Source organism: Paenibacillus sp. J31R34 (genome assembly GCF_059383715.1).
The window spans coordinates 173,014-230,684 of the sequence record NZ_JBXENU010000005.1; the positions used below are offsets into that span (position 1 = coordinate 173,014).

Annotated in this window: 48 protein-coding genes (2 of these 48 only partly in view); 36 read left to right on the top strand and 12 right to left on the bottom strand. The window is 48.7% G+C overall.

Annotated elements, in window-relative coordinates; all coding sequences use genetic code 11:
* The 3 genes from AC50YG_RS15810 to AC50YG_RS15820 form a co-directional block, all read left to right on the top strand.
* Positions 1-554 carry the 3' portion of a S41 family peptidase gene (locus tag AC50YG_RS15810; protein ID WP_494827982.1) on the top strand. 862 nt of this gene lie to the left of the window's left edge, so 554 of the gene's 1,416 nt are visible here — the last part of the coding sequence; its start codon lies beyond the left edge, outside the window; its stop codon occupies positions 552-554.
* A 138-nt stretch (positions 555-692) separates the two neighbouring features.
* On the top strand, positions 693-923 hold the full coding sequence (locus AC50YG_RS15815) for a DUF1450 domain-containing protein (protein ID WP_056041378.1): 231 nt from the start codon (positions 693-695) through the stop codon (positions 921-923).
* Between the two features lie 81 nt (positions 924-1,004).
* Complete coding sequence (locus AC50YG_RS15820) at positions 1,005-1,508, top strand: ferritin (RefSeq protein WP_056041379.1); 504 nt, start codon at positions 1,005-1,007, stop codon at positions 1,506-1,508.
* 70 nt (positions 1,509-1,578) lie between these two features.
* On the opposite strand, the gene AC50YG_RS15825 is transcribed toward AC50YG_RS15820, so the two are convergent.
* Positions 1,579-2,625, bottom strand: a complete 1,047-nt coding sequence (locus AC50YG_RS15825) for an HD-GYP domain-containing protein (RefSeq protein WP_494827983.1) — start codon at positions 2,623-2,625, stop codon at positions 1,579-1,581.
* 50 nt (positions 2,626-2,675) lie between these two features.
* Positions 2,676-4,739: an ATP-dependent helicase gene (locus AC50YG_RS15830; RefSeq protein ID WP_494827984.1), complete on the bottom strand. Its 2,064-nt coding sequence runs from the start codon at positions 4,737-4,739 to the stop codon at positions 2,676-2,678.
* An 85-nt stretch (positions 4,740-4,824) separates the two neighbouring features.
* On the opposite strand from AC50YG_RS15830, the gene AC50YG_RS15835 reads away from it, so the two are divergent.
* The 3 genes from AC50YG_RS15835 (at position 4,825) to AC50YG_RS15845 (ending at position 6,575) form a co-directional block, all read left to right on the top strand.
* Positions 4,825-5,388 (top strand): GNAT family N-acetyltransferase, encoded by a 564-nt coding sequence (locus AC50YG_RS15835; RefSeq protein ID WP_494827985.1) that lies wholly within the window; start codon positions 4,825-4,827, stop codon positions 5,386-5,388.
* Positions 5,389-5,485: 97 nt separating this feature from the next.
* On the top strand, positions 5,486-5,950 hold the full coding sequence (locus AC50YG_RS15840) for a GNAT family N-acetyltransferase (RefSeq protein ID WP_494827986.1): 465 nt from the start codon (positions 5,486-5,488) through the stop codon (positions 5,948-5,950).
* 16 nt (positions 5,951-5,966) lie between these two features.
* On the top strand, positions 5,967-6,575 hold the full coding sequence (locus AC50YG_RS15845) for a DUF1349 domain-containing protein (protein WP_494827987.1): 609 nt from the start codon (positions 5,967-5,969) through the stop codon (positions 6,573-6,575).
* Positions 6,576-6,613: 38 nt separating this feature from the next.
* On the opposite strand, the gene AC50YG_RS15850 is transcribed toward AC50YG_RS15845, so the two are convergent.
* Genes AC50YG_RS15850 through AC50YG_RS15865 form a run of 4 tightly spaced genes read right to left on the bottom strand, consistent with a single transcriptional unit; the run spans position 6,614 to position 10,778 of the window.
* Positions 6,614-6,829 (bottom strand): hypothetical protein, encoded by a 216-nt coding sequence (locus AC50YG_RS15850; RefSeq protein WP_341279040.1) that lies wholly within the window; start codon positions 6,827-6,829, stop codon positions 6,614-6,616.
* 30 nt (positions 6,830-6,859) lie between these two features.
* On the bottom strand, positions 6,860-8,080 hold the full coding sequence (locus AC50YG_RS15855; RefSeq protein ID WP_494827988.1) for a Ger(x)C family spore germination protein: 1,221 nt from the start codon (positions 8,078-8,080) through the stop codon (positions 6,860-6,862).
* Positions 8,077-9,183 carry a GerAB/ArcD/ProY family transporter gene (locus tag AC50YG_RS15860; protein ID WP_494827989.1) on the bottom strand — a complete coding sequence of 369 codons (1,107 nt, stop codon included), beginning with the start codon at positions 9,181-9,183 and terminating at the stop codon, positions 8,077-8,079. The genes AC50YG_RS15855 and AC50YG_RS15860 overlap by 4 nt, the downstream gene beginning before the upstream one ends.
* A 53-nt stretch (positions 9,184-9,236) precedes the next feature.
* On the bottom strand, positions 9,237-10,778 hold the full coding sequence (locus AC50YG_RS15865; protein ID WP_494827990.1) for a spore germination protein: 1,542 nt from the start codon (positions 10,776-10,778) through the stop codon (positions 9,237-9,239).
* A gap of 216 nt (positions 10,779-10,994) precedes the next feature.
* Here AC50YG_RS15865 and AC50YG_RS15870 point away from each other — a divergent pair, with 216 nt between their 5' ends.
* The gene (locus AC50YG_RS15870; protein ID WP_473760782.1) at positions 10,995-11,414 is read left to right on the top strand and encodes a helix-turn-helix domain-containing protein; all 420 of its coding nucleotides are present in this window, start codon (positions 10,995-10,997) and stop codon (positions 11,412-11,414) included.
* 140 nt (positions 11,415-11,554) lie between these two features.
* Positions 11,555-12,337, top strand: a complete 783-nt coding sequence (locus tag AC50YG_RS15875) for an SDR family NAD(P)-dependent oxidoreductase (protein ID WP_473760780.1) — start codon at positions 11,555-11,557, stop codon at positions 12,335-12,337.
* Between the two features lie 97 nt (positions 12,338-12,434).
* Here AC50YG_RS15875 and AC50YG_RS15880 read toward each other — a convergent pair whose 3' ends face one another.
* Positions 12,435-14,036 (bottom strand): sensor domain-containing diguanylate cyclase, encoded by a 1,602-nt coding sequence (locus AC50YG_RS15880; RefSeq protein WP_494827991.1) that lies wholly within the window; start codon positions 14,034-14,036, stop codon positions 12,435-12,437.
* 434 nt (positions 14,037-14,470) lie between these two features.
* On the opposite strand from AC50YG_RS15880, the gene fur reads away from it, so the two are divergent.
* From fur to AC50YG_RS15900, 4 genes are all read left to right on the top strand, one after another.
* The gene (fur, locus tag AC50YG_RS15885) at positions 14,471-14,953 is read left to right on the top strand and encodes a ferric iron uptake transcriptional regulator (protein WP_494827992.1); all 483 of its coding nucleotides are present in this window, start codon (positions 14,471-14,473) and stop codon (positions 14,951-14,953) included.
* 193 nt (positions 14,954-15,146) lie between these two features.
* Positions 15,147-16,298: a response regulator gene (locus AC50YG_RS15890; RefSeq protein WP_494827993.1), complete on the top strand. Its 1,152-nt coding sequence runs from the start codon at positions 15,147-15,149 to the stop codon at positions 16,296-16,298.
* Between the two features lie 115 nt (positions 16,299-16,413).
* Positions 16,414-18,882, top strand: coding sequence for a putative bifunctional diguanylate cyclase/phosphodiesterase (locus tag AC50YG_RS15895; protein ID WP_494827994.1), 2,469 nt, complete (start codon positions 16,414-16,416; stop codon positions 18,880-18,882).
* 25 nt (positions 18,883-18,907) lie between these two features.
* Positions 18,908-21,013 carry a putative bifunctional diguanylate cyclase/phosphodiesterase gene (locus AC50YG_RS15900; RefSeq protein WP_494827995.1) on the top strand — a complete coding sequence of 702 codons (2,106 nt, stop codon included), beginning with the start codon at positions 18,908-18,910 and terminating at the stop codon, positions 21,011-21,013.
* An 81-nt stretch (positions 21,014-21,094) separates the two neighbouring features.
* On the opposite strand, the gene AC50YG_RS15905 is transcribed toward AC50YG_RS15900, so the two are convergent.
* From AC50YG_RS15905 to AC50YG_RS15915, 3 genes are all read right to left on the bottom strand, one after another.
* Positions 21,095-21,298, bottom strand: a complete 204-nt coding sequence (locus tag AC50YG_RS15905) for a cysteine-rich CWC family protein (RefSeq protein ID WP_473760769.1) — start codon at positions 21,296-21,298, stop codon at positions 21,095-21,097.
* Between the two features lie 121 nt (positions 21,299-21,419).
* Entirely contained in the window at positions 21,420-21,572 is a 153-nt protein-coding gene (locus AC50YG_RS15910; RefSeq protein ID WP_341279028.1) for a DUF1540 domain-containing protein, read from the bottom strand.
* A gap of 162 nt (positions 21,573-21,734) precedes the next feature.
* Positions 21,735-22,070, bottom strand: a complete 336-nt coding sequence (locus tag AC50YG_RS15915; RefSeq protein WP_494827996.1) for a DUF1904 family protein — start codon at positions 22,068-22,070, stop codon at positions 21,735-21,737.
* Positions 22,071-22,252: 182 nt separating this feature from the next.
* Here AC50YG_RS15915 and AC50YG_RS15920 point away from each other — a divergent pair, with 182 nt between their 5' ends.
* From AC50YG_RS15920 to AC50YG_RS15995, 16 genes are all read left to right on the top strand, one after another.
* Positions 22,253-23,629 (top strand): aldehyde dehydrogenase, encoded by a 1,377-nt coding sequence (locus tag AC50YG_RS15920; RefSeq protein WP_494827997.1) that lies wholly within the window; start codon positions 22,253-22,255, stop codon positions 23,627-23,629.
* A 155-nt stretch (positions 23,630-23,784) separates the two neighbouring features.
* The gene (locus AC50YG_RS15925; RefSeq protein WP_494827998.1) at positions 23,785-25,545 is read left to right on the top strand and encodes a cache domain-containing sensor histidine kinase; all 1,761 of its coding nucleotides are present in this window, start codon (positions 23,785-23,787) and stop codon (positions 25,543-25,545) included.
* A complete protein-coding gene (locus tag AC50YG_RS15930; RefSeq protein ID WP_473760763.1) occupies positions 25,542-26,330 on the top strand; it encodes a response regulator transcription factor in 789 nt (262 codons plus the stop codon). The genes AC50YG_RS15925 and AC50YG_RS15930 overlap by 4 nt, the downstream gene beginning before the upstream one ends.
* Before the next feature lie 110 nt (positions 26,331-26,440).
* Entirely contained in the window at positions 26,441-27,766 is a 1,326-nt protein-coding gene (locus tag AC50YG_RS15935) for an ABC transporter substrate-binding protein (RefSeq protein WP_494827999.1), read from the top strand.
* 94 nt (positions 27,767-27,860) lie between these two features.
* On the top strand, positions 27,861-28,742 hold the full coding sequence (locus tag AC50YG_RS15940; RefSeq protein ID WP_494828000.1) for a carbohydrate ABC transporter permease: 882 nt from the start codon (positions 27,861-27,863) through the stop codon (positions 28,740-28,742).
* 13 nt (positions 28,743-28,755) lie between these two features.
* Positions 28,756-29,637, top strand: a complete 882-nt coding sequence (locus AC50YG_RS15945; protein WP_494828001.1) for a carbohydrate ABC transporter permease — start codon at positions 28,756-28,758, stop codon at positions 29,635-29,637.
* Positions 29,638-29,856: 219 nt separating this feature from the next.
* Entirely contained in the window at positions 29,857-31,572 is a 1,716-nt protein-coding gene (locus tag AC50YG_RS15950; protein WP_494828002.1) for an ABC transporter ATP-binding protein, read from the top strand.
* A 528-nt stretch (positions 31,573-32,100) separates the two neighbouring features.
* The gene (locus AC50YG_RS15955) at positions 32,101-33,438 is read left to right on the top strand and encodes an LLM class flavin-dependent oxidoreductase (RefSeq protein WP_494828003.1); all 1,338 of its coding nucleotides are present in this window, start codon (positions 32,101-32,103) and stop codon (positions 33,436-33,438) included.
* Between the two features lie 14 nt (positions 33,439-33,452).
* Positions 33,453-35,135, top strand: a complete 1,683-nt coding sequence (locus tag AC50YG_RS15960; protein ID WP_494828004.1) for an ABC transporter substrate-binding protein — start codon at positions 33,453-33,455, stop codon at positions 35,133-35,135.
* A 48-nt stretch (positions 35,136-35,183) separates the two neighbouring features.
* A complete protein-coding gene (locus tag AC50YG_RS15965) occupies positions 35,184-36,110 on the top strand; it encodes an ABC transporter permease (RefSeq protein WP_494828005.1) in 927 nt (308 codons plus the stop codon).
* 28 nt (positions 36,111-36,138) lie between these two features.
* Positions 36,139-37,035: an ABC transporter permease gene (locus AC50YG_RS15970; protein ID WP_494828006.1), complete on the top strand. Its 897-nt coding sequence runs from the start codon at positions 36,139-36,141 to the stop codon at positions 37,033-37,035.
* A gap of 45 nt (positions 37,036-37,080) precedes the next feature.
* Positions 37,081-39,150, top strand: coding sequence for an ABC transporter ATP-binding protein (locus AC50YG_RS15975; protein ID WP_494828007.1), 2,070 nt, complete (start codon positions 37,081-37,083; stop codon positions 39,148-39,150).
* A gap of 23 nt (positions 39,151-39,173) precedes the next feature.
* Positions 39,174-39,443, top strand: a complete 270-nt coding sequence (locus AC50YG_RS15980; protein WP_056041432.1) for a glutaredoxin family protein — start codon at positions 39,174-39,176, stop codon at positions 39,441-39,443.
* Positions 39,444-40,622: 1,179 nt separating this feature from the next.
* Entirely contained in the window at positions 40,623-41,024 is a 402-nt protein-coding gene (gene tnpA, locus AC50YG_RS15985) for an IS200/IS605 family transposase (RefSeq protein WP_494828008.1), read from the top strand.
* Between the two features lie 6 nt (positions 41,025-41,030).
* Positions 41,031-42,104: an IS200/IS605 family element RNA-guided endonuclease TnpB gene (tnpB, locus tag AC50YG_RS15990; RefSeq protein ID WP_494828009.1), complete on the top strand. Its 1,074-nt coding sequence runs from the start codon at positions 41,031-41,033 to the stop codon at positions 42,102-42,104.
* A 236-nt stretch (positions 42,105-42,340) separates the two neighbouring features.
* Positions 42,341-45,265, top strand: coding sequence for an S-layer homology domain-containing protein (locus AC50YG_RS15995; RefSeq protein ID WP_494828010.1), 2,925 nt, complete (start codon positions 42,341-42,343; stop codon positions 45,263-45,265).
* 67 nt (positions 45,266-45,332) lie between these two features.
* Here AC50YG_RS15995 and AC50YG_RS16000 read toward each other — a convergent pair whose 3' ends face one another.
* Positions 45,333-45,683 carry a DUF6509 family protein gene (locus tag AC50YG_RS16000; protein ID WP_494828011.1) on the bottom strand — a complete coding sequence of 117 codons (351 nt, stop codon included), beginning with the start codon at positions 45,681-45,683 and terminating at the stop codon, positions 45,333-45,335.
* Between the two features lie 360 nt (positions 45,684-46,043).
* Here AC50YG_RS16000 and AC50YG_RS16005 point away from each other — a divergent pair, with 360 nt between their 5' ends.
* The 6 genes from AC50YG_RS16005 (at position 46,044) to AC50YG_RS16030 (ending at position 52,402) form a co-directional block, all read left to right on the top strand.
* On the top strand, positions 46,044-46,751 hold the full coding sequence (locus AC50YG_RS16005) for a response regulator transcription factor (RefSeq protein ID WP_494828012.1): 708 nt from the start codon (positions 46,044-46,046) through the stop codon (positions 46,749-46,751).
* Positions 46,748-48,193 carry a sensor histidine kinase gene (locus AC50YG_RS16010; protein ID WP_494828013.1) on the top strand — a complete coding sequence of 482 codons (1,446 nt, stop codon included), beginning with the start codon at positions 46,748-46,750 and terminating at the stop codon, positions 48,191-48,193. The genes AC50YG_RS16005 and AC50YG_RS16010 overlap by 4 nt, the downstream gene beginning before the upstream one ends.
* A gap of 133 nt (positions 48,194-48,326) precedes the next feature.
* Entirely contained in the window at positions 48,327-48,992 is a 666-nt protein-coding gene (locus AC50YG_RS16015) for a GntR family transcriptional regulator (protein ID WP_494828014.1), read from the top strand.
* Between the two features lie 24 nt (positions 48,993-49,016).
* Positions 49,017-50,708: a dihydroxy-acid dehydratase gene (gene ilvD, locus AC50YG_RS16020; protein WP_494828015.1), complete on the top strand. Its 1,692-nt coding sequence runs from the start codon at positions 49,017-49,019 to the stop codon at positions 50,706-50,708.
* Positions 50,709-50,881: 173 nt separating this feature from the next.
* Complete coding sequence (locus tag AC50YG_RS16025) at positions 50,882-51,628, top strand: PepSY domain-containing protein (RefSeq protein WP_494828016.1); 747 nt, start codon at positions 50,882-50,884, stop codon at positions 51,626-51,628.
* Between the two features lie 129 nt (positions 51,629-51,757).
* Positions 51,758-52,402, top strand: coding sequence for a PepSY domain-containing protein (locus AC50YG_RS16030; RefSeq protein WP_494828017.1), 645 nt, complete (start codon positions 51,758-51,760; stop codon positions 52,400-52,402).
* Positions 52,403-52,516: 114 nt separating this feature from the next.
* Here the strand turns inward: AC50YG_RS16030 and AC50YG_RS16035 are convergent, their stop codons facing one another.
* On the bottom strand, positions 52,517-53,479 hold the full coding sequence (locus tag AC50YG_RS16035; protein ID WP_494828018.1) for an RluA family pseudouridine synthase: 963 nt from the start codon (positions 53,477-53,479) through the stop codon (positions 52,517-52,519).
* A gap of 387 nt (positions 53,480-53,866) precedes the next feature.
* On the opposite strand from AC50YG_RS16035, the gene AC50YG_RS16040 reads away from it, so the two are divergent.
* Positions 53,867-55,507: a carbohydrate binding domain-containing protein gene (locus AC50YG_RS16040; protein WP_494828019.1), complete on the top strand. Its 1,641-nt coding sequence runs from the start codon at positions 53,867-53,869 to the stop codon at positions 55,505-55,507.
* Positions 55,508-55,586: 79 nt separating this feature from the next.
* A protein-coding gene (locus AC50YG_RS16045; protein ID WP_494828020.1) for an RHS repeat domain-containing protein crosses the window boundary here: on the top strand, positions 55,587-57,671 show its 5' end (the start). It continues 3,852 nt past the right edge of the window; only the first 2,085 of its 5,937 coding nucleotides appear in the window; it begins with the start codon at positions 55,587-55,589; its stop codon lies beyond the right edge, outside the window.

Below are 57,671 nucleotides of genomic sequence, written 5' to 3' on the forward strand. Positions count from 1 at the left end.
AGTGGACGATTCCAATCGTTGTGCTTGTGAACGGCCAGTCGGCAAGTGCAAGCGAGGTGTTGACAGCCGCGCTCAAGGAGTCGGCGGGAGCAACCGTCGTTGGCGAGAAAACGTATGGCAAAGGCGTCGTTCAAGCGTTTGAGCAATTTAAGGATGGCTCGGTGCTCAGCTTGACCGAGGCACAGTGGAAAACACCTGCTGGCACGTGGATACACAAGGTTGGCGTCTTGCCTAATGAGGTTGTCAGCCTGCCTGCTTTTGCAAGCTTACGTCCGCTTCCGGTCGGCAGCGAGCTGAAAAACGGCAGCTACGGCGAAGACGTCAAGACGCTGCAATCCATGCTGAAGGAGCTCGGTTATGCGTCCGTGGGCAAAGACGGCTTGTTCGATGATGCGACGGAGGCGGCGATGCGCGCTTTTCAGAAGGCAGAGAAGCTGGACGTTACCGGATCGCTTAATGACAAGACGGCGTACAAAATTGTCGAGCTGCTCAAGGAAAAGCTGGATAAGGAGGATACTCAGCTGCAGCGAGGCATAGAACTATTGAAAAAATAAGGTGGCTGCCGCCCCGTGGCTATTGACAACGGTAATGATTATTACTATCATTTGATAGGGAGCCTTTTGGATCGAGCAGACGATTGCCTGATCATACAAAAGCGCCAACCATAATCAGACAGCCGTTGCGGCAGCGGGGTGACACACCTATTGAAGATCAAATATTGCACCAAAAATTTCAAAAACGGGACGAAGCCGGTCTATAAGGCGATGAAGGATAAGTTTCCCGACATCAAGATGAAGAAGTCCGATTGTCTCGGAAATTGCAAAACATGCAGGCATGAATGTTTTGCCGTGGTGAAGTCCAAGGTGGTCAGCGCTCCGTCAGCCGAGAAGCTTTATAAGGAATTAAAAAAATTAATTGGATAAATATAGGGTGGGCGGCTTTTGCCGTCCTCCTTTTTTGTGTTAAGATAGAGGCAACTCCGAAAAAGAAGAGGTGCATAAGTAATGAATGATCAATTAGCTGAAGCTTTAAACGAACAAATGAACTTTGAATTTTATTCGGCGCATGTGTATCTTGCAATGGCAGCCTATTGTTCTGGTGAAAGTCTGGACGGGTTTGCGAATTTCTTTATTATCCAGGCTGAGGAAGAGCGTTTCCATGGCATGAAAATATATAAATTCCTAAACGACCGCAACCGTCGTGCTACCTTGTCTGCTCTGCACGAGCCTAAGAACGAATATGCATCGATGCTGGATGCGTTCGAGCGTGCTTACGCGCATGAACAGCAAAACACTCGCAAGTTCTACAACCTTGCTGACCTTGCGCTCAGCGAGCGCGAGCACGCGACGATCTACTTCCTGAAATGGTTCATCGATGAGCAGGTAGAAGAGGAGTCCTTGTTCGACGGTATCATTTCGAAGCTGAAACGCATTGATAAAGACAGCAACGCGTTTTATATGCTGGATGCTGAATTTGCACAGCGCACGTTCACGCCTCCTGCGGAATAAATGAGAAAGAGGGATTGGCACTTACGCCAATCCCTCTTTTTGTCCAAATATAGGGAAGGATATCATTTCGCTATCCATTCTCTATATTTCTCGGAATGAAACGCGCAGCGCCGTTAAGGACGGCGACAGCCGTTTCACCTTGCCCATACAGTTGAATAAATGAATCGACTAAGTCCGGGTCAAACTGGGTGCCGCGCATCTCTTTAATGTAAGCGAGCGCCTGCTCCTCCGACCATTTTTCCTTGTAGGGGCGTTTGCTGGTAAGGGCGTCGAAAACATCAACGATGCTTACGATGCGCGCTTCAATGGGGATTGCTTCTCCAGCAAGCTTATGCGGATAGCCCTTGCCATCCCACCGTTCATGATGGTGCAAAATAATATGCCTGCTCGCCGTCAGCTCGCTAGTAAACAGCTCGTCATTAAACTCGTTGAAAATCTTCTCAATAATGTCGACGCCAATAAACGTGTGCATTTCAATAATGGTGCGTTCATAGTCAGCAAGCGGACCTGGCTTATACAAAATTCCCTCGGGAATGCCTGATTTTCCGATATCATGCAAAATGCTCGCTGAGGCGATGCGGCTAAGCCGTTCTTCTTTCCATCCCAGCTGCATGCGCTCATTATGATAACGCACAAGCTCCTCCGTAAGATCCCTCACCCGCACAAGATGCGACTCAATGCCAGGATCGCGAATTTCACAGGAAATGGCGAGCACCTTGAGCAGCGAGCCTTGAATATGCCCAATCCGTTCCTGAGGCATATAGAAGCCGCTAGGGAGCTGCTCCAATTCACGGAAAATACCGATATAATACCAGCTCTCATCCACACATAAAGGTGTGATCGTAATGGAGGAATGCCACAGCTGTCCATCCTTGCGGCGGTTAATGAATACGCCAGACCATGGCCGCTTTGCCTTTAACGCTTCCTTCATGCTCTCATGAATATGTCCAGGAGTAAGGCTGGTGCGAACAATACCGGCCGTTTTACCTAAAATTTCTCTGCGGCTGTAGCCGGTTATCACTTCATAGCTCGAATTGATTTCTAATATTTGATGCTGATCATCCGTAATAATAACGGCATCACCTAATTGTAAAAAGGTTCTAAGCTGATCGTTCATCCAGTAGCCACCCCACTTATAGGCATTTATTTATTTATTTATTTATTTATTTATTTAAAAGCGTTGAGTAAAAAAGAAGAAACGGCCGCCGGTTTGCCGCGATAATAACCAGGCGAGCTGATGTACAGCTCTTCCTTGGCACGCGTAACGGCGACGTAAGCGAGCCGGCGTTCTTCCTCCAGTGCAGCCTCGGCAACGTCATCCCCCGTCTGAATAGCGCTGCGGTCACTATTTTTGCTCGCGGACAGCGCGGAGCTGTGCGGCAAAATGCCATCGGATGCCCCGCTGACGAACACAACGGGAAACTCCAGACCCTTTGATTTGTGGATCGTCATAAAATGGACGGCGTCAGCGCCCCGGCTCGCCAGCTTGAGCTGCCTCATCTCCTGCAGCTTCACTGCAATTTCGTCCACGAATGCCAAAAACTCGGCAATCGTGGCAAAACGTTTGGAAGCGGTTTCCAGCTCGTCCAGCGTTTCCTTCAAGGCGTCCTTGTGCTCGGTAAGCGTCTGGCTTTTATCGGCTTGGATGTAATTGTCATAAAAGCCATCGCGCAGCAGGCGAATAGCCTGCTCAGGCTTAAGCTTAGGCAAGGAGCGAATGAGCCGCAGCCGCTCTTTGATTTTTTCCTGATGAAATTCCTTAATGCCGGGGAAGCGGACGAGGTGGATCAGCGGCCATTTCTTGGCTTGCTGCTTCTCTTCGTTCCAAATGAAAGCCATCGCCTGCTCCGGCTTGACATAAAGCGTCGCCAGTATATTTTGCATCGCATCAAAATGACGCCGATCGATCGCCAGCCGCAAATGGGCAATGATTGGCTTTACGACCCATTGCTCATAAAAGGACTCGCCTCCGCCGTAATCAATAAACGGAATTTGCCGTATGACCAGCTGGTCGAAGATGGCGCGGCTGCTGCTTGCCGTACGAAACAAAATGGCGAAATCCTGATAGCTGCGCTTCCCCTGGCTCTGCGTCTCCGTGATTTTATTGACAATCAGCTGGGCCTCATCGTCGGTATTGCCGGGCCTTGCAAATGTTGGGGAGTGACTTTGCGTCTTCGCCACTTTGAGCGACTTGGGACGGCGCTGCTTGTTGCTGCTAATAATCACATTGCCCAGCCCGACAATGGCAGCCCCGGAGCGATAGTTAATGTCGAGCACAACATTTTTGCTGGTCGGATATTGCTGTTCAAAATTCAAAATATAATCGTTGCGCGCCCCGTTAAACGAATAAATCGTCTGATCATCATCGCCAACGACCATCAAATTGCCATGCTGCTTAACAAGCAGCTTAATTAGCTCATACTGCACCTTATTCGTATCCTGAAACTCATCGATCATCACGTAGCGGAAGCGGCGCTGGAGCATCTCGAGCAAGTTCTGATCGGTCGTCAGCAGCCGATAAGCGGCCAGCAGCATATCATCATAGTCGATCAGCTGCTGCTCCGACTTCCACTGCTCATAGCATTCAAACAGAATTTTCAGCTGCTTGTCCTCTTCTGTTTTGGCGGGAAGCTCATGGAGCTCCAGCATTTCCAGCTTGTAGGCTGAAAATAACGTAATGAGCGTCTCCGGCTGATACGTCTCATGCAAATTGCGTTCGCGCAGCAGTCGCTTGAAAAAAATCTGCTTCCGGCCGCTGTCGCCTAGAATCGCCTGTCTCATGCCACGCCTGCGCAGCAGCTGCAAGCAGAAAGAATGGAAGGTCCTTGCTTCCACCGCAGCGGCAGCACTTTCAGAAATGCCGGGCAGCGTGGCGATGCGCGACTTCATTTCCTCCGCTGCTTTTTTGGAAAACGTCATGAGCAGCAGCTGGGAAGCCATTACGCTGCGGACAGACAGCAAATAAGCCGTTCGGCAGACGAGAACGGAGGTTTTGCCTGAGCCAGCTCCAGCAAGCGTGAGCAGCGGCCCCTCGGTATGGCGAACAGCAGCAATTTGCGCTTCATTCAGCTGGATGCCGTGCTGCTCCAGCGAGCGGAAAAAAGCGGCATCGGCTTCCCCGCTTCTGACAAGCTGTTTGCTCGTATCAGCTGTCGCCTGATTTGCCCGTGGCATTATGTTTGTTGTTACACCGTAAGGTCTGGGATAATATTTTGTACGTGTTTGTTCCATATGTATAATCACCTGTGCTTGATTATAGCATGGCTTAATGGATTAGGATAAACTAATTGAAGAATAACAATAGGAGATGAGCGAAATGATTGTTCCAGCGAAAAAAGAGGATGTGCAGCAAATTATGCCGCTTCTGCATGCTGCCATTGGCGATATCGCCTGTACGCTAACGGGCGCTCAAGACGAGCAGGAGGCTATGAATATACTGGCAGATTTTTATGTGGAAAAAGGAAATAGGCTCAGCTACGAGCATGTGCTTGTCGCCTGGGAGGGGGATGCCATCGCTGGCATGGCGCTCGGTTACGGCGGTGACGCTGCTGAGAAGCTGGACGCTCCGCTGCTGTCGCGAATCCGCCAGAAGCCAGCCCATGCTGGCTATCAGATTATGACGGAGGCAAGACCCGGGGAATATTATTTGGATTCCGTGGCGGTAAATCCCGCCTATCAAGGAAAGGGGATAGCGCGGGCTTTGATCGGCGCGCTGGAGAAGAAGGCCAAGGATGCGGGCTGGCCCCGCCTATCGCTCATTGCGCTGGATGATAACGAGAAGGCGACGGCGCTCTATATTCGGATGGGCTATGCCGAGGATGGGGAGCTTGAGCTGGCAGGACACCGCTACATTCGTATGGTAAAGCAGCTGATGCAATAATGGATTGCGAAGTGGAGAGCAAACAGGTACGATAGCCATATGGCAAATATTCCATTCATTTACTAACTTGCTAGAAGCAGCTTTGGAGGCATAACAGATGAAAGACATAAGCATTCGTATCGTAGAGCCACTAAATGAAACGTTGCACCAACTCATTCAATTACTAGATGAGGAACTGCTGGAGCGCTATCCGGCGGAAGAGGTGCATGGGCTTGATTTTACCGATCCGGGCATCAAAGACACTACATTTATTGTCGCTTTTTCCGGGGACGAGCCTGTGGGCTGCGGTGCCATTCGGCCGCTCGATGCCCAATATACGGAGCTGAAACGCTTTTTCGTGCGCAAAGAAAGCCGGAAGCTCGGCATCGCGGCTGCTATGCTTACTTTTTTGGAGGATCAGGCGCAGCTGCTCGGCTTTGCGGGCATTCGTCTGGAGACGGGGCCCGAGCAGCCTGAGTCGTTGAAGTTTTATGAAAAGCAAGGCTATGTATTTATCGGGAAATTTGGCGAATATGTCGACTATGAGCTGAGCATGTGTTATGAGAAGCGTTTTGGCGCATAAAGAAGGGGAGAACACGATGAATGTATTTGAAGGATGCAGCAAGCAAAGCCTAGGCAAGGAACTGTTATGGATTAATGAGCCGAAGAGCTGGGAAGTGAATGAGCACAAACAGCTGGTTGTGCAAGCACCGCCGATGGGCGATTTTTTTATCGATCCGGCAGGAGGAAATACGAAAAATTCTGCTCCTTTCCTATATACATTAGTTGAAGGCGATTTCTATGCCTTCACTCGCGTTGCGGTTGATATGAAGCAGACGTACGATTCCGGCTGCCTGATGATCATGGCGGATGAAGACCACTGGGCAAAGCTTTGCTCGGAGTTTTTTGACGATATGCCGTCCATTCTCAGCGTTGTAACGCGTGGAGCCTCCGATGATTGTGTTTCCAGCGATGCCCAGATCGTTCGTCCTTTTTTGCGTATTGCTCGGGCAGGCAATTGCTTTGCATTCCATTATTCGCATGATGGCGTCAAATGGAAAATGGTTCGTTATTTTGGGATGGATGTTCCCGCTACGATTAAAGTGGGCGTCGTAGCCCAATCACCGATTGGCGAAGGCAGCGTCGCAACGTTTGATTATTTAAAAATCAGCACAAACGTAATTGGCGATATCCGCAGCGTTAATTAAGAACGTGTTGCAGCTGCAATAGGAGCAGCGGAGAGCAGCTACTTCATGCCAATGGTGCTGAACAGGAAGGCAATGAGCTCGGTTGGGCCAGGCATGTCGGGGAAAAAAACGAGCAAAATCGCCAAAGCTGCCGTTATGGCGGTTATGGTGACGGCCGTATTGATTTCCCGGCGGCTGCTCCGCCCCCCGTGAGCTTCTCCATATACAATAATAACGGAGACGAGCACAATACCTGTAATAAATAGTGCCTTCATCGCGAGCCCTCCTGCATGTTTATGCTGCATTTATTCATTGGATTGGCCCGGTATCCCTTGCGGATCACCGGATTTTCCTGTGCGCAAAATGCGAGCCTCTACTTGGATTTTCGTTTTTATTTTTGGAAAATCGCTTTCCCACTGGGCCTTTTTTGCCTTCCATTTATGTGGGAAATGATTGCGGTACGCATTCGCATAGCCGAAAAAATCCGTTTTCAGCTTATGCTGGGTTAATTGCAGTGCGGCTTCCGCTCGCTGTTTAAACTGTTCTTGAAACAAAGCCTGAATTTTTTCCACATTCGGCGGTGGCAGGAGCGACAGATCGGTTGTATTCAAGATGACATCGCCCTTTGTTTTAATGTTGACCTCCATCGTCCAGTTTCCGTCAGCAAAGCCGGGAATAAACTCGGTGCGAATGAATTGCGGTTTTATGGTGACAGCCGCTTGTTTGTTCGCTTCGTCTGGATTAACCGTTAAAACGATATTGTCCAGCTGATTAAGCAGCATAAGCACGCCAAGGCTCATCGGCTCAGTCACGACGTGAATTTCCCGGTCATTGCGAATCATGGCCAGCCCGAATATAAACGGCATCGTAGCTTTCTTGTTTTGTCCAGACTCGGGCCGAGGAATTTTCAGTCTGGAAAGAACAGCTGATTTGCCTAGACCCTCCAGCGCTTGGGCCAAATCAAGCACCGTCATTTTGGTGCCCAGCTTCATGTTGCCCATTTCACGCAAAGCTTCCGCCGAGCTTCGCTCAAGAGGAGGCAGCAGGGAGAGGATATCCTGTGCTTTAGGCTCACTAATATAAACATAGGCATGCTCGCGAAATTGGGAGAAGCGCAGCAGAAAGTCCATATACTCGCGAATGCCGAGCTTTGCTGTCTTTTCTCCTATGACAATGGCCTCGCAATGTCCCCAGAAAACATGGCGGGATATTTTGCGCTGCAGCCGCGCCATTGCATCCGCAATATTGCTCCCTTCAGCGGTTTGCACCATCGTAACGCCGCTCGGAGAGCCTTCACTGCCACCGGTCCCACCAGTTGCGCTGCTGCCGCTTTGACGCGGAATGAAAATTTGAATCGATAGATGGACTTTGCCGTTTTTGGTTCGATCAATGCCTGTTGCCAACACCATTGCCAAATCATTAATTTCCACGCGATCCCAGCAGCCCTGCAAGAGCATCGCGCTGCATGCCGCCAGAAGCAGGAGCGCGATTTTGCGTCGCAGATTGTGCAGCTTGCTGCTCATCATGGGGAAGCCTTCTTTTTGCGGGTCAGCTTATTTTTAAGGAGCATGAGCAGCAGAAGCAGCATAGGCAGCACGAACAGGCTTATGATTGTATACGTGTTTCCGGATATGCTGATCAAATTGGCGATATCGCCCTGGCTTCTGGCTGACCAGTAGGCAAAAACCGTACATTGAAGGGCAAGTGGCATAACGATAGAACGGTAATGCTTCAATTTAAGCCAATCCGCCACAGTAATCGAATAGACATATAGAAATACCGATATTTTCACAAAAATGCCTGAAATCCATATGGCAATAACGAGCGCTTCCAAATGCTGCATAAAGTCGGCAATTGTAATATAACGGGCAGCAATCATGACGGGATAAATAAAGCTGGTAGTCAAATCCCCCATGAGAAACAAGCATACGAGATTGGTGACAATCATTGTAATGGTGACAAACAGCACCGATAGCATGCTTTTGCGCATCGCTTTCTCACGGTCGTTAACAAAGGGAAGCAGAAAAGCGATCAAAATATATTCACTGAACCAGGCGGCTGGCGCCAGCGCACCTTTAATCGATGGAGCTATGCCATTTTCGGCAATCGGCAGCAGCTCGGAAGGATGAAGCTCGCCGATTAGCAAAATAAATAGAAAGGCCGAAAGAAATATAAATACCGCTGTAAAAATTTGAGAAGTTCTGCCAATAACCTCGATGCCGAGCCGGGCATTAATGGCACATACGAGCACCATTGATCCGGTTACCACGAACTGCGGCGTCATCGGCAATGCATTGCTAATAATAAACTCGCCATATTGGCGAATAATGATGCCTGTTAGATGGGGCAAATAAAAAATATAAAACAAGCCTACCAGAAAGCCCGGAACAGCTCCAAGCAGGCTGAAGCTCGTTCGTATCAGGGTGCTGTCCGGCTTCAGCCGATTGAGCTTGATGGCCACCCATACGGTCAGCATGCCAAACAAGCCTGCCCAAATCGGAGAGAGCCACATATCTTGATGGGCATGGGTCATCGTAATGCTGGGCACAGACAAAAACGACGTAGCGAGAATCGAAGGATAAAGCAAAATAGCCATTTGAGACGATGATATTTTTCCAGTTTCAAGCATTGGAGCTTTAGCCCCCTCCGTTATCATTTTTGGCAGGTTTTGGATGACGCGGGTTATTTTTTGTTCCCGCTTGGACTGCTGCGCATAGGATGCCGTTCTTTTCGGGCTTTGTTCATCCATGCGGGAGCACGCCAGATGACATCGCGAAGGGTCCCCATCGATGCTGGCGTAACGGGTGACAAATAGGGAACGCCGAAGGAACGCAGACTCGACAAATGGATGACGATTAAAATCAGCCCCAGCATCATGCCGATCAGTCCGAGCGTGCCCGCCATCAGCATAATGGGAAACCGCAGCAGACGTGAGGCAATGCCTGCTGCATACCGCGGAATCATAAACGAGGCGATGCCCGTTGTGGCTACAACAATGACCATAGGCGCGGAGACGATGCCTGCCGAAGTAGCGGCTTGTCCGATGATCAGTGCTCCCACGATGCTGACGGCAGCACCGACCTGCCTCGGCAGCCGCACCCCGGCTTCACGCAGCGCTTCAAAGGCAATTTCCATAATCAGGGCTTCGACGAGTGCTGGAAAAGGAATTTCCTCCCGCGCCTTGGCGATGCTGAGCAGCAGCACTGTTGGAATCATTTCCTGATGAAAGGTCGTAATCGCGACATAGGCTGATGGAAGAAGCAGTGACAGCAGGAAAAAAACATAGCGCAGCCAGCGTACAAAGGTACTCATAATAAAGTGCTGATAGTAGTCCTCGACAGACTGCAGCATGGAAAACAAGGTCACGGGTGCGACGAGGGCAAAGGGTGTCCCATCCATTAATATGGCGAATCGCCCTTCAAGCAAATTTGCGCATACAACGTCTGGCCTCTCGGTTGCGATCATTTGTGGAAATGGCGAATAAGGTGAATCGGCAATCCACTCCTCGATATATTCGCTTTCCAAAATACCATCGGTGTCAATAGCGGCAAGCCGCTTCAGCGCCTCATCGACGGTAGCAGGATTTGCCGCTCCCTCCAAGTAGAGAATACCGATATCGGTACGCGTATATTCGCCAATGGTCATCGTGAGCAGCTTCATCTTCGGGCTTTTCATTTTGCGGCGCAGCAGCGACAGATTAATGGACAGTACTTCATTAAACGATTCGCGAGGGCCACGAACGGTAGATTCCGCCGAAGGCTCCTCAATGCTGCGATGCTCGATTTTCTGCAGGCCAAACGATAGCGCCTCCTCGCTCCCGTCGATGAAAAGCAGCGGCATGCCGCTGCTGATGGCATCGATAGCGTCCTCCAGCGTGCGCACTGTATTGGCAGCGGCGATGGGCAGCAAGCCCAGCAGCTGTGCGGGAGTAGCAGCAGTCAAGCTGCCGGCATTGCTCGCAAGCGGACGCAAAACGAAGAGATTCAGCTGCTCGTCATCGCACATGCTAATATGAAACACGAGCATGGCGTCCGCGAGCTCGCCGATTCGCAAGGAATGGAAGGAGAGGTCATCGCAGTCCGCATACACACGCCGCAGCTCTGCCATATTTTCATCTAATCGCTGGGAAAGAGGCCTCTGCTCTTCAGACGAATGATCGTCTGGCTGCTGCCAATCTGCCTTTGCTGTTTTGTGCTTCCAATTGCTGCGTTTGAATCCGAGCATGGCAGTCCCTCGCTTCCAGTTGATTAGACAACTCCGTGCCCTTAGCGTTTCCAGTGTGTTCCTTTCCTATGTAAGGAAGTAGATATTTTCAGAAGTGGTGAATTATTGTGACAGGGTGTTGAAAAAAAAGCACGCTTGAATTATAATTGATAATGATAATCATTATATATGGATGAGCGATCATTCAGCTGTGCCAATAGGCCGGGAAGGTGGGAAATGATAAAGCATATGAGAAACTCGATACGGATGGGCTTTCAAGAAGAGGATACACACTTTAGGCATAACACCGAATCTGTTGCAGGAGGAAGAAGCAAGCTTGGACAGACGGTTGAATATATGAAACGCCATTATCAAAAACCTATTACAAGGGATATGCTTGCCAGCATGGTTGGCATTACGCCGGAGCATTATTCCCGCGCCTTCAAGAAACATATGGGCATCAGCCCAATTGATTATTTGATTGCCATTCGCATTGACCGGGCTAAGGGACTATTGAAGGAGACGAATGCGACGGTGCGCAGCATCGCTCGTCAGGTTGGCTACGAAGACCCGTATTATTTCAGCCGCCGCTTCAAGCAGGAGGTCGGTGTAGCACCTTCCGCTTATGCGGTGCCTGGGTATAGTGCTGGATTATAAATAAAGGATGAAGCATGTCGGAGCTCAATAGACCCGGCATGTTTTTTTTATACTGGATATTAAGACACAGCAGGTTTAGACTGAATGGGTAGCGATAATGAGAGCCTTGATTGATTACATAGTAGACAGGAGGAATTAGAATGGATTTGGGTATGCAAGGGAAACGTGCCATTGTGACGGGAGGAAGCAAGGGAATTGGACTTGCCACCGCGCTGCGGCTGGCGGCTGAGGGAGCGGAAGTGGCGATCGTTGCCAGACAGGAGGGGCCGCTGCAAGAGGCAGCAGAACGAATTGAGCAGGCGACAGGCAAAAGGCCGCTTATCATCTCCGCCGATGTATCGGTCGAGGCCGAGGTACAGCGTGCTGTTGCCGAGGTGGTCCAGCAGCTTGGCGGTGTCGACATTCTCGTAAACAATGCCGGAACGTCAGCAGCGCTGCCATTCGATAAGGTAGAGCCTGATGCGTGGGCAGCCGATCTTGACCTCAAGCTGTATGCGGCCATTCATTTCACGCGTGCGGCGCTTCCCTATCTCCGTAAGGCGGGGGGCGGCGCCATCGTAAATGTAACGGCTATCGGCGGCAAGACGCCGGCAGGCTCCTCGCTGCCCACTTCGGTAAGCCGTGCAGCTGGTCTTGCGTTGACGAAAGCAATGAGCAAGGATTTGGCTGGCGATGGCATTCGTGTGAATGCTGTCTGCATCGGCCTTATTCGCAGCGATCAAATAGAGCGCATGTGGAAACAGAGCGCTTCCGATCTATCGTGGGAGGAGTTTGCGGCAAGCCCGAGGCATGATATACCGCTTGGACGCATCGGCAATCCTGAGGAAGCGGCGAATGTCATCGCTTTTCTCGTCTCGGAAGCAGCTTCCTTCGTTACGGGAACTTCCGTCAATATTGACGGCGGCAAGGCAGCGGTGCTGTAGCTCCATTTGAAAAATAAACCCGGCATCAGCAAGCATCTTTCCTTATGCATGCAAGCAGAGCAGCTAGCTGCGACTTCATTCTTCGCAGCTAGCTGCTCTAAAGCTCCGCTGCCGCTGCAATCGTCTGGTTGCGGCCCGCATTTTTTGCTTGATACAGCGCTTGATCCGCTTTCTGGAGCAGCTCCTCGGGGCTGGTGCCATGCAGCGGATATTGCGCGACTCCCTGTGAGATTGTTACGCGTCCTACGACCGGATCTACTCCCTCCTCCACAGCCATTCGCAGCTGTTCGGCAACTAAGTAAGCTTCCCCAAGCGCCGTCTGCTGAAGCAAAATAACAAGCTCCTCCCCGCCATAGCGGTAGCCGATATCTTCTGGCCGAATGGAATGAATGACGGTCTGCGCCAGTTGCTTAAGCACTGCATCTCCTGCTTGATGGCCATACTTATCATTGACTCGCTTGAAACGGTCAATATCGATAATAATAATGGAGAAGGGCAGCTTCTCTTCCATCCATAACGTCAAAAACTTGATTAAGGTGCGCCTGTTCATGAGCCCCGTCAGCGGGTCCGTTTCCGCATCTTTCGTTAACTGATGATGCTGGGCCTGAATAAGTGATCCTACATTAATGGTTGATTTGATCAGCAGATCCGTTTCCCTAATCCAGTGGTTTTTGCGCCAGGAGCTAAGCTCGCCTGGATCACCAAGCTGACTGACAAACTGCGAAAGCCTTAGAAACGGATTGGCGATGCTTCGCGCCAATATAACGACAGCGAATATAAGCAGCAGCAGTGGTATGGCAACCGTGACGGCAACATTTTGGAAATGATAAAAGAGCTGATCCTTGATGCTTTGCACAGGAGTTGCTACTACGATACCCCAGCCATTTTCCTTGACGCTGGCGTATCCGATAAGCAGCTTGCTGCCGTCCAAATTAGTGACGGTTTCGCTGCCGCTTTGCCCAGCCATCAGCTTTTTCACAACCATATTTTCGCTGATGTTTCTGCCGACAAGCATCGGGTCAGGATGAAACAGTAGATTACCCTGCTGATCCACAAGATATAAATAAGACTCCAAAAAGTCATTCGTATTTTTCTCGAAAATTGTATTCATAACATTATTTTTCTTTAAATAAATGCTGCCGCCAATAAAGCCCTTGTATTGCTGGTTTTTGTCATACAGCGGCTCGCTTACCATAATAAATAAATTGCCTGTTCGTTCATCGAAAAAAGGGTCCGATATGCTCGACCGTCTCGATGCCAGCGCTTGCTTCAAGGAATCCGACGTAATCGGCTCATTGATTAAGTTATTTATTCCCTCCGTAGCCCCTCTTATCATTCCATGTTGATCCACAACCACGATAGAATTAAAAAAATTGCTGCTGCGCTTCATTAAATTTAAATCCTCATTCATCCTCTGGGCTTGATTAGGCCCGTCCCACATGCCCTCCTGATCTCTTTGCACACTATATTTCAGGCTTAACCGTATCGTCTTGGTTAAGGCGTCCAGCGTATCGCTCATTTTGCTCGCTTTGGAGAAATTGGTGGAAAGGGCCGTACGTTCCATTAATTGCTTGCTCGATTGGAAGGCTGAAAACATCACGAGGATAATCGTAACCAGGACGCATAAAGAAACGAGTCCGCTAAGTACGGTTGCCAAGCTGATTTTACTCTTTTTATACGCTGGATGTGGGGCTTTCATCGTAATGACTTCCTTTCGTTTCGCGTAAAGTGCTAATCCAATGGTCCTATATCTGCTGAAAGGTTGATTCTACTGTTTTTTTTGGATTTGTGATAAAATTGAATTTGTAAAATGATGTACCGATACTGTCTGATGTACGAGTTTGAAAGCGTAATAATGAATTGGGGAGCCTGATTTGAATAGATTCTGAATGGAAGAGAAAACGGGAGAACTAGCTTGTACCGTTGCAGGCGTGCTGCTGGTGATTTATATTATACAGCCTGCATGGCGATTCAGACAGTAGCTGTGCTAAAGAAAACGATGCTTAATGCTACAACCTATTGGCTGTGAAAAGCTAGGAAGCTTGCTTTTTTGATATATCTATAATAAAATTAAGATGATAATGATTACAAATTGAGAAATTGCAAGCCGCATGCAAAGGAGGCTCATGAGCGATGAGTGAACTGGAAAATCATATAGATAGAATCAACCAGCAGCTGAAAGCGAAGGGCTACAAGCTGACGCATCAGCGCGCGATGACTTTAAGAGTGCTGCTGGAGAACGAGCAGGATCATCTCAGCGCAGAGGACGTATATATGCTGGTCAAGAAGTCATACCCAGAAATCGGGCTGGCGACCGTTTATCGGACGCTTGAGCTGCTGACCGAGCTGCATATTGTAGAAAAAATGAACTTTGGCGATGGCGTTGCCCGCTTCGACTTGCGTGACGACAGCCAAGAGCATATGCATCATCATCTGATCTGCGCCAAGTGCGGCGTGCTGAAGGAAATTCAAGAGGATTGGCTGCTTGAGCTGGAGCAGCGCGTACAGCGCGAATTCGGCTTCACCGTTACCGACCACCGATTGGATTTCACCGGCATGTTTCAAGGCTGCAATGCCGGAGATTGCAAGCGAGGCAAAGATACGAAAGCTAGCTAATTGTTAATTTTTGGAGAAATGCATGCGTATAAGCCAGCCAATGGCCTGAAAAACGCTGAATCCACCAAATAATGGGGATTCAGCGTTTTTTTTTACGGCATATTTATATTTGGTATTGATAATAAGGCTTGGTAAACCGTTATATAAGTATAGGACTTGCGGCTTAAACTACCAGTTAAGAAGGTGACAAAACATGAAGACTATATTGGTAGATAACGAGCCTCTAACGCTTAAGCTTCTGGAAGAGGAGCTGGGCAAAATTGGAGGCATCGATATTGTGGGGATTTTTTCTAATCCTGAGCTGGCGTTCCAGCATATTTTAGCTGATCCTCCGATCGCTTTATTTTTAGATATCGATACGCAGGAGCTTGGCGGAATACAGCTTGCTGAGCAAGTGCTGCAGCAATTTCCGGAAGTTATGCTTATTTTCCTAACTGAGCAAGAGAAATATGCGGTGAAAGCATTTGAGCTTAGCGCTCATGACTATATTATAAAGCCGTTCAACCATGAGCGGTTGTGCATAACGGTTGAACGGCTATTAAAGCGGGCCCGAATTGCTCCTCCTGCTGTACAACTAGTATCTGGCCCAGCTAAAATGATCCATTGCTTTCGATCACTGCGTATTGGGCCGAAGGGCGATGAGAGCGCAACGCTCAAATGGAAAACCTTGAAGGCGCAGGAGCTTTTCGCCTATTTGCTGGAGCATCGCGGGAAGCTGAACCGTAAAGAAGATTTGCTTGATCAGCTGTGGCCGGAAATCGAATGGCGGAAAGGCACCTCCCAGCTGTATACGGCGATTTATCAAATTCGGCGAATTATGCACAAAGAGGGTGTTGACATTCGGATCGTTAACCGTGATGAAGGCTACACGCTGGATTTGAATGGCGTGCTTCTGGATACGGAGGAGTGGGAGCGGAAAATCAAGAGAATCCCTCCGCTAACAGAAGAAACATTAGAGCAGCATCAGCAGATGCTGGAAATGTACCCTGGCGACTATTTGCTGGAGTATGCGTATGAATGGGCCGAAACGGAGCGTCGTCGGCTTCGCACCTTATGGCTGCGTCATGCCCAGCGCATTGCCCAGCATTATGATTCGATTGGCAATGAGGCAAAGGCAGTTCAGCAATATTTGCTCATTCAAAAACAGCTGCCCTCCGAGGAGCAGATTTATTTTGAACTGATGCGTTTGTATGACCGGATGAATGAAAGGTTTGCTGTACAGCGGCAGTACGACCAGCTCATACAGATGCTAAGGCAGGAGTTTGATGCCGAGCCGCTGACGCTGGTGCAGCAATGGTACGATCAATGGCAATACAAGCATAGCCAGCGTTTGTCCGCGCAATAAGCGAGATACAATGGCATAGCTGCTTTAGTCTATGCGAGCATTTTTGCAACATTTATTATAATGGGTTAAATTTACTGAAAATTTAAATATTTACCAACTGAAAAGAGGGAAAGAAATGGGGCATCTCCATGGCACCTATGATAGCTCACTAATTATTTTCTCCTACATTATTGCAGTACTTGCGTCTTTTGCAGCTTTGGATCTAGCCGAGAAGGTCGGTATTTCCTATGGCCGCAAACGCTGGATCGGCATTACGCTGGGTGCCGTTATTTTGGGAATGGGCATTTGGTCGATGCATTTTGTCGGCATGATGGCCTTCTCCCTGCCGGTCGTAGTAGCCTATGACCTGATCGTTGTACTGCTGTCGCTTCTCGCCGTCATCGTGGCCGCATTCGCTGCGCTCTATGTCATTGGAAGGGATGAATTGAAAACCGGCAGGCTGCTGGCAGGAGGATTGCTGCTGGCAACCGGTGTGTCGGTTATGCATTATGTAGGCATGGAGGCTATGCTGATTCAGATCCATTATGATCCGCTGTTGTTTTCACTTTCTATTTTTATTGCCTTTGCCGCATCTGTTGCTGCTTTATGGCTCGTATTTTATTTTCGCAAGACCAGCAAGCAGGTTATGTTTTGGAAAAAGCTAGGCGCAGGCATGATTATGGGAGCGGCTATCGCAGGCATGCATTATACAGGAATGATAGCGGCGACATTCAGCTCGAAAACTAAAACGGCGATCTTTTTTGAAATGGTACTGGAAAATAAGCTGCTTGCTTACGTCATTACAGCTGGAACGCTAATTACATGCTTGATGTCGCTGCTGGTCCTATTTGTCTCCAAACGGCTGGAGAGCAAGGAAACGCAGCTGGACGAGCATGAGAAGTGGTATAAGTCGTTGTTCGACAACAATTTAGATGGCATTATTACCGTTAATATTCAAGGCCAGATTATAGGCTTTAATCCAATCGCATTGGAAATTACAGGCTTAAAAAGCGAGCAGCTGCTCCATCAGCCTATAAATCTGTTATTGCCATATATTGTGCCAGACCAGCTGGATCATACAGTAGCGATGTTTACGAAAGCTTTTCAAGGTGAAGCCCAGCGGTATACATCTGCCATATTGCGAAATGGTGAGGAGCGCGTTGATATTAGCGTTGTAAGCGCTCCGGTTGTTGTGGGCGGTGCTGTTGTAGGTATTTACGTCATCGCCAAAGATATTTCAGAGGAGAAGCAAGCCGAGGAAAAGGTGAAGTATCTCGCCTTTCACGATGAGCTGACGGGCCTGCCGAACCGCAGGATGTTTAATCAAGTGCTGGAAGAAGAAATTGAGAAAACAAAACCGGCAGAGGAGGAAACGGGCGAAGACGACCCTGTTTTTGCCATCATGGTGCTGGATATCGACCGGTTCAAAATGATTAACGACTCGCTAGGCCATTCTTATGGCGACCTGTTCCTTCAAGAAATGGGCAACCGAATCCTCAGAAGTGTAGACGGCTATAATGTGCTGCTTGCTCGAATGGGCGGTGATGAATTTACCCTGCTGGTGCCTCATTCAGATGCAGGCATTGTGACGGAAATTGCCGAGAAAATTATTCATGCCATCCAGCTTCCTTATCGTCTCAAGGAAAGCGACTTTTATGTTTCGGCCAGCATCGGCATTGCTTTATATCCGCAGCATGGGATGGATACGAGCCAATTGCTTAAAAATGCAGATACAGCAATGTACGAGGTGAAGAAAAAAGGGAAAAATGGTTTTCAGTATTATTCGGCTGAGCTCAATGACAAGCTGATCAATAAAATTGAGCTCGAAGGCGACTTGCGAAAAGCGGTGGAGCAGGGTGAGCTTGAGCTTTACTACCAGCCCCAAATTAGAGCCGAGGATGAGCAAATGATTGGAATTGAGGCGCTTGTCCGCTGGAACCATCCAACGAAAGGCGTACTGTCGCCAGGCATTTTTATTCCGATTGCGGAGGAAACGGGCATTATTTATGAGCTTGGAACTTGGGTGCTCCGGGAAGCCTGCAGTCAAATGCGAAAATGGCATTTAGCGGGCGGACCGCTCATTCCTGTTTCAGTCAATTTATCCTCGCAGCAATTTCATCAGCCGTATTTGGCCGATTACGTGAAGGATATTTTGCGGGAGACGGGGCTAGAGCCGCATTTTTTAGAGCTGGAAATTACCGAAAGCATGATGATGGACGCATCGGTATCGACACCTATTTTGAACCAGCTTAATGAATTTGGCGTTCGGATTAGTCTCGATGATTTTGGAACGGGCTACAGCTCGCTTAGCTATTTGAAGATGTTCCCGATTCACAAGGTGAAAATCGATCGTTCCTTTATTCGCGATATTACGGAAAATGACAACGATAAGGCCATTGTATCCACCATTATTTCCATGGCCCAGCATTTAAATATGGAGGTTATTGCCGAGGGCATTGAAACGAAAGCCCAACTGGACATTTTAACTGATAAAGACTGTGAGAAGATACAAGGCTATTATTTCAGCCGTCCTTTGTCCGCTATTGATGTAGAAGAGGGATTTTTCATACCTAGTCGCCAAGAGAAAACAGCATTTCATTCCTGATTCAGCAGACAGCGGAGGTGGTAAGGTGGACTATTGGAAGAAATCTTTGCCAAATATGTACAAGCAGTTTCCTGAGCCGATTATAACAATAGGAGAAAACGGCTTCATTCTTCATATGAATGAGGCTGCTAAAAAATATCAGCGGGAGGCTATCCGCGATTTGCTTCCGGGAGCCAGATTGTCAAAGCTGAGACGAATAACGGAGGAGGAGGGCGCAAGGCTTGAGCAATTTTTGAGCCGGCCAGATGGCACCTGTTCCGAGCGCCATTTTTTAAATTTTGACGATTTAGATGGGAAAGTTATCAGTTGGGAGCTGTATAAGCTCCCTTATGATGCCAGCAGCCGCAGCTTAGGCAGCCATCTACTCATTCGGGATCGTTCGGAATCGGTTAGGCAGCAGAAGGAAAGTGAAGCTATTAGGGCGCGTTACAACGAGCTGCTGGGCTTGTACATAGATCCTATTGTCATTCATCAGGACTCCAAAATTGTGTTTATTAACGATGTGGCTGAGCAAACGATTGGCGGGACCAGCGAACAGCTGATTGGCCAGGATGTTTTTCGCTTTATTCATCCGAGTGATTGGGATATCGTAGCCGAGCGCGTGAAAATGATGCATCAGACGAAGCAGCGCTCCAATATAGAGGAAATTAGGCTGATCAGCTTTCGCAATGAGGTTTTTGAGGTTGAGACGATGAGTAAAATGATTGACCATAACGGCCGTCCAGCGGTTTTGACGATCATTCGAGATAATAGCGCCCGTAAAAAAGCGGAGCGCGAAATGATTCACCAGACTTTTCATGATTCTTTAAGCGGTCTGCCGAACCGTCTCCAGTTCAATCAGCAGCTGTCGAAAATGATTGAGCGCAGTAGTGCAGGTCTTAACGATGGGAGCAAGCAGGTTTCCCGTTTTGCCGTCATGGTGCTCGATCTTGACCGTTTCAAAAATATTAACGATTCACTTGGACATGCCTACGGGGATGTGTTCCTGAAGGAGATGGGCAGTCGTATTCAATCTTGTGTTAGAGAAAGTGAAACATTAGTAGCCCGTATGGGAGGAGATGAATTTACGTTATTAATTAATCGCTTTCAGGATGAGCAGCAGCTTGGGCTGCTGGCAGGAAGGATTACGGCTGCCATTCAGCAGCCCTACCGCCTGAAGGACACCGATTTTTATACGACGGTCAGCATTGGAATTGCCGTCTATCCGGACAATGGACAGGATACGGTACAATTGCTTAAAAATGCCGACACCGCGATGTATGAAGTGAAGCGCAACGGTAAAAACGGATATCAGTTTTATTCGTATGAATTTAATGAGCAGCTGCAGCTTAGGCTGGAGCTGGAAAGCGAGCTGCGCAAGGCGATGGAGCGCGAGGAATTTAGATTGTACTACCAGCCGCAAATCAGCTCCGCCGACAATCGGATGATTGGCGTTGAAGCGCTGATCAGGTGGGAGCATCCTACCAAAGGCATTATATCGCCTGGTATATTTATTCCGGTGGCTGAAGAAAGCGACTTGATTTACAGTATTGGCGAGTGGACGATGCGCGAGGCTTGCAGGCAAATGAAAAAGTGGCATGATGAGGGTGTTTTTTTCGCATCGGTATCCGTCAATTTATCGGCAAGACAGTTTCTTCAGCCGAATCTGGTTCAGCAAATTCATGTCATTTTAGAAGAGACGGGGCTTGATCCGAGCTTTCTAGTGCTGGAAATTACCGAGAGCATGATGATGGACGCCTCGCATTCCATTGGGATATTAAATGAATTAAATAGCACCGGCGTTAAAATCAGTCTCGATGATTTCGGGACGGGCTACAGCTCGCTCAGCTACTTAAAGCATTATCCAATATATAAGCTGAAAATAGACCGTTCCTTCATCATCGATATTACAACGGATGAGAGCGATCAAGCGATTGTCGCCACGATTATTTCCATGGCCAAGCATTTAAAGATGGAGGTCATAGCGGAAGGCATTGAAACGAAGGAACAGCTCGATTTTCTGACCAGTCATGACTGCAAGGAAATTCAAGGCTACTATTATTGCCGTCCGCTGCCGGCCCAAGTGCTGGAGGAAAAGTATTTAATGATTCAGGCGGAAAATGATGGCATATGGGGCGATTTGAAGCATTGAGACAGCCGTGTGATATGGAAAGCTGTTACTCCAAATGAAGATTCGCTTTGGCTTCACGTATAGGAAAGGATATGAATGTTCTCATCCTTTCTCTATATTTCTACGCGAAACGTTAGATTGTTTGACGCAGTTTTGGCAGACGCACGATTGGTTGCGCTGTTCAGGCGGTATTTGTTCAAGCAGGCTTTGCGGAACGCGCTCCCGGAAGCACCAGCAGGAGTGGGGCACCAGCCCTGCTTCTATGGCGCAGCCGTTTGGCCCGCCGCATAATGGACATTTTTTCATGGAGGAAAGCCCCTTTCTTCTAAGGGTCAAAAAAAATTAATAAAATGCTTGATAATAATAATCATTATTGGTAAAATACATAAAGAAAGAAGGGACCGCAACATCCCTTCCATCAGATCAGTTATTTAATTTCGAAAGTTCGGCAATCTGTTTCGCTCGCTTCGTGCGCCATATCTGCGCTATTGCTGACGATATAGATTGATGAAGCGCTGCATTTGTTGTCATCTACCCAATGACGGCAAGAGTCGACTTCGCACAATACGTCTTTAGCCATTACTATCACCTCCCATGGTTAGTAGTCGGTGCACAAATATAAAGCTTATTGACCTCTTATTGGCGTAAGGGGTTATTTGTGCTTTGTAGATAGTTACCCGTCCATCTTACCAAATGAAACCATCATTTACAACCTGTCCAATCAAGCAGCAGGCATGTTCTATCAGGTGCTATACGGCTTGCCCTCTATATAATAAGCATTCTCTCTATAGGTCCGAAATGCGATCTCTGCTTCCCCCGACTCAAGCTTCTCCATATAACGGTGTACAATAGCGGCAAAGCGGTCACGAACCTCCTGTCCGCGCTCAAACCAGCCAATTTCAATAAAAGGGAATGAACGATCAAGGGCAAGCCCCCCGTAAATAGAAGTGGTTGCAAGGCACTCTATTGTGAAATTGTCTACTCCGCAATCACAGAGGACGGCGAGCTCTTGAACGAGCTCAGGAGCTAGGCTGCGCAAGCCAGGGGCAGGCACACCGCGAAATAATAAATGAGGCATATGATAAGTTCTCCTTTCAGTTATAAAAGCTTAAGCTTTTCATTCTGCTGCACCTTATTTACCAGCCTACAAGCTTATCAGCTAAAAGTGCGTAACTTGCAGTCTACTATAAAGCAAGTTATCTTTATCTTAACAGAAATTTCTATTTAGCAGGGTTCATTGCACGGAAAGGATGTAAGATGATGAAAACAATAACGATGGCTGAAGTCGTTGCGGGGCAGCGAAAATGGTTTGAAAGTGGCAAGACACGTTCGGTTGCTGCGCGTATTCAGAAGCTGGAAAAGCTGCGCGAGGTGATGCAAAAGCATGAGCAGAAGCTGCTGGCAGCTTTAAAGACGGATTTAAATAAATCAGAGTTTGATGCGTATGCGATGGAGCTTGGCCTCATTTATACGGAATTTAGGCATACCATTAAGCATATAAGGGGCTGGGCGAAGCCGAGGCGCATCAAAACAGCGATGACGCATATGGGCAGCACCAGCAAAGTTATTTCTGAGCCCTATGGCGTAGCAGCTGTTATTGCACCGTGGAACTATCCGGTCCAGCTTGCGCTTGTTCCACTAATTGGAGCAATTGCAGCCGGTAATACCGTCATTTTGAAGCCATCAGAGCTTGCACCGAATGTAGCGGGCGCATTGGCAGCGATCATAGCGGAAGCCTTTGAGCCGGAGTGGGCAACGACGGTATTGGGTGATGCAGCGGTAAGCACGGAGCTGCTGGCTGAGAAGCTCGATTATATCTTTTTTACTGGGAGCGTTGGCGTAGGCAAAATCGTAATGACGGCAGCAGCTCAGCATTTGACGCCGGTTACGCTGGAGCTCGGGGGCAAGAGTCCCTGTATCGTGCATAAGGATGCGAATTTGGCACTCGCAGCGAAGCGAATTGCATTTGGCAAGTTTACAAACGCTGGACAAACCTGCGTTGCACCGGATTATTTATACGTTCACCGTGAGGTGAAGGAGCGCTTCGTCAAGCTGCTGAAGGCTGCGATTGAAGAGCTGTACGGCAGCGAGCCGCTAGATAATGACAGCTACACGCATATTATTAGCGATCGGCACTTTGCAAGGCTTGCCGACTTTATGAATGACGGACGTATTATCATTGGCGGGGAGAAGGATGCTGGGCGCCGGGTCATTGCGCCAACGGTGCTGGAGGGCTTGGACTGGCAGGCGCCAGTTATGCAGGAGGAGATTTTTGGCCCGCTGCTTCCGCTCCTTGAGTTTGATTCGATTGAGGAGGTCATGTCGGCTGTTGCCGCTCGTTCGCACCCGCTTGCGCTGTATTTGTTTACGGAAAGTACAGCTATTCAGCAGCAGGTTACAAGGGGATTGTCCTTTGGAGGCGGCTGCATTAACGATACATTAATGCATATGGCGTCGCCGCATTTGCCTATTGGCGGAGTAGGGGATAGCGGCATGGGCAGCTATCATGGGGAGAAGACCTTTTACACCTTCTCTCACCAGAAAAGCTTGCTTAAGCAAACAACGCGCTTTGACATGCCATTCCGTTATCCGACGTCCAAGTGGGGCAAGAAGCTGATTCGCAAGCTGCTCCGATAATTGCAATCGTAAAACCTCCTGAATTTTAGGAGGTTTTTTTAAATGCAAAGAAGACTTTACTGCTTAGGCATCTGCTATATGAAATTAATGGAAAACGAGGTAGAATATATGGGCGAACGATAGGACGGAATAGAGAATAGAAAGGAATGTAGCTCTTGAAGAAGCTAGGGCAGTTGAATACGCTGCGCAATCAGATATTAATTGGATTTATGCTTGTTATGGTTATTGTGCTGGCATCGGTCGGCTACTTTACGTATGGCCAGGTATCCGTGCTCTTGCGAAACAGCGCGGAGAAGCATATTCAACAGACTGCCGTTCAAGCTATGGGGAAGCTTGACGTGCTTCTGGGACAAATCGATACGCTTACCGCGCAGGTGGCTACGAATGCGTCTATCCAGCGATTATTGACGCGAGAAATCACTGGCAAGCCGATCCGCTTTGAGGAGCGTCAGTCGCTGCAGCAGGAAGCCCGAAAATATGAAGCGTATGTCACGGGAATCCGAGCACTTGAAATGTACAGCAGCGATTATAGAAGGCTGTTTCCGCTAGATGATATTAGTCTGGAAAGCCGGGTGCCGAAGGAGTGGATTGAACAAGCAGATAGCGGCAAAGGACGCTTGGTTTGGCTTGGCTTTGACCCACAGGATTCAAACGTTGTCATTGCTATTCGCCATATTCGTTTAGTGGACCGTTCTTTCATCCATGCTGGCTATTTAGTCGTTCATATTGAAAAAAGCTATTTTGAGCTCACAGCTGCCGTAACGGAAAATGAGAATGAAACGCGGGAGCATATGGCTCTATTTGATGGGGCGGGCCAAGAAATTTTTTCTGATTTAGCTATGGATGCAGGTGAGGGGAATATTCTTAATCATGGCGGAGAAGCGATTACGGTGGGCAATGAATCGTATATAGCGATTGAGCAGCAATCGAAGGAAACGGGGTGGAAGCTGGCCATATTGACCCCTGTAAATTATGCAACGGCAGGTATTTCAGTTCTACGGACGGCTATTCTTGTATCTGGTGCGGTCGGGGGCTTGTTGTTTCTGGTCTTGAGCTTTATTTTGTCAACGATGATTACCAGACCGATATTAAACTTGATTAAAGCGATGCGCGGTGCCAGATTGGGCACGTTGAAAGCGAACCCGAATACCGCCTCAACCATGGAGATTAATGAGCTCAACAATACATATAACCAAATGGTCGATTCCTTAAATGAACTAATTGAGGTGGTCTACCAGAAGGAAATTATACAGAGTAGAACTGAACTGAAAGCACTGCAAGCCCAAATTAATCCTCACTTTCTGTTTAACACATTGGAAGCGTTTTATTGGGAGCTTGATGATAAAGGGGAAGAGGACCTTGCGCAAATTGTAGTCGCCATGTCAGGCTTGTTCCGTTATGTGATCAACCGAACGGAGGATGATGAGTGGGTTACGATAGGTGATGAATTGGATCATGCAGAACGTTATTTAAGAATCATGGAGATGCGGATGGTGGACAGGCTGTCGTGGCGAATAGAGGCTGGAGAGGCGTGCAGGACTGTACCCGTGCCCAAACTATTAATTCAACCGCTCGTAGAGAACGCTATCCTGCATGGAGTTGAGCAGCGACTCGGGCCGGGGACGGTTGTTCTTCGTGCCGAGCCTTCAAGCCGGGAAGGTTTTACGCGAGTGATTATAACGGACGATGGACCGGGCATGGATGCAGCCGCAGTAGAGTCTCTCCAAGCATTCATGAAAGAAGGTTATGCGAGCAGCTTCAAAGGTACAGGTGTTGGCGTGTCAAATGTGGAGCGTAGATTGAGGCTTTATTATCATGCAGCTGGAAGCGGGCTGGACATTGCGAGCGAGCCTGGTCGCGGAACTTCCGTTACGTTTGAAATACCTAATAAACTTGGAAGGGAATGGAATAGATGAAGACCATCTTAATCGTAGATGATGAACCTAGAACAAGGCAGGGAATTCGTAAAACGCTGGAAGCTTGGTCCTGCGGCCGGCATCGAATCGAAATGGCATCCAGCGGAGTGGAGGCTTTAGCTTGGTTGCAGCAAAATGAAGCTCATCTGCTCGTGACCGATATTAGAATGCCGGAGGTGGGAGGCCTGGAGCTGGTCGAACGATTAAGCGCGATGACTCTTCCCCCTGTGGTTATTGTTATTTCCGGGCATCCTGAATTCGATTATGCTCAGAAAGCACTTCAGCTTGGGGTCGTCTCTTATTTGCTAAAGCCATTGGTTAAAGAAAAATTAGTGCAAGCAGTCGAGCTCGCTTTGAAAAGGGAAGAAGAAATAAGCCGGATGGTGAGAATGGAGAAGCTTTTTGACCCCAAATTACTGGGGACGGTGCAAGAGGAGAAGCGATACAGTATTCAGGTGCGTGAAGCGCTCCGCCATATCGATGATCATCTGAGCGAACAGGTTTCTATGCGTGCAGTTGCAGATTATTTGCATATGAATGCCAGCTACTTCAGCGTTCTGTTTAAAGAGCAGACAGGTCTCACCTTCAGCGACTATTTGAGTCGCAGACGAGTGCAGCGGGCCAAGGAGCTGCTGGTCAATACGAGAGACTCGATTGCGGAAATTTCAGAGCAGGTGGGCTACCAAACAGCAAAATATTTTGTCAAAGTGTTTCGTTCCATAGAGGGCACTAGTCCAAGGCAGTATCGTCAAAACGTCTCTCATTCTGAAAAAATGATCCAATAATTATGGTATTACTCCCAATGCTTATGTCCTTACGACTTGCTAAAAGTGTTGCTACAATCTAATTAAAGCGGTATTAATACGCTTACATTAGAATTAAAGGGGATGTAAACGTGTTCAAGAAAAAAGGATTGATGCTCTTATTGGCGTTTTGTCTGGTTCTGGTAGCAGCTGGCTGCGGCACAAGCAGTAATGAAAGCAGCAGTGGCAGTAAGGAGACAGCAGGCGAGAGCGGTGAGCAGGTTACGATTAACTTTATGCATTTATGGCCGGAGGGTGTGTCAGCAGGCCAAAACAAAATCGTAAATCAAATCATAAAAGCCTATCAGGATGAGCATACGAATGTGACGATCAAGCAAGAAGTGCTGGATAACGAGCAATATAAAAACAAGCTGAAGGTGCTTTCGGCATCCAATAAACTGCCGGATGTCGGTGTAACGTGGGCGGCCGGGTTCTTGCAGCCGTACGTGGAAGGAAAGCTGTTTACACCTGTAGACGACTTGCTTAGCGGCGAGCTGAACGGCAAGTTCGTATCCGGTACGACAGAGGCATATGCGATTGACGGTAAAACGTATGCGCTCCCACTTGAATTCAACATTGCTCCGGTTTACTATAATAAATCCTTATTCGAGAAATACAAGCTTGAGATCCCGCAAACCTACGAGGAATTAAAGGCTATTGCAAAAACACTGTCCGAAAATGGAATTGCGCCGATTGCGCTGGGCAACAAGGACCGTTGGACGGGTTCTCTCTGGTATATGTACCTAGCTGATCGAATCGCCGGGCAGCAGACATTATCCGGAGCGATAAACGGCGAAGGAGCCTTTACAGACGAAGGATTGCTGCAAGCAGCGACTGAAGTACAGACACTGGTAGACAGCAATGCGTTCGTGAAGGGTTTCAACGGTTTGTCCAATGAGGAAGCAAAGTCGGAGTTTCTGAATGGCAAAGCTGCCATGTATATGATGGGCACATGGGAGCTGCCAAACTTTACGACAAATGAAGATATCCCGAAAGAATTCCGCGACAGTGTTGGTTTCTTTAAATTTCCGAAAGTTGAGGGCGGAAAAGGCGACATTAACAGCTGGGTAGGCGGTCCGGGTGTCGGTCTATTCGTATCCGAAAATTCTGCGGTAAAAGCGGAGGCGAAAGCATTCGTCGAATACTTTGTAACCCAGTGGGGAGAGCAAGCGGTGACTGGGGCGGGCGTTATTCCTGCGACTAAAGTGGATACATCCAGCATGGAGCTGCCGCAGCTTTACATTGATTTATTTAATGAAATGAATCAAGCAAGCAGCATTACCTTATTTGCAGATGTTCAAATGCAGGCGAGTGCAGCCGAAACTCATCTGAATATGATTCAAGCTCTGTTTGGAAAGGCAGTGACGCCTGAGAAATTCTCGGAAGAGCATGATAAAGCCATTTCCGAAGGGAAATAATCTCCCTTAAGATTGATCGGTGGAAGACATAGCTGCGGGCAAGTCCCGAATATGTCTTCCGCTCATTCATCATAAAGGAAAGGAGTCGGCCCAATTGGACAAAGTGCTTTCGAACAAAAAAATAATTGCTTTATATGTGCTGCCGTCTCTGTTATTAATATTAGCTATTGTATATATTCCGATTGTTTTAACCGCTTATTACGGTTTGAATGAATGGAATGGCATTGGTGCGATGACCTTCGTTGGGTTGGATAATTACCTTGCTTTGTTCAAGGATACAACTTTCTGGAACAGCGCGTGGCATTCTTTGCTGCTTGCCGTTTTCTCGGGAATGAGCCTTCTGCTCTACCTTATTGTAGCAATGGTGTTAGCCGCGCGAATCAAAGGAGCTCAATTATTTCGCAAAATCTATCTCATCCCTATGCTTCTATCCTCGGTAGCGATTGCACAGCTTTGGCTCAGAATCTATCATCCAACTAACGGTTTGCTGAACAGCATGCTGGAATCACTTGGTTTTGCCAACCCTCCCGCATGGCTCGCTGAGCCATCGCTCGTATTGTTTGCTTTATTTATTCCGATTTTGTGGCAGTATGCGGGTTTTTATATTTTGATTTATTATGCGGCTCTGAAAAACATCCCAACATCTCTTGAGGAAGCGGCCAGGATTGACGGAGCGAATGCCCTGCAAATTGCTTGGAAGATTAAACTGCCGCTTGTGATGGAAGTGATTAAAGTAACGATTGTACTGGCTGTTGTGGGCTCTTTGAAATATTTTGATTTGATCTTTGTTATGACAGACGGCGGTCCCAATGGGGCGAGCGAAGTTATGGCCTCTTACATGTATCATGAAGCGTTTCGAGCCTACGATTTTGGATATGGCAGCGCAATTGGCTTTTTTCTGCTGGTCATTTGTCTGGCTGTCACTTGGATCATTCGCAAATTAACGGCCTCAAAGGATACGATCCAATACTCGTAAGGAGGAAGACTTCATGGTTACTGGGAATATCAGAATTCGGAGTGAGCTGTCGGAATCAAAATCGGGGATCGGCATCAGGCTGGGGTATAGCGTTTTATATGCCGTTTTAATTGTGGTTGCGGCGCTGCAGCTATTTCCACTTGTCTGGCTGTTGTTTTTCTCTCTTAAAAACAATCAGGAAGTATTTAATCTCCCGCCTTTGTCACTGCCGATGAATCCTCGATGGGAAAACTACGAGAAGGTTTGGAGCGCCGGGAACATTGATGTTTATTTTTTTAACAGCGTCTGGATCACCGTTTCAGCTACGTTAATAACTGTGCTGCTGGGCAGTTTAGTCACTTATGCCGTCACAAGAATGAGATGGAAGGGCAGCTCGCTTGTACTGGGCTTATTCATGGTGGCCATGATGATTCCGGTTCATTCCACGCTAATCCCGCTGTTCAGCCTGTTTAATAAAGTGGGGCTAACGGATCATCCCCTGTCTCTGATTTTATCTTATGTTGCTTTCAACATGCCGATTACAATCATGATTCTGCTCGGGTTCTACTATGCGCTGCCGCGCGAGGTGGAGGAAGCCGCTATCATTGATGGCTGCTCGGTCAATCGGATGTTCGTCCAGATCGTACTCCCGATGACAAGCTCTGTGCTTGCTACAACGGCGATCATCAATATGATTTACAACTGGAATGAATTTATTTTTGTTAACACGTTTATTAGCTCTGATTCTTATAAAACATTGACTGTCGGCGTGCAAAATTTTATCGGTCAGTACACGACGGATTGGGGGGCAATCGGAGCCACGCTCATGATTAGCATTCTTCCGATTTTGATTACGTTTCTGTTCCTCAGCAACCGTATTGTTGAAGGGATTGCGGCGGGTTCGGTTAAAGGGTAAACGATTAAATCATTTTAAGACCTAATTTTAATGTAGGTCTTTTTTTGTTTTTTTTTATATTGTAAAAGGGGATGTAATATTTTTTTGTTCATCTCCATTTTGTCCATTGCTTTAAAAATAAGGCTGCGATAAACTGGAAAGGCTGATAATTATAATCATTATCAGTATTGGAATGTTTTCCAATAAGGCTTACCATTATGACAGAAGAGGAATGATGACATGCTTCGCCGTTTTTTTGACTATTACCGACCTTATAAAGGGTTGTTCATACTGGACTTCTCCTGCGCGGTGTTTGCAGCTTTGCTGGAGCTGGTGTTCCCGCTTGCCTTGAACCGGGTCGTGGATGATTTGCTGCCTTCGGGCAATTGGAAATGGATTTTATGGTCCTGTGTGGGCCTGATTGGCATTTATGTAGTAAGTGCGTTCCTCCACTATGTGGTGACGTATTGGGGGCATAAGCTCGGCATTCAAATAGAGTCGGATATGCGCAGCAAGCTGTTCAACCATATTCAGAAGCTATCGTTCCGTTTCTTCGACAACAATAAGACGGGGCATCTTGTATCGCGGATGACGAATGACCTGATGGATATTGGGGAAATTGCCCACCACGGGCCGGAGGACATGTTTATTGCCATTATGACGCTGCTGGGCGCATTCGGGCTCATGCTGACCATCAACTGGCAGCTGGCGGTGCTGACGTTTATTATTATTCCGCTGATGGTCTACTTGTCGCTGTATTTCAGCCGCAAGATGTCAAAGGCGTTCCATCGGATGTTTTCCGATATTGCCGACTATAATGCCCGCGTTGAAAATACAGTTAGCGGCATTCGCGTCGTTCAAGCGTTCTCCAACGAGAAGCATGAAGTGGATCAATTTGAAGTGAACAATGGCCGTTTTCTGCAAACGAAGCTTGTAGCTTACCGTGTTATGGCTTGGAACTCATCGATCAGCTACATACTGATGAAATTTGTTTCCTTGTTTGTACTCGCTTGCGGTACTTGGTTCGTGATTCAAGGCCAAATGACGTTCGGTGAATTTATGGCATTTGTCCTGCTTTCCAATGTGTTTCTTGGTCCAATTGAAAAAATCAACTCGGTTATTGAGACGTATCCGAAGGGAATTGCCGGCTTTAAGCGTTATTTGGAGCTGCTCGAAACCGAGCCGGATATTGAGGATGCGCCGGATGCCAAGGTGATTAGCCGCTTGGAGGGAGAAATTACGTTCCGCGATGTATCCTTTGGTTATGAGGAAGGCAAATCGATTTTGAATCATATTGATTTAACCGTGAAAACAGGAGAGACGGTAGCTCTTGTTGGACCATCAGGAGCCGGCAAAACCACGATATGCAGCCTGCTGCCGCGCTTCTATGAGGTTACAGGCGGGGCGATTGAAATTGATGGCCTCGACATTCGGAAAATTAAGCTGGATTCACTGCGCGGCCAAATCGGTATCGTGCAGCAGGATGTGTTCTTGTTTGATGGTACCATTCGCGAAAATATTGCTTACGGCAAGCTGAATGCTACCGAGGAAGAAATTTGGGAGGCGGCTCGCAGAGCACAGCTGGAAGAGCTTATTCTTTCGCAGGGCCAAGGAATGGACACGCTTATCGGCGAACGCGGCGTTAAATTGTCAGGCGGACAGAAGCAGCGCCTTTCCATTGCCCGCATGTTCCTGAAAAATCCGCCAATCCTTATTCTTGATGAAGCGACCTCGGCGCTTGATACGGCCACGGAAGCAGCTATTCAGCAGGCGCTGGCTGAGCTGTCCAAAGGGCGCACGACGCTCGTCATTGCGCATCGTCTTGCGACGATCAAGAATGCTGACCGCATCGTTGTCGTTACGGAGGAAGGCATTAAAGAGCAGGGCAGCCATGATGAGCTGCTGGCCATTAAAGGCATATATAACCGCCTGCATAAAGCGCAGTTCGGCGCTTAGCTGAGGCTGCTGGACACTAACTAGAGACTAACAACGTAAGTAGATGGCAAAAAAATGGCTCAGCATGAGGGAATTAATCTCATGCTGAGCCATTTTGTATTTCATATCAAGCTCGGGGAGCCGAAGCATGCGATTGTTGCAGAGCCTAAGACCGCTTGGTCCGCTCCCTCCTTTTTTTGAGGGACTGAGGTTCCGCTATTTTGGCTGTTGTGAAGAGTTCAGGCCGTAAGCGGACAGGAAATCCGCTATGGATCTCATTATCTCCACAAAATGGAAATAGGCAATGCATTAGCGGCTCCTGAGTCCGCAGCTTGTGCCACAACCCATGATTCTATTGAAATAGCTGCTGCTGTGTCCACCAAGTGTATCTATGTGATGCAGCATTGATTTTTTTTATGTCAAAATAGAAAAGCTCTATTGGCTTTTATTCGGCAATCGATGGTAAACTCGTTTCAATCATTATTAAATACGACAAAACCACTAGGAATAATAAAATTAAGAGTGAACAGCCAACAGGAGGGAACAATCATGACAACAACTAAAAAGAGACAATTGAAGCTAGGCGCTATTTTGCACGGAGTAGGCGGGAATATTGCTGGATGGAGACATCCGGATGCACAGCCTGACGCAAGTGTTAATATTGAATTTTACAAGCAGCAGGCTCAGAAGGCGGAAGCGGGCAAGCTTGATTTTGTATTCATTGCTGATGGCTTATATATTAATGAAAAATCCATTCCTCATTTTTTAAACCGCTTTGAGCCATTGACGATTTTATCTGCGCTTGGTGCGGTTACATCGAAGATTGGCTTGGTCGGCACGCTCTCTACTTCCTATAGCGAGCCTTTCACTGTAGCGAGACAATTTAGCTCGCTTGATCATATTAGCGGCGGCCGTGCAGGCTGGAACATCGTAACATCGCCGCTTGAAGGCTCAGCGAAAAACTTCGGCAAGACGGAGCATCCCGATCACCCGACACGTTACCGGATTGCAAATGAATATTTGGAAGTGACGCGGGGGCTGTGGGATTCGTGGGAGGATGACGCCTTTGTTCGCGATAAAGAAAGCGGCCAGTTTTTTGATCCGGAAAAGCTGCACACCTTGAATCATAAAGGCGAGTTTTTCTCCGTGCAGGGGCCGCTGAACATTGCGAGATCCAAGCAGGGGCATCCGGTTATTTTTCAAGCAGGCTCTTCGGAGGATGGCAAAAACTTCGCTTCTAAAGTAGCGGATGCGGTATTTGCCCATTTTGAATCCATCGAGCAGGGCAAGCAATTTTATGATGATGTGAAAGGCCGTGCTGCTGCGCATGGACGCTCTTCGGAGGATGTCGCGATTTTGCCAGGCATTGCGCCAATCATTGGGGCGACGGATGAAGAAGCAGAACGCAAATACCAGGAGCTGGCGCAGCTTGTAAATATTGAGAAGGCGCTCGATTATTTGGGACGTTATTTTGACCACCATGACTTTTCACAATATCCGCTTGATGAGCCGTTTCCGGAGCTGGGCGAAATTGGACTTAACAGCTTCCGCAGCACGACGGACCGTATTAAACGGCAGGCGAAGGAAGGCGGCTTGACGCTTCGTCAGGTGGCGCTTCAAGAAACGACGCCAAGGCCGACGTTCATCGGCACGCCAGAGAAAGTAGCGGATCAAATTCAGCAATGGTTTGAGCAGGGAGCGGTAGACGGCTTTATTGTCGGATCCTCTATCCCAACGGGACTGTCGGAGTTTGTTGATCAGGTTGTGCCGATTTTGCAGGAGCGAGGATTGTTTCGTGAGGAATATGAGCATGACACGCTGCGCGGACATCTCGGCGTACCTGTGCCGGAAAACCGTTATGCCAAAACCAAGGTGACGACCGTATAGGAAGGGTGAGGGACATGAGCAAAGCATACAGCAAACCAGCCATTTGGATGAAAATGACCAGCCTCGCCCTAGCGGTTACCCTTGTACTGGCAGGATGCAGCGGAGGTGGGGGCAAGAGCAGCACGAATACGGGCGGGAACAGCTCTGGTGCCGCCCCTGCGTCTTCGGCAGAGCAGAGCAGCGCACCTGCTCAAGGCGGCGAACTAAGCTATGCGCTCGCCACCTCTCCCGATCAGCTTGATCCGCATCGCAGCGGCCTTGCCGTTGCAGTCAGGGTCATCCGTACGCTCTACGATACACTGGTCGTCCAGCTTCCGGGCGGAGAAATTAAGCCTTGGCTGGCAACAGAATGGTCGATTTCCGAGGATGGAAAATCGTATACGTTCAAGCTTCGCCAGGACGTTAAGTTTCAGGATGGCACACCTTTTAACGCTGAAGCGGTAAAATATAGCTTCGACCGAATCATTGACCCGGAGACCAAAGCTGCGAATGCTTTAGCGCTTGTTAGGCCTTATGAATCGTCGGAGGTCATTGATGAGTTTACGGTCAAATTGAACCTATCCGAGCCGTCGCAGGCGTTCTTGGGCAATGTAAGCCAAGCGCTGCTTAGCATTGTGTCGCCGACGGCGGCGAAGAAGGATGGGGATCAATTCACTAAGCATCCTGTCGGAACAGGGCCATTCAAGTTTGTAAAATGGGATGAAAATTCGGAAATCGTCGTGGAGAAAAACCCCGACTACAACTGGGCGCCGGAAACGGTCAGCCAGCAGGGCGCGCCGAATTTGGATAAAATCATTTTCAAAATTGTGCCTGAGGAGGCTACGCGAATCGGCAGCGTCCAAAGCGGGCAGGTGCTTGCCGCTGAGACGGTGCCGCCGCAAAATATTCTCTCCTTGAAAAATGATGCGAACAGCCAGCTATACCAAGCCAATACCGTTGGTTTGCCGTATACGCTATTTATCAATCATAGCAAGGCACCATGGAATGAGCTGAAGGCTCGGCAGGCGCTGCAGCTTGGCATCAATGTCGAGGCAATCGTCAAAACGTTGTATCTCGGAACGTATGAGCAGGCGTGGTCGCCGCTTTCACCAGGCATTTTTGGCTATGACGCTTCGCTTGAAGGCGGCGTAAAGCCGGATATCGAGAAAGCAAAGCAGCTGCTTGACGAGCTGGGCTGGAAAGCAGGAGCAGATGGCATCAGGGAGAAGGACGGCAAGAAGCTGACGCTTCATTATGTCGATGGCTCGCCGAACCGCGAGAAGCGCAATGATATTGCGGCAATCGTGCAGCAGCAGCTTAAGCCGCTGGGCATTCAGGTAGATGTTGAAATTACGAAGGATGTCGCGACCGTCGTTTATGCGAACAATAACTATGATCTGTACGGCAATAGCCAGGTAAACTCTGATCCTAACGCGCTTTATTCTATCTATCACACAACAGCGCCGGGGGCACGCCAAAACCTGCCGAATTTAGCCGATCCGGAGCTGGATAAGCTGCTTGAGGATGGCGCAATAGAGCAGGACCAGACGAAGCGTGAAGCGATCTATAAGGAAGCACAGCAGCTCATCATTAAAAAGGCCGTCATTATTCCTATTTATGTATTCCCTTATACAGTAGCTGCCTCGAAAAAGGTGCAAGGATTAGCTTTTGACTCGCTGGGCTATCCGATCTTTAATGATGTGTATATAGCCGAGTAAGCATATCGTAATTTAAGTATAAAAGCTGGGAAGGAGCGGAGATGCAGTATGTTAAAAGCGGTAAGCGTTCGGCTTTATACGTCCTTGCTGGTGCTGGTCGGCACGATGGTGCTCGTCTTTTGTATCGTCAATGTGCTGCCCGGCGACCCTGCGCTCCTTATTCTTGATCCGTCTTCCGCCACACCGGAGATGATTGCTAATTTGCGGGAGCAGCTTGGGCTGAACCAGCCGTTCTATGAGCGGTTCGGTGAATATTTTCTGCATGTGCTGCAGGGCGACTTTGGCAAATCGATCGTTAATTCGGAGCCGGTATTGCCGAAGATCGTCGAGCATTTTCCCGCCACGCTCGCTTTGACGGCGTTAAGCTCGCTCATTGCCGTCGTTATCGGCGTCACGCTAGGCGTGCTGTCCGCGATTCACCGCAATCGCTGGATTGACATCGTCGCGCGTATGGTTGGATTGTTCGGCATTTCGATGCCGACATTTTGGTCGGGCATTTTGCTGATTCTTATTTTCTCAGTACAGCTGGGCTGGTTTCCGGCAATGGGCTCGGATGGCTTCAGCACGCTGGTGCTGCCCGCCATTACGCTCGGCTTCGTTGGCTCAGGCTTTATCGTGCGGATGGTTCGCAATAGTATGCTTGAGGTCATTAATGAGCCGTTTATCGTCACCCTGCGGGCGAAGGGATTGCCAGGGCGGCTCATTATGTATAAGCATGCGCTGCGAAATGCACTGATTCCCGCATTGACGATGATCGGCGTTATTATTGGCGATTTGATGGCGGGAACGGTGGTCATTGAGACGGTGTTCTCGCGCCAAGGCATTGGACGAATTATTGCCGATGCGATTATGGCGAAGGATTTGCCGGTCGTGCAGGGCGTTATTTTTTTCTCGGCGATCGTGTACATTGTAGTAAATTTGCTTGTGGACATTTCCTATACGTTGATTGATCCGCGCGTAAGGCGTACCGGGTAGCGTAGGCAGAAAGGGGCAAAAGATTCAAATGAAGCAAGCCGTCATTGGCAAACAGATATGGCAAGGAAGCAGGGCAGAAGGGGCTGCGAAATCCCGCAAAAAAATAAGGCTGGCACCTACGGATCTCTTGATTTATGCCGCTGCGGTTATTGTGTTGTTTATTATTAGCTGTGCTTTATTTCCGAGCTTGATTGCTCCCTATTCGCCTACGTTGATGGATACGGATCAAATTATGCAACCACCAAGTCTTCAGCATGTGTTCGGAACCGATTATTTTGGACGTGACGTATTCAGCGTTGTCGTGCATGGCAGCCGGGATTCTTTGCTGATCGGTTTTATATCGGTGCTTGTCGGCTGTGTGACGGGCGGAGCGATTGGAGCGATAGCGGGATACATTGGCGGTGTGGTAGATGCTGTATTTATGCGGCTGATTGACGTGCTGATGACGATTCCAGGCGTGCTGCTCGCACTTGCGATTGCAGCGGCGCTTGGGCCAAGCCTGATGAATGTCGTGCTTGCTGTAGCGGCGGCATCGATACCTGGGTACGCGCGGGTAATGCGCGGGCAAATCATGAGCATTAAAGGAAGGCCCTTTATTACTGCATCCCGCTCTATTGGCACATCCAGCCTATCGATCTTTGTACGGCATGTGCTGCCGAATTCTTTATCCCCAATGTTTGTCATGGCGGCAATCGGCATTGGCACGGCGATTTTGACTGGAGCAGGCCTTAACTTTCTAGGGCTTGGCACGATAAAAGAAATTCCGGACTGGGGAGCACTGCTCTCTCAGGGCCGCGGCTATTTGACCGTAGCCTGGTGGATCTGCACCTTTCCGGGCCTTGCCATCACGCTGTTTGTTCTCTCCATCAACATATTGGGTGACAAGGTTCGCGATCAATTAGATCCGAAGCAAAGCAGAGCATAAGACAGCATAGAACGCCGTGCTTAATAGGCGGAAGGAGGAAGCGAAATGAGCCAATTGCTCATGATGGAGCATCTGACGGTTGATTTTAAGACAAAACGGGGCTTGCTAAGGGCAATTACAGACGTTTCGCTTCATATTGCGCCTGGGGAAACGGTATGTCTCGTTGGCGAATCCGGCAGCGGCAAAACGATTACGTCCAAAGCCATTATGCGCCTGATCGACTATGAGAATGGCGTTATTGCCGGAGGCAGCATGCGGCTTGGCGATGCGGATCTTGTAGCGATGCCGGAGAAGGAGCTGCGCGCGCTGCGCGGCAAGCGGATGGCGATGGTTTTTCAAGAGCCGATGGCGGCGTTTGATCCGATTTTTACAATCGGGAGCCAACTTACCGAGGTCATCGAGCGCCATAAGCGCGGCAAAAAGAGTGCAGCATGGGAGCGGGCTGTCCATTTGCTGCGCCGCGTAGGCATTTCTGAGCCGGAGGCGCGGATGAAGCAGTATCCTGGCGAGCTGTCAGGAGGTATGCTGCAGCGGGCTATGATCGCAATGGCGCTCGCTTGCGGTCCGGAGCTGCTTATAGCGGATGAGCCAACGACGGCTCTGGATGTGACGATCCAGGCGCAAATTCTCCACTTGCTGCAAGAGCTTAAGGAAGAATTTAATATGGGGATTTTGCTAGTGACCCATGATATGGGCATTGCCGCCGAGATGGCGGATCGCATTATCGTCATGTATGCCGGGCAGGTTGTTGAGCAAGCGACGGCGGCGGAGCTGTTCGAGCAGCCGTATCATCCGTATACGCGAGGACTGCTGCAATCGATTACGACGATGGACAGCGACCGCAGCGTCAAGCTTCATTCTATCGAGGGCTCGATCCCGAGCCTGTCGGAGCTGCCGTCCGGCTGCCGCTTTCACCCGCGCTGCTCTTATGCCACGGATAGCTGCCGCAGTGAAAGCCCGCCGTTGCTCGCGCTTGGCAAGCGACTGACCGCATGCTGGCATGCCGAGCAGCTCGTTCAATCCGAGGAGTGGGCTGCTGGAACAAGCACAAGCACTAGCACCGACAAAAGCACTAGCACAGTAACGCTGACAGATGCCCTTAGAACAGAGTCTCCGATTGGGTCTCCCCAAGAAGCTGGTCAGCAAGGCGAAAATCTATTCGAGGTAAGCGGACTAAGCAAATTTTATCCGATTCAGAGAGGTTTGCTTCATCGTTCGGGCCCGCAGGTCAGAGCGGTGGACAATGTTACGTTTTCCATTAAAAAAGGGGAAACCTTTGGTCTCGTTGGGGAGTCTGGCAGCGGCAAATCGACGCTTGGTCGGGTGATTTTGCAATTGGAGCAGGCGACAGCTGGAAGCGTTAAGTTTCAGGGAAGGGAGCTGACCGGGCAAAGCAGCTCTGAGCTGCGACAGGCGAGGCGCGATATGCAAATTGTTTTTCAGGACCCGTATGGCTCTGTTAATCCGCGCTGGCGTATCGGTGACATTATCGGCGAGCCGCTGCGCGTCCATGACAAGTCTGGCAGCAAGGAAAGAAAAGCGCGCGTAGAGGAGCTGATGGAGCTAGTCGGGCTGAAGGCAGATTGGTACAGCCGCTATCCGCATGAATTTTCCGGCGGGCAGCGCCAGCGTATTGGCATTGCCCGCGCCATAGCGCTTAATCCAAGCTTTATTCTCGCGGATGAAGCGGTATCGGCGCTTGATGTGTCGGTTCAGGCGCAGATCGTCAATCTCATGCAGCATTTGCAGCAAAAAATGAATCTGACCTATTTGTTTATCGCCCATGGCCTGAATATCGTCAGACATATTTCCGACCGGATCGGCGTCATGTATTTGGGCAAGCTGGTCGAAATTGCGCCCAGCGAAGAGCTGTTTCTCCGCCCAGCGCATCCGTATACGCAAGGGTTAATTGCTTCCATTCCCCAGCCCGGCCCCGGGCGAACGCGAACATTTCGCGCGATTGAAGGAGAAATCCCTTCTCCGGCCAATCCGCCGTCCGGCTGCCGTTTTCATACACGCTGCCCTATGGCAACGGATCGCTGCAGGGAGGCGGAGCCCGAACTGCAGCTCATTGGCAGCGAGCATTATGCCGCTTGCCACTATGTATTAGGTTGACATTTATAAAGGAGGGTATAACCATGTCCGCAGCAAAAAAGGTCATTGTATGGAGTAAAACAGGCTGCCAGTATTGTGGCACAGTTAAACAATTTTTGGAGCAAAACAACCAACCCTATGAAAATATTGATATTGAAGGCAAAGATTATTTGCGAGACGTTCTTGAAGCTAAATACGGCATCCGCCACGTGCCAGTAGTAGAAATCGGCAGCGACGGCGTCTACACCGCCGTTACGGATTGGGATTTGGAGAAAATCAAAGCCCTGATCTCACCTGCCCCAGTAGCAGGCTAAGGGCTTCTAAATCGTGTGAAGCCCACTGTTCGTCAACTCCGGTGTACCTTGCTGCACCGGAGTCGACGGTCTAGGGGCAGAGATGGGAAGAAGAGCTACAAGAGCTACAAACTCTAGGGTGTATATGCAAACCGGAGCACGCAAATGTTGCTAAGAGCATGCAGTTCTTGAGCTCCCTTTTTTTGGTGGACTGAGTTTCCGCTATTCTGGATTTTGAATCGATTTTGGGCCATAAGCGGACAGGAAAACCGCTATCGCTCTCCTCAACCCTTCAAAATGGCTAAAGACGGCGCATTAGCGGCTCCTGAGTCCGCAGCCTATGGCATAACCTTTGATTCTGTTGTCATAGCGGCTGCTGTGTCCGCGAAGTCTAGCATTGTGTGGGAGTAAACCACTAAACCGCTAAAACGAAAAGCATGAGACTTCCTTTCAGTACATATGCTCACATTCATACGGGGGATATTCCCAGTAGGTGAGGGAAAGCATTTGACGCTAAATTCGATCAGGATTTGGCTTGCTTACGTTTGCATATACGCCCTAAAAATCTGAATTAGTAGATTAGTAGATTAGTAGATTAATGGATTGGTAAATTAGTAAATAATTAGATTATGAAGTAGGAAGTGGATAGAGTCTAACAGCGTAACCTTCTGCAGGTTTAAGAGGGAAAGACTGTCCATCAGTAGGTTTATTTTACTGACGGATGGTTTTTTCCTTTTTCTTTATTGTAGCTGAACGGAGAGAGGGAAGGTGCAGGGGAGCGGCGCAGAGAAAGGTTGGAACTGGAGGAGCCTAGTTTTCCGAAGGAAAGCCGCTTCGTAAGCATATGCCCAGCGTCGGCTAAAGCGTTCCGGAGGATAGCATCATCTTAAGCATGGACTATTGTTGTCGGAGTTCCTCCTCAGCGAGGAATAATAGAGAATTCGGAAAACAACAGCGGCCGTAAGCGGGGTCTTTCTCGCAGCAGCGACCATCGCGCCTGACCCTATCGATATGCAATCTATCCTAATATCCCTCCGATTTTACCATGATATAAAGACCAATTTTAACCGTTAGTTGTCAGAATTCTCCCTCTTTTAAAGTGGGGGATGAATGGCAACGGTCTGATTTACATTGACCCTTAAAACTTAAAATACTATAATTGTAGTATTCAGTCGTATACGATAAAAGGTTGTGTTATCAATGAAGTTAGACTCCAATAACCATTCAGTGTTTTTGCTCCATTATCACCTGATACTAGTCATCAAATATCGTAGGGAAGTCATTAACGATGAAATATCCGAACGTCTGAAGGAGATATTTGAAAACATTCAGCCTACTTACCATGTGACTTTGCAGGAATGGAAGCCTGACAAGGATCATGTCCACGTTCTCATGAAGACGCATCCCAATACCGACATTTCCAAATTTCTCAACGCTTATAAGAGTGCATCCTCCAGGCTGATCAAGAAGGAATTTCCTATCCTCCGAGAATCGCTATGGAAAGAGCATTTTTGGTCACGTTCCTATTGCTTGCTTACAACAGGTGGAGCGCCAATAGATGTCATCAACACATACATTGAAAACCAAGGCATGAAGGGATGATCGGAATTGCTGAAAGCCTACAAATACCGTATCTATCCTAATCAAGATCAACAACAATATTTAGCTAAAGTATTCGGCTGTGTTCGCTTCATCTACAACAGAATGCTTGCAGATAAAATGGAACATTACAAGCAAACGGAAACGATGCTGAAGAATACACCAGCGCAATACAAAAAGGAATTCGACTGGCTGAAAGAAGTGGACAGCCTAGCACTCGCGAATGCACAAATGAATCTTGAAAAAGCGTATAAGCATTTCTTTCGTGATAAGAAAGTGGGATTTCCTAAATTCAAGAGCAAGAAGGCGAATCACCATAGCTTTACAACCAATAATCAAAAGGGAAGCATTTGCATTGAAGAGGGATCCATCAAGCTTCCAAAGCTAAAAACGAAAATCAAAATCAAGCTGCATCGTCCATACGAGGGGCTTATCAAATCATGCACGATTTCCAAAACACCGACGGGAAAATTTTATGCTTCCGTATTGGTTGAAACGGAGATCGCCAAGTTGCCCAAATTGGAAACGAAGATTGGCGTTGATCTTGGACTGAAAGACTTTGCGATTACGTCACAAGGCGAAATCATAGCCAATCCTACATACTTGCGTAAGTCTGAACAGCGATTAGCTAAGCTGCAAAAGGACTTATCCCGCAAGAAGAAGGGAAGCCATAACCGTCATAAGGCTAGGCTGAAAGTGGCCAAGCTACATGAAAAGATTAGTCATCAGCGTAGAGACTTCTTGCACAAAACGTCTGCCAAAATGATAAACGATAACCAAGTCATCGTGATGGAAGACTTATGTGTGAAGAACATGATGCAAAATCACAAGCTAGCAAAGGCAATAAGTGAAGTAGCTTGGAGCATGTTCCGTTCGATGCTTGCATACAAGTCTGCATGGTATGGCAGAGAATTGATTATTGCACCAAAGAACTATGCAAGTAGTCAGTTGTGTTCATGTTGCGGTTACAAACATGCAGAGGTGAAAAATCTTGCCTTGCGTGAATGGACATGTCCAAACTGTCAAACGCATCATGATAGAGACGTAAACGCTGCTCAAAACCTTCTGAAACTAGCCATGTAAATGGCATCTATTGGGTTAGGAATCTAGCCTGTAAGCTTGGGTAAACTTGGAGCAGTAGCTTCATTGACCAAGAAGCCGCCACCTCTTAGGTGGTTGGTAGTTCACGGGTATAAATACCGGCCAGAAATAGAGTAAAATAGTTTAGATAACGAAGCGAGCGCATGCAAATTTCAATCCTCACAAATGTTCGCGCTTACAGAAGTAGGAACTTTATCATTGAAAGGGTGGAATTTATATTGGTTATTCGAAAATTTGGCAGCCTGCTGACAGCAGCGGCATTAACAGCTTCGCTAGTTGGAAGCGCAGCGGCAGCACAAGCGGAGGACACTAACAGCAGCAAACCAGCTACGCAGCTTCCCGCCTACGATTGGGGCAGAGCGAAGGTTGTGGGTGGCGGCTTTGTTCCCGGCATTGTGTATAATCCTTCCGAGAAGGATTTGATTTACGCGCGGACAGATATTGGCGGCGCTTATCGTTTTGATCCCGCGACGCAAAGCTGGATTCAGCTCTTGGATTTTGTGGGCTTCGAGGAATGGAGCATGCTGGGTGTGGAAAGCATCGCGACGGACCCTGTGGAGACGAACCGGGTTTATGCGGCAGTAGGCACCTATACGAACGATTGGACAGATACGCCGGGCATGATTTTGCGCTCGACTGACAAAGGAAACAGCTGGCAGCGCACGGTGCTGCCGTTCAAGCTTGGCGGCAATATGCCGGGGCGCTCGATGGGCGAGCGGCTGGTCATTGATCCCAACGACAATCGGATTTTGTATCTCGGAGCGCGCAGCGGCAATGGCTTGTGGCGCAGTACGGATTATGGTGAAACCTGGAGCAAAGTAGACAGCTTTACAGCGAGCGGCAACGTAAAGGATTATTTTGACGATATCGTTGGCGTGGCTTGGATTACGTTTGATCAAGCGACGGGCTCGAAGGGCAAGAAGTCCCAAACGATTTATGTGGGCGTGGCTGACAATGAGCAAAGCATATACCGCAGCACGGACGGCGGGGATACATGGGAAGCTGTAGCGGGGCAGCCGAAGCAAGGCTTTGTACCGCATCATGGGGTACTGGACGGCAAGGGCCATCTATATGTTACCTACAATGAATTTGTCGGTCCCTATGATGGCGGCAAAGGCGCGGTGTGGAAGCTGGATACGGCAACAGGCGTCTGGACTGATATTAGCCCTACCGGAAATACGGACAATCCGTATGGCGGACTGGCCGTAGATGCGCGGCAGCCGAATACGCTAATGGTAGCGACGATGAACAAGTGGTGGCCAGATGATGTTATTTACCGAAGCACGAATGGCGGCGCGACGTGGGAGCCGTTCTGGACGCTTGATTTTTCGAAAAATCCAAACCGGGAAAATCGTTTCACGATTGAATATGCGGATTCCCCTTGGCTGGACTGGGGCGAGAAAAAAGAGCTTCCCGAAATCGCGCCGAAGCTTGGCTGGATGATTGGCGATCTGGAAATTGATCCGTTTAATTCGGACAATATGATGTACGGCACGGGCGCTACGCTGTTTGGGGCCAACAACTTAACGGATTTTGATAAGGACAAAAAGGTCGAAATTACCGTCATGGCAGACGGTATCGAAGAAACATCTGTGCTTGGCCTCATCAGCCCGCCGTCAGGGGCGCCGCTGCTGAGCGCGATGGGCGATATTGGCGGCTTCCGCCATGAAAGCCTTGACCAAGCGCCGGAGATGATCACAAGCCCGTATATCGGAACGAGCACGGATATTGATTTTGCCGAGCTGAATCCAGATATCGTCGTGCGTGTCGGCCATGCGGAAGGGACAGCGGCGAGAATGGGCATTTCCACAGACAATGGCAAAACGTGGACGCCAGCAGCGAACGCATGGACAGCGGCAGAGGAGGACAAAACCAGCGGCGGCTTTGCTGCTGTAAGCGCAGATGGCGGTGCAATCGTATGGAGCCCGAGCAGCGCGGATGAGTTGGCGGCACGTCCGGTCAGCTTCTCCACCGATTTAGGAAAAACGTGGACGGCGTCCAAAGGTTTGCCGGAGAAGGCGCGCGTGTCGGCGGATCGGGTAAATCCGAAGCTTTTCTACGGCTTTGCCGCGGGTGTATTCTATGTCAGCAAAGATGGCGGAGCGACGTTCACCGCATCGAAGGCGACAGGCTTGCCGCAAGTGATAACGAGCAATTTCAAGGCGATGCCGGGCAAAGAAGGCGACATTTGGATCGCTGGGGCAAAAGACAACAAAAAGGTCGATAGCGCCTACGGCTTATGGCATTCGACCGATGCTGGCATGACGTTTACGAAGCTTGCAGGCGTAGAGGAAGCGGCAACGATTGGTTTTGGCAAGGCAGCACCGGGAAAAACGAATGTGACGCTTTATTCCTACGCGAAAATTGGCGGCACATTTGGTATTTTCCGCTCGAAGAATCTCGGAAAAAGCTGGGTTCGCATCAACGATGACCAGCATCAATTTGGTTCCGCCAATACGGCGATTACAGGCGATCCAAGAGTGTACGGTCGTGTCTATATGGCGACGAATGGGCTGGGTGTTGTCGTTGGCGAATTGAAGGATGACGTCAGCTACGAGTTCACGGATTTGGGCGGCGTGTATGCGGAAGCGCAGCAGGCGATTGCTTTTTTATATGGCAAGGGCGTTGTAACGGGGAAAAATGAAACGCAGTTCCAGCCGGGGGCGCAGGTCACTAGAGCGGAATTCATCAAGCTGCTTGTTGGCACGCTGGGATTGACACCAGAGGGTGAGTCAAGCTTTGCGGATGTGCCTGCAAGCGCCTGGTATGCGCCATATATTGCCGCAGCTGAGAAAGCGGGCATAACAGCGCTTCTGGCCCAAGGAAGCGGCGGGGAAGGCAGCCTTTTCGAGCCGAACCAGCCGATAACAAGACAGGACATGGCAGTCCTGCTGGCGAGCGGGTGGAAGGCGACAGGCCAGCCGCTGCCGGAACTGCCTGCGGGCAGCGTGCCTGTATTCAGCGATAGCGACACCATTGCTGCTTATGCGAAGGATGCAGTAACGCTCGCAGCACAAGCGGGGTTAATGAAGGGCAAGCCTGACGGCAGCTTCGGCGCGACTAAGCCGACTAACCGTGCGGATGCGACGGTCGTCATCTATAGGCTCCATACGCTATTCTCGCAAGCTACAAAAACGGAGTAATAGACGAAGGGCTGGCTCGCAAGCAGATGTTTATGCTTGCGGACCAGCCCTATTTTTCAACAGTCCTCTATTCCTCAGCTTCGTGCCAATGCTCCAGGCAGAAGGCCAACACAAGCTGCTCTTCCTCGTCTTCCAGCTCAAAATCCAAAATGCGCTCCGTCTCGCGCTCTATAATTTCGTGCTTGGCAATTTTGGCTTGCTCGCCATCCTTGGCAAATACGGCACGTACATAAAGCCCTTTAGGCGAATAAATATCGTCGTCCTCGGCTGCTTCAATATCGATTATAAACTCGTAGCGTTTTCCGGTTAAAATGCCGAAAGGGTCTTTAATATATTGCACGCTATAGCTGGAAATTTCAATCATCGTATCATCCTTTGATGTGTTTTTCCTTCCATTATAGCAGAGTTGCTTAGCCAAGGCAGGCTTTCCTATGTATTAGCTGGATTTATTAGCTCGATTTATGTGCTTTGTCGGTATTGTCGCCTTTAGGCGGCAGGACGGAAATAGCGATTACAAGTTGTGCCAAATAACGGCGGAGCTTCATCACATGGACCCCCTCGCATAAATATACAAGCTTGTAGCTATTATTAATCGTTTTGTCGAAATTTGAAACAGCAGTCCTCCTGTTTATTGGAATAATAAGTCGCTAATTGGGTATTTGAGCTTGCGGCTTGGCGGGGTTGTTGCTTCTCCTGTCACAAATAGCCTAATATAAACGTAATCATACATGCTGGCTTGAGCATGTGGGCAAGAGCGGAGAGACAGGGAGGGACAGCAATGAATGAGTCCATATTGATTGTAGAGGACGAGCAAAAGATTGCCCGGGTGCTGGAAATTGAACTGGAGGCGGAGGGCTATCGCGTTTCTAAGGCAAATGATGGCTTGCAGGCGCTTGAGCTGTACCGCACGGGCGAATGGGATTTAGTCTTGCTTGACGTTATGCTTCCGGGCATAAGCGGCATCGAAATATTACGGCGAATCCGGGCGGCTGACGCGGCTACGCCTGTTATTTTGCTGACAGCGAAAAGCTCCGTAGAGGACAAGGTGTCGGGGCTTGATCTGGGCGCTAACGATTATATGACGAAGCCGTTTCAAATTGAGGAGCTGCTGGCTAGAATTCGAGCAGCGCTTAGACAGCGCTTGATTCCCTCAGAGGCAGGCGGAGCAGAATTAATGGACGGGACATGGCTGCTGGCGGGCGATTTAAAGCTGAATGAAACGACGCGCGAGGTTATTCGCTCGGGCAAAAGCATCGAGCTGACGCCGCGCGAATTTGATCTGCTCAGCTATTTGCTGAAGCATCAGCGTCAAGTACTGGGACGCGAGCAAATTGTTGAGGCAGTTTGGGGTTTTGACTACTACGGCGACACGAACGTTGTCGATGTATATATTCGCTATGTGCGCAAAAAGGTGGATACAGGCTTTGCCAGCGAGCTGATTCATACGGTGCGCGGAGTCGGCTACGTGCTCAAGGAAGCGCAATGAAGCTGCGCAGCCGGATTCATCTTTATTCCTCTGCTTTATTCGCTGTTTTGCTCGTAGCTATGAATTTGTCCGTCTATGCACTCTTCAGCAAATTGACGATTACGAGTCAAATGGAGCGGGTAGAGGCGGAAGCTTTGAAAATTTCCGAAGGCATGCTGAAGTCGGCAGGGACGGTTCCGATAGCAGATTTGCTGCGTGCGTATGTACCCCTGAACGGCATGCTGCGCATGGTGACAGCTGAAGGAGCGGACAAGCTGCTGGTTACTGCGCCAGGCGAGCAGCAGCTCAGCGAGCGAGAAGCTGTCTATGCAGAGAAGAAGCGGATTGAAAGCATTGATTATAAGGGAAACAGCTATGCCCTTGTATCGATTCCGGTCATTTGGACGGATGGCGCAGTCGTCAATATTCAGGTGACGGAAAGCGTGCAGGACACGGCAGAGCAGCTGAAGGTGCTGCAAATTGTATTGCTGGCGGTAACAGGCATCGCAATGATTCCTGTTATTGCTTCGGGGCGCCTGCTCGGAAGCATCATCGTGCGTCCCATCGCCCATATGACGCATACGATGCGGGCGATCCAGCGCAGCGGGACCTTTATAAAAATCAAGCCGGAAGGCAAGTCGCAGGATGAGCTTGCGGAAATGGGAGCGACATTCAACGATATGATCGCCTTGCTGGAGACGAATTTTGAGAAGCAGGAGCAATTTGTTTCCAATGCCTCCCATGAGCTGAAAACGCCGCTTACGGTCATTGAAAGCTACGCCAGCTTATTGAAGCGCCGGGGGCTGGATCGCCCTGACCTATTCGTCGAATCGATAGATGCGATTCACTCCGAAGCGGTGCGGATGAAGGAGATGACCGAACAATTGCTGCTGCTGGCCCGCAACAAGGAGCAGTGGAACCTGACGATGGAAAGCGTTGATCTGACGCAGCTCGCCAGTGAGTCATCCAAAGCCTTTCAGAAGGCGTATGGACGGGATATTCAGATGCGGCTTGCCAGCAGCGAGGACATGCCTGCCGGGGTGGACATGGAAGCAGCGGCGAATGCATCGAATTTGGAGGTAGGCAGCGAAGGCGGGCAGCCGGTCATTTATGGGTATGCAGATGCGAATAAGCTGCGCCAATTGCTGTTTATTCTGCTGGATAATGCGCGCAAATACAGCAGCGCTGCGATTACGCTGGAAATTGGCGCGAGCGGCGATTACAGCGAGATCCGGGTCATTGACCGGGGCATCGGCATTCCGCAGGCCGCGCTGTCTAAAGTATTCGACCGCTTTTACCGGGTCGATGAGGCAAGAAGCCGCCATGACGTTGGCGGTGCCGGACTTGGCCTCGCTTTGGCGAAGGAAATCGCCGCAGCTATTGGCGCTAGCCTAGCGCTTGCAAGCGAGGAGGACGTCGGAACGACGGCGACGATTAGATTGAAAAGAACGGAAGCAGGATAATAGCAGCTATACGATGATTGAAGCAGCCCGAAGCAGTCCAGAGGGCTGCTTTCTTTTTTTATAGGAATGGATAAAAAAAGATTGATATACGTATATGTATGCGATATATTACATACAAGAAAGGAAGATGCGTATGCCTATTCCAAGCCATTTTACAGCACCGATTAAAATTTCAGCGAAAGAACGAGCGCTTTCTCAAATTCAGCGATGGATTATTGACGGTACGCTGCTTCCCGGCGAGAAGATTGGCGATGCAGAGCTCGCGGAAGCTTTAGGAGTCAGCAGGACGCCTGTCCGTGAAGCCTTGCAAATTCTTGAGGTGCAGAAGCTCGTGGAGGTCCATCCGGGCAACTATACGAAGGTCAAAAGCTTGGAGAAATCCGATATATTGAAAATGTATTCGACGCTGGCCTCCTTGCACACATTAGCAGCAGAGACGGCTGCCAGTGTCATTGTACCCGAACAAATTGAACAGCTAAAGCAGCTGAATGCCGAGTTTGCAGCGGCGATTGAACAGGGGCTACCCTTTCAGGCCATGGAACTCGACGAGCAGTTTCACAATGTGATCGTGGAAGCCGCAGATAATGAATACCTGGCCTCTTACAGCGCCTCACTCCAGGTACATATTCGCCGCTTTAAATATGTGTTTCTTAAACAGCCTGTTCAGGCGACGCATGTATCAGTCGAGGAACATCAGGCAATTATTGAAGCTATGGAGGCTGGCGACCCTGAACGGGCGGCAGCTATGATGAAGCAAAATTTACTGCGCCCGATGCGTGAGCTTTATGCCATTATTTAACCAACAATGAGGGGATGGATGAACATGTCCGAGAAGGAAGATTTGCGTGGACGCAGCAAGGATATAAGCGAAGGGGTAAACCGAATGCCGAACCGGGCGATGCTGCGGGCAGTAGGCTTTCAGGATGAGGATTTCAAAAAGCCGATGGTTGGCGTCGCCAGCACATGGAGCGAAGTAACCCCTTGCAACATTCATATTGATCAGCTGGCGCGTGAGGCGAAGGCTGGGGTCAAGCAGCATGGTGGGGCTCCGCTTATTTTTAACACCATTACGGTGTCGGATGGCATTTCGATGGGACATGAGGGGATGCTGTTCTCGCTGCCGAGCCGGGAAACGATTGCCGATTCCATTGAGCTGGTTGTGAATGCTGAGCGTTTTGACGGACTCGTCGCGATTGGCGGCTGTGACAAAAACACCCCGGCTTGCCTCATGGCCATTGGCCGGATGAACCTTCCTTCTGTTTATGTATATGGCGGCACGATCCAGCCAGGGAAGCTGCATGGCAAGGATGTTGATATCGTTACGGCTTTTGAAGCAGTCGGGAAATATCAGGAAGGGCAGCTGACGGATGAGGAGCTGCATGAGGTAGAATGCAGCGTTTGTCCAGGGGCTGGCGCATGCGGCGGAATGTACACGGCGAATACGATGGCTTCGGCGGCAGAAGCGATGGGCATGGCGCTCCCCGGCTCCTCCTCAACACCAGCCATTGCCCCGAATAAAGCGGTGGAATGTGCGGAAGCGGGCAAAGCGGTTATTGAGCTGCTGAGAAAAAATATTCGCCCCCGCGATATTATGACGCTGAAAGCTTTTGAAAATGCGATCACCGTCGTCATGGCGCTTGGCGGTTCAACGAATGCGCTGCTTCATCTGCTGGCGATCGCGCATTCGGCTGGCGTGAAGCTGTCGCTGGATGATTTTGAACGGGTGCGCAGCCGCGTTCCCCATCTGGCCGATTTGAAGCCAAGCGGCAAATATGTGATGCAGGATTTGAACAATATCGGCGGTGTGCCGGGCGTGATGAAGCTGCTGCTTGAGAAAGGGCTGCTGCACGGAGACTGCTTGACCGTAACGGGCAAAACGCTTGCGGAAAACTTGGCGGACGCCGAGCCGCTGGAAAGAGGACAGGATGTCATTCGTTCCTTCGAGCAGCCGTTAAAGCCAACAGGACCTTTGGTTGTACTGAAAGGCAATTTGGCACCTGATGGGGCAGTCGCTAAAATGTCGGGCCTTAAAAAGATGCGTTTTAGCGGCCCAGCCCGAGTATATGACAGCGAGCAGGAGGCTGCCGATGCGATAGCGCGCGATGATATTAAAAAAGGAGATGTGCTCGTCATTCGATATGTTGGACCGAAGGGCGGACCCGGCATGCCGGAAATGCTGTCCATTACCGCGATGATTAGCGGGAAAGGGCTTGGCGGCGAAGTGGCGCTTATGACCGATGGACGCTTCTCGGGCGGCTCGCATGGCTTTGTTGTGGGACACGTCACGCCTGAGGCTCAAGTGGGTGGTCCAATCGGTTTGCTGCAAGAGGGCGATATCATTACAATAGACAGCGAGACGCAGGAAATGAACATGGAAATTTCGTCTGAGGAATTTGAGTCGAGGCTTGCGAAGTGGGTGCAGCCGCCGCTGAAAGTAAGAACAGGCGTGTTAGGCAAATATGCCCGGCTCGTATCCTCGGCTTCGCAAGGCGCGGTGACTGATCTGGATTTGTAATCAGTATATACTAGGCTTTGGCAGGGCAGAGTAGAGAGCACCGACTTGAATCGACGTGCAGTTTTCGTTCTCACCAAATTCTAATCCACAGGTTATATAATAGGTTGTCATACAGCATGCCTTTCAAGCAGCGAGCTTGAAAGGCATGTTTCTGATATAAATGGGGTGTGAAGATGCGACAAAAGCAAGCGAGACTGGTGCTTGGCATAACGATAGCTTGTGTAGTCATTATCTGTATTGGTGGAGGATTATGGTGGCAATCTGTTGCTGACGCCCGGCCTTCCATTACGGAGGAGCAGGCGAGCGAGCAGGTTCTCCAGCAATATGTTGGGAAAATTGTTAGCGCAAAGCTGGTCGACAGCGTCTATGAAGTTAAGCTGCAGGCTGAAAAGGGCATGTACGATGTGGCTGTTGATGCGAAAGGTGGAGGCATAGTTTCCATAAAGCTTATAGATGGAGAGCTGCCTGCTGCTGGAGAATCGCCTCCTGCTTCCTCAGCAAATGAGCCTACAGATGCGTCAACTGCGACGCCAGCAGCAGAGCCGACGCCTGATCAGAGCCCGGTTGCAACGCCGAGCCCAGAGCAAAGCTCAAGTCCAGCACCAAATTCAAGCACTAATCCAAATTCTAATCCAAGCTCGAAACCAAGCCCGAAGCCAAGTGATGGCAATGGAGGGAAAATGCCAGCGGCGTCTCCTGCCAAACAGGGCATATCTCCAGATGAAGCGGAAGCGATCGCGCTCAAGCAGGTAAAAGGCAAGGTGGAGGATACCGAGCTGAAAAGCTCCGACCGCAGCCGGTATTATTTAGTCGAAATCGATACGCCAGACGGCCGTGAGGCTACGGTGCAGATTCATGCTGTAACGGGAGCCATCATGTCAATTACTTGGGACGAGGACGATGATCAAGAGGACGATTAAGTTTAAATGAGCGCAGACTCAGCTTTTTATCATCAAATTCTAATGTTGCTGTCATGGTCATCTCATTTGCCGCAGGTAAAGTAAGGGTGAGACAAGCGAGAGACATTTGAAAATGGGAGGAACAAGATGATGATGAATAAAAAAATCTGGATTGGCGTTGTATCGGTTACGTTGGCACTCGGCGCAATGGGCGGTGCGGCAACGGCTGCTTCAAATACGAAAACCTTGATCGGCAAAGCCGAAGCGAAAAAAATCGCCTTGAAGCATGTAGAGGGCCGAATTGACGGTGTAGACCTGGAGCGGAATCAAACAGGCATTTTTTACGAGGTGGAGGTCGAGCGCGGAGCTTATAAGGATGAAGTCGATGTGCACATCGATGCTTACAGCGGCAAGCTGTTAGGCATTTATGACAGCGATGATGATGATGATGATGACGATCGCCGTGCAGCTCAGGTGACAGCATCAGCGGGAACAGCATCAAACGCAGGTACAGTGAATCGGCCGACTGCGAGTCCATCAACTAGCACGGGAACGACAGTCTTAAAGACGGCTGAACAGGCTGGAGCTATTGCGGTTGCGAAAGTTGGAGGTACAGTAGTCAAGGTTCAGCGTGATCGTGATGATGGCAGAATCATTTACGAGGTTGATCTTCGCATTACTGGCGGTAAAGCTGAAGTGGAAGTTGACGCAGCAACGGGAAAAGTGCTGTCCGTGGATAAAGATTACGACGACGATGATGACTACGATGACGATGATCGTTATGATGAGGATTAAGCAATCATAGCAAGCGAGCGTAATTATTTTGAAAATAAAGCGATTGAATTACAAAAAAAGGGGGCATCTGCGGATGCTCCCTTTTATAGTAGGCACAAAGCTGCTTATGCAGCTTTAGCGCTGTTTTCTTGGTGCTTGCCCAGCCTGCGGGGCTGGAGCAGCATTTTTAAACGGATTAAGAAACAGCTTGGGAATGCCCGTATCAAAACGGAGCAGCTTGCCGGTCAGCGGATGCTCGAAAGAAAGCACGCGCGCATGCAGACCGAGCCTGCCAATGGGCTTAAGCCGCGCTCCATATTTTTTATCCCCGGTAATGGGATGGCCGATGTCCTCCATGTGGACGCGGATCTGATTTTTGCGGCCAGTCTCCAAATGTACCTCCAATAAGGAGAAGCTGTCGTTAGCCTGAATTAGCTTGTAGTGGGTTACAGCATGCTGTCCATCATTCGGATGGGAGCTGGAATACATTTTCAGTGTGCTGCTTTCCTTGAGCCACGATTGGATCGTGCCTTCGGGCTTGCGTATTTTACCTTCTACAAGAGCTACATAGGAGCGTTCCTTGACAGCTTCCTGCCAGTTGTTTTGGAGCGATTGCTGCACCTTCTCGGTTTTGGCAAACATCATGACCCCCGAGGTGTCACGGTCCAGGCGATGCACGACGAAAATTCGATTTTTCGGATCGAAGGTTCGAACATGCGCCGTCAGCTGGCGGTAAGCGGTAACCTCCTGCTCATCCTTGGAGGAAGCGATGGACAGCAGTCCCGCATCCTTCTGCACGACGATAATGGCATCATCCTCATGTAAAATGGTGAGTCCCATAAGCGGCGGCGCTTCTACCGCCTTTTCCGTATTTATGGAAACCGTCTGCCCGACTTCGAGCGGAAAATTATATTTCGTTTGTACGCGCTTATTCACCGATACTTGTCCGCGCGCCAAAACCGATTTTACCGAATTGCGCCCCATGCTCGCCAAGTGGATCAATAAAAAAGCCAGCAGCTCCGACGGCTCATTAACCGTGAATTGCTTGGCCTGCGCGGCTTTACGCGGCTTGCCGCCTTCATTTTGCTTCCTAGACATACTTAAATACCTCCTGCTTGTTCACTGCTGCTATCACTATACCACGGTTGGAAGGGATAATTCTATGCAGGGAGGTTGCCAAATTCATTTTGATAAGGAGCAATAATTGTTTTCATTAAATCAGAGTAGTTTCAAAACGAGCTTATATGTTGCTTAATCATTTGCAATTGAGAAATCACAGCGTCCTGTTAAGATGAAGATTCTGTAATTTTTTAGCGTTTTTAGCGTCGTTTTAGTAGCAATCAAAAGTGAATTGACGAATCAAGTAAAATAATTTATAAATTCGACAAATTAATTGTTTTTTCGACAAAATAAGCTAAGGTGAAAAAATAAAAATTAACATATAGTAATGTTTGTACATAATTCAAAGTCAAAGGGTGATAAGGGTTGGCAAGAGAGGGAAAGTTAAAAAGAGAACACATCTTTAAGGATAATAACAGGGCATTTATCGTAAAAATCGGTATGCTTTCTGTTATTATTTTTTGTTTGGTCAGTTCCTCGATTTTTGCGGCAACGTATACGTATGACTCATTAAATCGCTTGACTAAAATTGAATATCCGAATGGGGATCATGTAGAGTTCACCTATGATGCTAATGGGAATAGGTTAACCGCTGCGGTCACCAAAACAACGGAAGAACCATCGACAGAACCTCCAGTTGTTGTGGGGCCTGATCTATATCAAGATTTTGAAAATGACGGTGTTTATGAGTGGATGGGTCAGGGGGACGGAGTTTTACTTACTAATTCGCAAGAAGCTGCCTATGGAGGCATACGAAGTATGAAGGTATCCAATCGAACTGCTACATGGCAGGGGCCAATCATGAATGTGAAAAATCAAATTGCTCCGAAACAAAGCTATCGGATAAAAGCGTTCATACGTTTACCCCAAGGTACTCCTGCTTCCTTGATGATGATGACGATTCGCCGGACGATGCCAGATGGCAGCAACTCCTACGATAATATTAATACAAAAACAGCAACGTCGGGTGATTGGACGGTTCTGGAAGGTATTTATCAATTGAATGATGCGGCAAGCAGCCTATATTTATATGTGGAAAGCGCTAGCCCTAATGCTTCATTTTTTATAGATAACTTTAGCATTGAAGCCTATACGCCAGAGCCAGCACCGCTGGTTCATGATTTCGAAGATGGCACTACGCAAGGCTGGTACCCGCTAGGAGAAGGCGTAATGGTAACCAATACGCAAGAAGCTGCGAGTAGTGGAGGCAGCAGCTTAAAAATCAGCAATCGGACAGCCACTTGGCAAGGTCCAGCGCTAGATCTAACTAGCTATATGAAAAAAGGGTTAACGTATACGATTTCGGGCAAGCTTCGTTTGCCACAAGGGGTAGCAGCCTCTGATATTCTACTAACCATGAATCGCGGTGATGGCAGCGGCTTGCATTATTATGACAATGTGAGTGCTAGTCATGTAACCGTGGACGGCTGGGTTGCTTTCGAAGGGAAGTATACGTTTACAGGACCAGTCGCTAGTTTAAACATCTATATGGAAAGTGCTAATGCCTCTGCAAGCTTCTATTTGGATGAGTTTAAGGTTGAGAAGTATGTCGTTCCACCGCCAGTTGTGAAAACAGACTTTGAAGATGAGACCCTTCAAGGCTGGAATGCGCAAGGGGATGGGGTCGTCTTGACCAATGTAGGAGAGACAGCTAACAGTGGATTACGCAGCTTGAAAGTGAGCAACCGTACGGCACAGTGGCAGGGACCACTGCTCAATTTAACAGGTAAATTGGTTCCCAATACCAAATATAAAGTTAAAGCGGCGTTCCGCTTGCAGCAAGGTGTTCCTTCAACCGATTTATTGATGACGATTCATCGCGAGTCTCAGAGCGGTGTTAATGATTATGATAACGTGAGTGCTACTGCGGTTACGGATGGGGAATGGGTCTATATGGAAGGGAATTACGAATTTAGCGGTACCGCGGCTTCTCTTTCCTTGTATGTGGAAAGTGTAAATGGAACGGGCGGATTCTATGTCGATGATTTCATTATTACGAAGCTATAAAAAATAGGAAGCTGCATGAGAACTAGATTAACTACTAAATAACAACACCTATTCTGTTAAGTCATGGGAGAGATCATCGTTGAAATTCCAGCATTTGATACGCAACCTAGCCATCATACTTATTCTTTCGTTCATAGTAGGAACCGTTGGAGGCTATGAAAGACAGACCGTAAGCGCGCAAGAGCAAGAAGAGAATATTGATTTTACAATGCAAACCGTAATAGACCGTTTTGCTGTAACGGAATCTTTTGTGCAGCAACAGTTGGATGCTGGTTATACGCTTAGCCAAGTATATTCAGCGCTATTTAAGGCGGAGCTTGAAAGTATTTCTTACGAGGAAGCTGTTCAAGCCATGTATCCAGCAGAGGTAAACGTATCCTCTACCGTTACAGGAAGTGTATACGACGATTTAATTGATCCTGTTTTTAGAAATACGACAGTGGTAGAGCTCAGCGAATCATCTGTAGCTGGAAGTGTTTACGATCCTGATGCTGCGGTCACAGATAGTGTCTACGAAGAAGATTTTAGTGCTGGAAAAAATAGTGCTTCTGGGAAAGGCAGCTTGACGGCGATGCAAGCCTTAGCTGATACCCCTGCACCTGTTATGGAAAAGCCACCTGTTTATTCTAAAACTTCAATGAATGAGGCGCCTTATAGCGTAGGTGGGAATAATGAATCCATTTCCAGTTTGTCGGGCAGCCTTTCCTTGAATCAAGCAGATATGACGCTGCCTGGCAGAAACGGATTGTCGTTTGCTTTAACTCGGCAGTATGATTCAAATGATTCTCAGTTCTATGAACCAGAGTTTGGGGCAAACTATTATAATCAAGGTGTTTTTAACTACTACGTCCAATTTATGGCCACACGCAAACAATTGCTTACCCAGTATCATGTAAGATATGTGGAGAAAAAGTGGGTGCAGGAAGATAACAATGGGGATGGCATACCGGATCTAAATACGGAAGTGATAAAAGAGGAGATTAAGACAAAAGGAACCTATGCGGATCAGGCACAAGCGAATCAAGTAAAGGCAGCTGGAATTAGCTATACGATACCAGCAGATTCACGTACTGAGACCGCGAAAAAGACAAGCACAACGAATAATTTTGCAAATACGTATATTCTTTATAATCAAAATGGCTATAGTGGGACTCTGTATCCTACTGGAAGTGCTACTTCAATTTCCGGAACCGAAACGCCTGCTGCCTCTCGAATAGAAACAGCGGAATGTTATAACTCTATTCCAGGTAAATATAATAGCAACGGAGTTTGGCAATCTACATCATCAGGTGTTGATTGTCCAAGTTATAAAATCTATGATAGTGGCGGCTTTAAAGGTACACTATATCGATTGTCGGGACCAGCAGATATTATTAAGAATTGCCCGACTAATGGGATAAAAAATTATGTGTGCACAAAACAGTTTAAAGCTAATTATTCGGGTACCGTAACGAGACCCGGTTCTGATACGAGGACTTGGGAGCAGAACTACAGAGGTACCGTAACGAAGCCAAGCTATGTTAGTAAAACTAACTTTGGTGAATGGATGGCTTACGGGAATACCAAAAGATGGAGATATGCGTATGCCCCTAAGGGAGACTTGTATGTAGATATAGAGCTATATGAGGGGGCTGGTAGAGAGGTTCCACTAACTACTGATTTAATTGAAAATAGCTCTGATGCTACGCAGTTCAAAAATGCCGTTAACAGCAGCACGGGAATTCATTATAAAAGTGAAGGTGGATATAATTACTATATTTCCTATTCTCCTCAAGCGACTGTGATGAGTTACCAAGTTGGTTCTTATACGACGGTATCCTATTTCAATGATATTTCAAAGCCTTTAAATGAACAGTGGTATCCAATTGGAAAAGGCTGGTCATGGCGGCTGCCACATGTAGTGACAGCGAACAATAAGCAATATTTTTATCCGGCAGATGGCGGACGTTATGAAGTTGTCGGTAATACGATTAAGGGAATGGATTGGGAAGGTGTTTCGTTTGCAACGGATACGACGGTACAAGTCAACGGCGAAACGTCACAGTATGTCGTAACGACCGTGGATGGCACGATGAAACAGCATTTTACTGCGGATGGAAGGCTAATTCGTATTTCGGATGCCTATGGAAATACACTTCAGTTTTTGTATGCTCAAGATGCTACT

Coding starts and splice junctions, on each gene's coding strand:
- AC50YG_RS15825 (WP_494827983.1), bottom strand. CDS start 2,625: ATGAACGATCAGCTTAGAACCTTTTTACAATTAGGTGATGCCGTTATT.
- AC50YG_RS15870 (WP_473760782.1), top strand. CDS start 10,995: ATGATAAAGCATATGAGAAACTCGATACGGATGGGCTTTCAAGAAGAG.
- AC50YG_RS15905 (WP_473760769.1), bottom strand. CDS start 21,298: ATGAAAAAATGTCCATTATGCGGCGGGCCAAACGGCTGCGCCATAGAA.
- AC50YG_RS15945 (WP_494828001.1), top strand. CDS start 28,756: ATGGTTACTGGGAATATCAGAATTCGGAGTGAGCTGTCGGAATCAAAA.
- AC50YG_RS16030 (WP_494828017.1), top strand. CDS start 51,758: ATGATGAATAAAAAAATCTGGATTGGCGTTGTATCGGTTACGTTGGCA.
- AC50YG_RS15845 (WP_494827987.1), top strand. CDS start 5,967: ATGAATGTATTTGAAGGATGCAGCAAGCAAAGCCTAGGCAAGGAACTG.
- AC50YG_RS15915 (WP_494827996.1), bottom strand. CDS start 22,070: ATGCCTCATTTATTATTTCGCGGTGTGCCTGCCCCTGGCTTGCGCAGC.
- AC50YG_RS15980 (WP_056041432.1), top strand. CDS start 39,174: ATGTCCGCAGCAAAAAAGGTCATTGTATGGAGTAAAACAGGCTGCCAG.
- AC50YG_RS15895 (WP_494827994.1), top strand. CDS start 16,414: ATGGGGCATCTCCATGGCACCTATGATAGCTCACTAATTATTTTCTCC.
- AC50YG_RS15855 (WP_494827988.1), bottom strand. CDS start 8,080: ATGATGAGCAGCAAGCTGCACAATCTGCGACGCAAAATCGCGCTCCTG.
- AC50YG_RS15890 (WP_494827993.1), top strand. CDS start 15,147: ATGAAGACTATATTGGTAGATAACGAGCCTCTAACGCTTAAGCTTCTG.
- AC50YG_RS16035 (WP_494828018.1), bottom strand. CDS start 53,479: ATGTCTAGGAAGCAAAATGAAGGCGGCAAGCCGCGTAAAGCCGCGCAG.
- AC50YG_RS16025 (WP_494828016.1), top strand. CDS start 50,882: ATGCGACAAAAGCAAGCGAGACTGGTGCTTGGCATAACGATAGCTTGT.
- AC50YG_RS16015 (WP_494828014.1), top strand. CDS start 48,327: ATGCCTATTCCAAGCCATTTTACAGCACCGATTAAAATTTCAGCGAAA.
- AC50YG_RS15820 (WP_056041379.1), top strand. CDS start 1,005: ATGAATGATCAATTAGCTGAAGCTTTAAACGAACAAATGAACTTTGAA.
- ilvD (WP_494828015.1), top strand. CDS start 49,017: ATGTCCGAGAAGGAAGATTTGCGTGGACGCAGCAAGGATATAAGCGAA.
- AC50YG_RS15850 (WP_341279040.1), bottom strand. CDS start 6,829: ATGAAGGCACTATTTATTACAGGTATTGTGCTCGTCTCCGTTATTATT.
- AC50YG_RS15840 (WP_494827986.1), top strand. CDS start 5,486: ATGAAAGACATAAGCATTCGTATCGTAGAGCCACTAAATGAAACGTTG.
- AC50YG_RS15880 (WP_494827991.1), bottom strand. CDS start 14,036: ATGAAAGCCCCACATCCAGCGTATAAAAAGAGTAAAATCAGCTTGGCA.
- AC50YG_RS15830 (WP_494827984.1), bottom strand. CDS start 4,739: ATGGAACAAACACGTACAAAATATTATCCCAGACCTTACGGTGTAACA.
- AC50YG_RS15960 (WP_494828004.1), top strand. CDS start 33,453: ATGAGCAAAGCATACAGCAAACCAGCCATTTGGATGAAAATGACCAGC.
- fur (WP_494827992.1), top strand. CDS start 14,471: ATGAGTGAACTGGAAAATCATATAGATAGAATCAACCAGCAGCTGAAA.
- tnpA (WP_494828008.1), top strand. CDS start 40,623: ATGAAGTTAGACTCCAATAACCATTCAGTGTTTTTGCTCCATTATCAC.
- AC50YG_RS15950 (WP_494828002.1), top strand. CDS start 29,857: ATGCTTCGCCGTTTTTTTGACTATTACCGACCTTATAAAGGGTTGTTC.
- AC50YG_RS15955 (WP_494828003.1), top strand. CDS start 32,101: ATGACAACAACTAAAAAGAGACAATTGAAGCTAGGCGCTATTTTGCAC.
- AC50YG_RS15975 (WP_494828007.1), top strand. CDS start 37,081: ATGAGCCAATTGCTCATGATGGAGCATCTGACGGTTGATTTTAAGACA.
- AC50YG_RS15910 (WP_341279028.1), bottom strand. CDS start 21,572: ATGGCTAAAGACGTATTGTGCGAAGTCGACTCTTGCCGTCATTGGGTA.
- AC50YG_RS15860 (WP_494827989.1), bottom strand. CDS start 9,183: ATGCTTGAAACTGGAAAAATATCATCGTCTCAAATGGCTATTTTGCTT.
- AC50YG_RS16010 (WP_494828013.1), top strand. CDS start 46,748: ATGAAGCTGCGCAGCCGGATTCATCTTTATTCCTCTGCTTTATTCGCT.
- AC50YG_RS15970 (WP_494828006.1), top strand. CDS start 36,139: ATGAAGCAAGCCGTCATTGGCAAACAGATATGGCAAGGAAGCAGGGCA.
- AC50YG_RS15865 (WP_494827990.1), bottom strand. CDS start 10,778: ATGCTCGGATTCAAACGCAGCAATTGGAAGCACAAAACAGCAAAGGCA.
- AC50YG_RS15920 (WP_494827997.1), top strand. CDS start 22,253: ATGAAAACAATAACGATGGCTGAAGTCGTTGCGGGGCAGCGAAAATGG.
- AC50YG_RS15930 (WP_473760763.1), top strand. CDS start 25,542: ATGAAGACCATCTTAATCGTAGATGATGAACCTAGAACAAGGCAGGGA.
- AC50YG_RS15835 (WP_494827985.1), top strand. CDS start 4,825: ATGATTGTTCCAGCGAAAAAAGAGGATGTGCAGCAAATTATGCCGCTT.
- AC50YG_RS15875 (WP_473760780.1), top strand. CDS start 11,555: ATGGATTTGGGTATGCAAGGGAAACGTGCCATTGTGACGGGAGGAAGC.
- AC50YG_RS15965 (WP_494828005.1), top strand. CDS start 35,184: ATGTTAAAAGCGGTAAGCGTTCGGCTTTATACGTCCTTGCTGGTGCTG.
- AC50YG_RS16005 (WP_494828012.1), top strand. CDS start 46,044: ATGAATGAGTCCATATTGATTGTAGAGGACGAGCAAAAGATTGCCCGG.